General features: G+C 39.7%; 52 protein-coding genes (1 of these 52 running past the window's edge). 10 read left to right on the plus strand and 42 right to left on the minus strand.

Annotated features, from left to right (window positions below; genetic code table 11):
• Nucleotides 1–703: 703 nt before the first annotated feature.
• Both ACPWSO_RS15010 and ACPWSO_RS15015 read right to left on the minus strand, forming a co-directional pair.
• Entirely contained in the window at nucleotides 704–1,588 is an 885-nt protein-coding gene (locus tag ACPWSO_RS15010) for a phosphate ABC transporter substrate-binding protein PstS family protein (protein ID WP_426084395.1), read from the minus strand.
• Between the two features lie 397 nt (nucleotides 1,589–1,985).
• Nucleotides 1,986–3,161 carry a pyridoxal phosphate-dependent aminotransferase gene (locus ACPWSO_RS15015; RefSeq protein ID WP_426084396.1) on the minus strand — a complete coding sequence of 392 codons (1,176 nt, stop codon included), beginning with the start codon at nucleotides 3,159–3,161 and terminating at the stop codon, nucleotides 1,986–1,988.
• 176 nt (nucleotides 3,162–3,337) lie between these two features.
• Between ACPWSO_RS15015 and hisC the strand changes: the two genes are divergently transcribed.
• Nucleotides 3,338–4,387 carry a histidinol-phosphate transaminase gene (gene hisC / locus ACPWSO_RS15020; protein WP_426084397.1) on the plus strand — a complete coding sequence of 350 codons (1,050 nt, stop codon included), beginning with the start codon at nucleotides 3,338–3,340 and terminating at the stop codon, nucleotides 4,385–4,387.
• Nucleotides 4,388–4,659: 272 nt separating this feature from the next.
• On the opposite strand, the gene ACPWSO_RS15025 is transcribed toward hisC, so the two are convergent.
• The 17 genes from ACPWSO_RS15025 to ACPWSO_RS15105 form a co-directional block, all read right to left on the minus strand.
• The gene (locus tag ACPWSO_RS15025; protein WP_426084398.1) at nucleotides 4,660–5,562 is read right to left on the minus strand and encodes a LysR family transcriptional regulator; all 903 of its coding nucleotides are present in this window, start codon (nucleotides 5,560–5,562) and stop codon (nucleotides 4,660–4,662) included.
• 16 nt (nucleotides 5,563–5,578) lie between these two features.
• Nucleotides 5,579–6,286 carry a carbonic anhydrase family protein gene (locus ACPWSO_RS15030; protein ID WP_426084399.1) on the minus strand — a complete coding sequence of 236 codons (708 nt, stop codon included), beginning with the start codon at nucleotides 6,284–6,286 and terminating at the stop codon, nucleotides 5,579–5,581.
• A gap of 435 nt (nucleotides 6,287–6,721) precedes the next feature.
• Complete coding sequence (gene pyrE / locus ACPWSO_RS15035; RefSeq protein ID WP_426084400.1) at nucleotides 6,722–7,357, minus strand: orotate phosphoribosyltransferase; 636 nt, start codon at nucleotides 7,355–7,357, stop codon at nucleotides 6,722–6,724.
• The gene (gene pyrF, locus ACPWSO_RS15040) at nucleotides 7,358–8,068 is read right to left on the minus strand and encodes an orotidine-5'-phosphate decarboxylase (RefSeq protein WP_426084401.1); all 711 of its coding nucleotides are present in this window, start codon (nucleotides 8,066–8,068) and stop codon (nucleotides 7,358–7,360) included.
• A complete protein-coding gene (locus ACPWSO_RS15045; protein ID WP_426084402.1) occupies nucleotides 8,065–8,994 on the minus strand; it encodes a dihydroorotate dehydrogenase in 930 nt (309 codons plus the stop codon). The genes pyrF and ACPWSO_RS15045 overlap by 4 nt, the downstream gene beginning before the upstream one ends.
• Nucleotides 8,991–9,773, minus strand: a complete 783-nt coding sequence (locus ACPWSO_RS15050) for a dihydroorotate dehydrogenase electron transfer subunit (RefSeq protein WP_426084403.1) — start codon at nucleotides 9,771–9,773, stop codon at nucleotides 8,991–8,993. Before ACPWSO_RS15050 ends, ACPWSO_RS15045 begins: the two co-directional genes overlap by 4 nt.
• A gap of 176 nt (nucleotides 9,774–9,949) precedes the next feature.
• Nucleotides 9,950–13,138, minus strand: coding sequence for a carbamoyl-phosphate synthase large subunit (gene carB / locus ACPWSO_RS15055; RefSeq protein WP_426084404.1), 3,189 nt, complete (start codon nucleotides 13,136–13,138; stop codon nucleotides 9,950–9,952).
• Nucleotides 13,131–14,216 (minus strand): carbamoyl phosphate synthase small subunit, encoded by a 1,086-nt coding sequence (locus ACPWSO_RS15060; protein WP_426084405.1) that lies wholly within the window; start codon nucleotides 14,214–14,216, stop codon nucleotides 13,131–13,133. Before ACPWSO_RS15060 ends, carB begins: the two co-directional genes overlap by 8 nt.
• A 4-nt stretch (nucleotides 14,217–14,220) precedes the next feature.
• On the minus strand, nucleotides 14,221–15,504 hold the full coding sequence (locus ACPWSO_RS15065; protein WP_426084406.1) for a dihydroorotase: 1,284 nt from the start codon (nucleotides 15,502–15,504) through the stop codon (nucleotides 14,221–14,223).
• Nucleotides 15,505–15,513: 9 nt separating this feature from the next.
• The gene (locus tag ACPWSO_RS15070; protein WP_426084407.1) at nucleotides 15,514–16,440 is read right to left on the minus strand and encodes an aspartate carbamoyltransferase catalytic subunit; all 927 of its coding nucleotides are present in this window, start codon (nucleotides 16,438–16,440) and stop codon (nucleotides 15,514–15,516) included.
• Between the two features lie 136 nt (nucleotides 16,441–16,576).
• Nucleotides 16,577–17,869 (minus strand): uracil permease, encoded by a 1,293-nt coding sequence (gene uraA, locus ACPWSO_RS15075; protein ID WP_426084408.1) that lies wholly within the window; start codon nucleotides 17,867–17,869, stop codon nucleotides 16,577–16,579.
• Between the two features lie 35 nt (nucleotides 17,870–17,904).
• Nucleotides 17,905–18,447 (minus strand): bifunctional pyr operon transcriptional regulator/uracil phosphoribosyltransferase PyrR, encoded by a 543-nt coding sequence (gene pyrR, locus ACPWSO_RS15080; RefSeq protein ID WP_426084409.1) that lies wholly within the window; start codon nucleotides 18,445–18,447, stop codon nucleotides 17,905–17,907.
• 256 nt (nucleotides 18,448–18,703) lie between these two features.
• The gene (locus ACPWSO_RS15085; protein WP_426084410.1) at nucleotides 18,704–19,606 is read right to left on the minus strand and encodes an RluA family pseudouridine synthase; all 903 of its coding nucleotides are present in this window, start codon (nucleotides 19,604–19,606) and stop codon (nucleotides 18,704–18,706) included.
• Nucleotides 19,607–19,697: 91 nt separating this feature from the next.
• A complete protein-coding gene (gene lspA, locus ACPWSO_RS15090) occupies nucleotides 19,698–20,168 on the minus strand; it encodes a signal peptidase II (protein WP_426084457.1) in 471 nt (156 codons plus the stop codon).
• A 5-nt stretch (nucleotides 20,169–20,173) separates the two neighbouring features.
• Nucleotides 20,174–20,875, minus strand: coding sequence for a CBS domain-containing protein (locus tag ACPWSO_RS15095; RefSeq protein ID WP_426084411.1), 702 nt, complete (start codon nucleotides 20,873–20,875; stop codon nucleotides 20,174–20,176).
• Nucleotides 20,865–21,257 (minus strand): hypothetical protein, encoded by a 393-nt coding sequence (locus tag ACPWSO_RS15100; protein WP_426084412.1) that lies wholly within the window; start codon nucleotides 21,255–21,257, stop codon nucleotides 20,865–20,867. Before ACPWSO_RS15100 ends, ACPWSO_RS15095 begins: the two co-directional genes overlap by 11 nt.
• A gap of 786 nt (nucleotides 21,258–22,043) precedes the next feature.
• Complete coding sequence (locus ACPWSO_RS15105) at nucleotides 22,044–23,714, minus strand: formate--tetrahydrofolate ligase (RefSeq protein ID WP_426084413.1); 1,671 nt, start codon at nucleotides 23,712–23,714, stop codon at nucleotides 22,044–22,046.
• 180 nt (nucleotides 23,715–23,894) lie between these two features.
• Between ACPWSO_RS15105 and ACPWSO_RS15110 the strand changes: the two genes are divergently transcribed.
• A complete protein-coding gene (locus ACPWSO_RS15110; RefSeq protein WP_426084414.1) occupies nucleotides 23,895–24,095 on the plus strand; it encodes a cold-shock protein in 201 nt (66 codons plus the stop codon).
• An 87-nt stretch (nucleotides 24,096–24,182) separates the two neighbouring features.
• Here ACPWSO_RS15110 and ACPWSO_RS15115 read toward each other — a convergent pair whose 3' ends face one another.
• From ACPWSO_RS15115 to ACPWSO_RS15125, 3 genes are all read right to left on the minus strand, one after another.
• Nucleotides 24,183–24,566, minus strand: coding sequence for an Asp23/Gls24 family envelope stress response protein (locus ACPWSO_RS15115; protein ID WP_426084415.1), 384 nt, complete (start codon nucleotides 24,564–24,566; stop codon nucleotides 24,183–24,185).
• Between the two features lie 248 nt (nucleotides 24,567–24,814).
• On the minus strand, nucleotides 24,815–26,002 hold the full coding sequence (locus ACPWSO_RS15120; protein WP_426084416.1) for a M28 family metallopeptidase: 1,188 nt from the start codon (nucleotides 26,000–26,002) through the stop codon (nucleotides 24,815–24,817).
• 62 nt (nucleotides 26,003–26,064) lie between these two features.
• On the minus strand, nucleotides 26,065–26,880 hold the full coding sequence (locus ACPWSO_RS15125; protein ID WP_426084417.1) for a MerR family transcriptional regulator: 816 nt from the start codon (nucleotides 26,878–26,880) through the stop codon (nucleotides 26,065–26,067).
• A gap of 611 nt (nucleotides 26,881–27,491) precedes the next feature.
• Between ACPWSO_RS15125 and ACPWSO_RS15130 the strand changes: the two genes are divergently transcribed.
• Both ACPWSO_RS15130 and ACPWSO_RS15135 read left to right on the plus strand, forming a co-directional pair.
• Nucleotides 27,492–28,481 carry an Abi family protein gene (locus tag ACPWSO_RS15130; RefSeq protein WP_426084418.1) on the plus strand — a complete coding sequence of 330 codons (990 nt, stop codon included), beginning with the start codon at nucleotides 27,492–27,494 and terminating at the stop codon, nucleotides 28,479–28,481.
• A 123-nt stretch (nucleotides 28,482–28,604) separates the two neighbouring features.
• Nucleotides 28,605–29,138, plus strand: a complete 534-nt coding sequence (locus ACPWSO_RS15135) for a hypothetical protein (RefSeq protein WP_426084419.1) — start codon at nucleotides 28,605–28,607, stop codon at nucleotides 29,136–29,138.
• Between the two features lie 78 nt (nucleotides 29,139–29,216).
• Here ACPWSO_RS15135 and ACPWSO_RS15140 read toward each other — a convergent pair whose 3' ends face one another.
• From ACPWSO_RS15140 to gdhA, 3 genes are all read right to left on the minus strand, one after another.
• On the minus strand, nucleotides 29,217–29,423 hold the full coding sequence (locus ACPWSO_RS15140; RefSeq protein WP_426084420.1) for a hypothetical protein: 207 nt from the start codon (nucleotides 29,421–29,423) through the stop codon (nucleotides 29,217–29,219).
• Between the two features lie 295 nt (nucleotides 29,424–29,718).
• The gene (locus ACPWSO_RS15145; RefSeq protein ID WP_426084421.1) at nucleotides 29,719–31,068 is read right to left on the minus strand and encodes a glucose-6-phosphate isomerase; all 1,350 of its coding nucleotides are present in this window, start codon (nucleotides 31,066–31,068) and stop codon (nucleotides 29,719–29,721) included.
• 256 nt (nucleotides 31,069–31,324) lie between these two features.
• Nucleotides 31,325–32,671, minus strand: coding sequence for an NADP-specific glutamate dehydrogenase (gene gdhA / locus ACPWSO_RS15150; RefSeq protein ID WP_426084422.1), 1,347 nt, complete (start codon nucleotides 32,669–32,671; stop codon nucleotides 31,325–31,327).
• A gap of 131 nt (nucleotides 32,672–32,802) precedes the next feature.
• Between gdhA and ACPWSO_RS15155 the strand changes: the two genes are divergently transcribed.
• The 3 genes from ACPWSO_RS15155 to ACPWSO_RS15165 all read left to right on the plus strand — a co-directional run bounded on the left by ACPWSO_RS15155 (nucleotide 32,803) and on the right by ACPWSO_RS15165 (nucleotide 35,789).
• Complete coding sequence (locus ACPWSO_RS15155; RefSeq protein WP_426084423.1) at nucleotides 32,803–34,092, plus strand: NAD(P)/FAD-dependent oxidoreductase; 1,290 nt, start codon at nucleotides 32,803–32,805, stop codon at nucleotides 34,090–34,092.
• Nucleotides 34,093–34,472: 380 nt separating this feature from the next.
• On the plus strand, nucleotides 34,473–34,904 hold the full coding sequence (locus ACPWSO_RS15160) for a hypothetical protein (RefSeq protein WP_426084424.1): 432 nt from the start codon (nucleotides 34,473–34,475) through the stop codon (nucleotides 34,902–34,904).
• 714 nt (nucleotides 34,905–35,618) lie between these two features.
• A complete protein-coding gene (locus ACPWSO_RS15165) occupies nucleotides 35,619–35,789 on the plus strand; it encodes a transposase (protein ID WP_426084425.1) in 171 nt (56 codons plus the stop codon).
• 427 nt (nucleotides 35,790–36,216) lie between these two features.
• On the opposite strand, the gene ACPWSO_RS15170 is transcribed toward ACPWSO_RS15165, so the two are convergent.
• Nucleotides 36,217–37,611, minus strand: coding sequence for a 6-phospho-beta-glucosidase (locus tag ACPWSO_RS15170; protein WP_426084426.1), 1,395 nt, complete (start codon nucleotides 37,609–37,611; stop codon nucleotides 36,217–36,219).
• A gap of 281 nt (nucleotides 37,612–37,892) precedes the next feature.
• Here ACPWSO_RS15170 and ACPWSO_RS15175 point away from each other — a divergent pair, with 281 nt between their 5' ends.
• Entirely contained in the window at nucleotides 37,893–38,876 is a 984-nt protein-coding gene (locus tag ACPWSO_RS15175) for a LacI family DNA-binding transcriptional regulator (RefSeq protein WP_426084427.1), read from the plus strand.
• 197 nt (nucleotides 38,877–39,073) lie between these two features.
• Here ACPWSO_RS15175 and ACPWSO_RS15180 read toward each other — a convergent pair whose 3' ends face one another.
• The 10 genes from ACPWSO_RS15180 to ACPWSO_RS15225 form a co-directional block, all read right to left on the minus strand.
• Nucleotides 39,074–39,526: a GNAT family N-acetyltransferase gene (locus ACPWSO_RS15180; RefSeq protein ID WP_426084428.1), complete on the minus strand. Its 453-nt coding sequence runs from the start codon at nucleotides 39,524–39,526 to the stop codon at nucleotides 39,074–39,076.
• Between the two features lie 186 nt (nucleotides 39,527–39,712).
• Nucleotides 39,713–40,975, minus strand: a complete 1,263-nt coding sequence (locus ACPWSO_RS15185) for an ABC transporter permease (RefSeq protein WP_426084429.1) — start codon at nucleotides 40,973–40,975, stop codon at nucleotides 39,713–39,715.
• Nucleotides 40,968–41,867 carry an ABC transporter ATP-binding protein gene (locus ACPWSO_RS15190; RefSeq protein WP_426084430.1) on the minus strand — a complete coding sequence of 300 codons (900 nt, stop codon included), beginning with the start codon at nucleotides 41,865–41,867 and terminating at the stop codon, nucleotides 40,968–40,970. The genes ACPWSO_RS15185 and ACPWSO_RS15190 overlap by 8 nt, the downstream gene beginning before the upstream one ends.
• A gap of 30 nt (nucleotides 41,868–41,897) precedes the next feature.
• Nucleotides 41,898–42,074: a DUF6440 family protein gene (locus ACPWSO_RS15195; RefSeq protein WP_426084431.1), complete on the minus strand. Its 177-nt coding sequence runs from the start codon at nucleotides 42,072–42,074 to the stop codon at nucleotides 41,898–41,900.
• A 15-nt stretch (nucleotides 42,075–42,089) separates the two neighbouring features.
• On the minus strand, nucleotides 42,090–42,779 hold the full coding sequence (locus ACPWSO_RS15200; RefSeq protein ID WP_426084432.1) for a DUF2812 domain-containing protein: 690 nt from the start codon (nucleotides 42,777–42,779) through the stop codon (nucleotides 42,090–42,092).
• Nucleotides 42,769–43,092: a PadR family transcriptional regulator gene (locus ACPWSO_RS15205; RefSeq protein WP_426084433.1), complete on the minus strand. Its 324-nt coding sequence runs from the start codon at nucleotides 43,090–43,092 to the stop codon at nucleotides 42,769–42,771. Before ACPWSO_RS15205 ends, ACPWSO_RS15200 begins: the two co-directional genes overlap by 11 nt.
• A 96-nt stretch (nucleotides 43,093–43,188) precedes the next feature.
• Nucleotides 43,189–43,647 carry a DUF6442 family protein gene (locus ACPWSO_RS15210; RefSeq protein WP_426084434.1) on the minus strand — a complete coding sequence of 153 codons (459 nt, stop codon included), beginning with the start codon at nucleotides 43,645–43,647 and terminating at the stop codon, nucleotides 43,189–43,191.
• Nucleotides 43,644–43,853, minus strand: coding sequence for a helix-turn-helix transcriptional regulator (locus tag ACPWSO_RS15215; RefSeq protein ID WP_426084435.1), 210 nt, complete (start codon nucleotides 43,851–43,853; stop codon nucleotides 43,644–43,646). The genes ACPWSO_RS15210 and ACPWSO_RS15215 overlap by 4 nt, the downstream gene beginning before the upstream one ends.
• Nucleotides 43,854–44,202: 349 nt before the next feature.
• Nucleotides 44,203–46,017, minus strand: coding sequence for an excinuclease ABC subunit UvrC (gene uvrC, locus ACPWSO_RS15220; RefSeq protein ID WP_426084436.1), 1,815 nt, complete (start codon nucleotides 46,015–46,017; stop codon nucleotides 44,203–44,205).
• A gap of 78 nt (nucleotides 46,018–46,095) precedes the next feature.
• Nucleotides 46,096–47,016, minus strand: a complete 921-nt coding sequence (locus tag ACPWSO_RS15225) for a DMT family transporter (protein WP_426084437.1) — start codon at nucleotides 47,014–47,016, stop codon at nucleotides 46,096–46,098.
• 275 nt (nucleotides 47,017–47,291) lie between these two features.
• Here ACPWSO_RS15225 and ACPWSO_RS15230 point away from each other — a divergent pair, with 275 nt between their 5' ends.
• Entirely contained in the window at nucleotides 47,292–48,695 is a 1,404-nt protein-coding gene (locus ACPWSO_RS15230) for a PLP-dependent aminotransferase family protein (protein WP_426084438.1), read from the plus strand.
• A gap of 70 nt (nucleotides 48,696–48,765) precedes the next feature.
• Here ACPWSO_RS15230 and trxA read toward each other — a convergent pair whose 3' ends face one another.
• The 4 genes from trxA to zapA all read right to left on the minus strand — a co-directional run bounded on the left by trxA (nucleotide 48,766) and on the right by zapA (nucleotide 52,730).
• Entirely contained in the window at nucleotides 48,766–49,077 is a 312-nt protein-coding gene (gene trxA, locus ACPWSO_RS15235) for a thioredoxin (RefSeq protein ID WP_426084439.1), read from the minus strand.
• 153 nt (nucleotides 49,078–49,230) lie between these two features.
• On the minus strand, nucleotides 49,231–51,597 hold the full coding sequence (locus ACPWSO_RS15240; protein ID WP_426084440.1) for an endonuclease MutS2: 2,367 nt from the start codon (nucleotides 51,595–51,597) through the stop codon (nucleotides 49,231–49,233).
• A gap of 113 nt (nucleotides 51,598–51,710) precedes the next feature.
• Nucleotides 51,711–52,259, minus strand: coding sequence for a CvpA family protein (locus tag ACPWSO_RS15245; RefSeq protein ID WP_426084441.1), 549 nt, complete (start codon nucleotides 52,257–52,259; stop codon nucleotides 51,711–51,713).
• An 18-nt stretch (nucleotides 52,260–52,277) separates the two neighbouring features.
• The gene (zapA, locus tag ACPWSO_RS15250; protein WP_426084442.1) at nucleotides 52,278–52,730 is read right to left on the minus strand and encodes a cell division protein ZapA; all 453 of its coding nucleotides are present in this window, start codon (nucleotides 52,728–52,730) and stop codon (nucleotides 52,278–52,280) included.
• A gap of 221 nt (nucleotides 52,731–52,951) precedes the next feature.
• On the opposite strand from zapA, the gene ACPWSO_RS15255 reads away from it, so the two are divergent.
• Entirely contained in the window at nucleotides 52,952–53,950 is a 999-nt protein-coding gene (locus ACPWSO_RS15255; protein WP_426084443.1) for an NAD(P)-dependent oxidoreductase, read from the plus strand.
• A 146-nt stretch (nucleotides 53,951–54,096) separates the two neighbouring features.
• Here the strand turns inward: ACPWSO_RS15255 and ACPWSO_RS15260 are convergent, their stop codons facing one another.
• Both ACPWSO_RS15260 and ACPWSO_RS15265 read right to left on the minus strand, forming a co-directional pair.
• Nucleotides 54,097–54,486 (minus strand): DUF1307 domain-containing protein, encoded by a 390-nt coding sequence (locus ACPWSO_RS15260; protein ID WP_426084444.1) that lies wholly within the window; start codon nucleotides 54,484–54,486, stop codon nucleotides 54,097–54,099.
• Between the two features lie 331 nt (nucleotides 54,487–54,817).
• Nucleotides 54,818–57,671, minus strand: the 3' portion of a protein-coding gene (locus ACPWSO_RS15265; protein ID WP_426084445.1) for a PolC-type DNA polymerase III. The gene runs 1,529 nt beyond the window's last position; 2,854 of the gene's 4,383 nt are visible here — the last part of the coding sequence; its start codon lies beyond the right edge, outside the window; the stop codon is at nucleotides 54,818–54,820.

Raw genomic sequence — 57,671 nt, forward strand, 5'->3', positions numbered from 1 at the left:
TTCACTGAGACGGTCGGCTTCCTTCAGCATAGAAAAGAGATCCATGCTTTCGATAAAGCCCACACCCTCGCTCAACGCCTGCCAATCTGCTGCATTATACTTTATATCCAACCTTTTCCTCCTTTTTTAGCCAAAAGGGCGCAGGATATCATTCTGCTGCTTTTGAATTCCTGCCAAACCTTCCGGTGCTGATTTTTTCTGATTAAAATTCGGATGTAAGCGTTCATTTCTTTCACTTTTAAATTATCGCTTTCTTTTATTAAAACACAGAACAGAATCTCACTATTAGAATAAATAAAAATCATTTAGATATATAATTATAACAAATAAAACATCAAACGATGTATCAATATTTTTAAATAATATAAAAGAAAATGAGATTTTAACTTTTTCTAATTTGTAAAAAAAAAGCGTTTGGAACATAAATAAATGTCCAAACGCTGCCTTATTTAACATTCGAATAAACGGTGAGACAGAAGCAACTTGCTACACTTCGTTCCAATAGCATCAACTGTCTCACATTTGTGTTTCCTGTCATTTTAAGAAAATCCTTCTTATTGCTGTGAAACACAGTGAGGGAGCAGTTGTTGTCGAACAGGACCTACTTGGTTCTCAAAGCTTAGCCCTTCTGTCCCTCCTCTTTTACTCATTTATAGAATTTTCGTTTATCATTTCGATGCCAGAATAAGACTGAATCGTTCAATTAAAGATTTGTTACTTCTCCATCAACACTGCGTTCAATTTTCATATCTGTGATAGGAACGTAACCCAATTCTTTTACAACACTTTTCTGAATACCATCACTAATCATATAATCCAGGAATTTTTTCACTGATTCATCAGGCTGCCCTTTGGTATACATGTGCTCGTAAGACCAGATAGACCAAGTATTATCAGCGACATTTTCTTCTGTCGGCTCCACACCGTCAATTTTCAAAGCTATGGTTGATTCATCCATATAAGAAAATGCTAAATAACTAATTGCCCCTGGAGTTTGAGAAACAATCTGACGGACAGTACCTGAGGAATCTTGTTCCTGTGATTTTACCGATGTCGCTCCGTCAAGTCCCCATTTTTCGAAAGTCGCTCTAGTTCCACTACCTTCCGGTCGGTTGATTACAGCGATTTCCTGATTCTTGCCGCCAACATCCTGCCAGTTTGTGGTTTTCCCTGTAAAAATATCGATTAACTGAGCTTTGGTCAGCTCTTTAACACCAACATCCTTATTCACTACAGGTCCCATCCCTACAACTGCTACTTTATGGTCTACCAGCTTATCCGCTTCAATCCCGGATTTCTCTTCAGCAAAAACATCAGAATTACCAATTGTTACTGCGCCATCAGCAACTTGAGATAACCCTGTCCCGCTGCCGCCCCCTTGAACAGAGATAGAGTAGGCAGTATTTTCTGCGATAAACTGATCTTTGGCAGCATCAACAAGAGGTTGTAGTGCAGTTGAGCCAACTGCTACAATTTTGGTTGGTTCGTTTGTTTTATCAGAAGCTTCGCCTTTCGTATCAGAACTGTTACATCCTGCCAAAAGTACGCCTACTGTAATGACCATTGTTGTTAAAATCTTCTTCTTCATTTCAACACTTCCTTAGTAAGATTAGTTACAAGCTTAGTCTAACAAGTCATTGTTAATGCTTCTCAAATATCCTGTAAATAATCGGTAAAGAAATGTAAAGATTTTGTATACAAAAAAAGGCGGTCTTTTTCAACGGAAAACTCTTGGAAAAGATACCTGTTTATTTCGTTCATTTAGCTGTTATTCACACTATTAATAGTAGTATTTTTACTATTGGCAGCATTCTTGTATGTATCATGGCCTTGCCTTTTTATTATAGAAATAGCAATATGTCAGCCGCAAGGGGATCCCTTTCGCATTTTTATCAATAAAAACATCCTTCTCATCACCGCATTTCTAAGCAATAAGAAAGATGTTTATCAGCACTTGTTTGGGACGCAAGTTGTAATGTATGGTCCTAATCTTTTATCTCTTTAGTCATATAGATAGTCAACCGATTCATCGCTTCAACCAGTCGTTCCATATCGGCAGCATAGCTAATTCGGACATAACCTTCTGCTTCCGGTCCGAATGCAATTCCGGGAATTAGTGCTAGTGCCTGCTTCTCTGCCAAATCAATACAGAACTTCATTGAGTCTTGTTCAACACCCTCAGGTATTTTTGCAAAAATATAAAAGGCACCATTCGGTCGAGCAACTTGAAAACCTAGGGTTGTCATCTGATCATAAACAAAATCACGACGTTTACGGTACTCTTCCTTCATAATTACGCCGTCATTGATTCCCTCAACCAATGCCCGGACTGCTGCCTTTTGAGAAATTGTTGAAGCAGCTGTTACCAGATATTGATGGACCTTAATAATTTCTCCGGTTAACTCTTTTCTGCTAAAAATGAAGCCGATTCTCCAGCCTGTCATTGCGTGAGATTTAGACAACCCATTAATCATAATAGTCTGCTCAGGAATAAATTCAGCAATCGATACATGGGGATCATCATAGGTCAGCTCACTATACACTTCATCACTGATAACAAATACTGGGTATTTTTTCAGAACCTCTGCAATTGCTTGAACCTCTGAACGATTGTAGGTTACCCCAGTCGGATTGCTTGGATAATTCAAAATGACTGCTTTCACCTGTTCACCATGGACTGCCATGGCTTCATCAATCATTTCCGGTGTTAAAACAAAACCATTGCTTGTTGTATCTATATATACAGGCTCTGCACCCGCTAGTGTAATCACTGGTTCATACCCTGGATAGATTGGTGCCGGCAGCAGGACCTTATCTCCTTTTTCCAAAATAGCCAGCAAACTGGCAGATATCGCTTCAGTTGCACCAATAGTGACTAAAACTTCTGTTAAAGGATCATAAGCTAATCCATATTTTCCCTTAATAAAGTATGCAGCTGCTTCGCGGACATCCGTTAACCCTGCCATGCCTGAATAATGAGAGAAATTCTGCTCAATTGCCTGTTGTCCGGCTTCTTTTACATGGTCTGGCGTATTAAAATCAGGTTCACCCAATGTCAGCTTCAATATATCAGGAATTGTAGAAACCTGCTCATCAAAGCGGCGGATTGTAGAAACCGCAATCTTATAAACCTGCTGATTAAATCTGTTTGTTAAGTCCATTAACATCACTCCTTTATACTTGCTCATTATGGTATCATATTCTGCTTAATAATGAAAATATTATTTAAAAACATGATTTTTTTCTCGTCAAAATCTCATTTTACTCTTGCATTTCCTTTTTCGATTCTTTATAGTTAAGAAAATCACGAATACTTAATAGAGAAAGGCGTGAAACGATGAAAGGCATTCGTAAAATCGCACCATACATTCCTGGGAATCAGCCAAATTATCCAAATATGATTAAAATTAACACAAATGAAAATCCCTACCCTCCTTCACCAAAGGTCGAAAAAGCGTTAAAAGAGTTCAAAGTAGAGGACTTAAAACGCTACAGCTCTTTAGACAATCAGCTTTTAAAAAATGCACTGGCTGACAAACACCAGCTGCTCCCGGAACAATTAATTATTGGAAATGGTTCTGATGAAGTATTAGCATTTTGTTTTCTTGCTTTTTTTAATAGCAGCGAATCGATTCTTTTTCCTGATATTACTTATGGTTTTTATAAGGTTTGGGCTGACTTGTTTCATATCCCCTTTAAAGAACTCCCGTTAACGACGGATTTTCATATTGATTTTTCTGATTACAACCAGCCAAATGGCGGTATAGTTATTGCTAATCCTAATGCCCCAACTGGTTTATTTAAATCTTCAGAGGCTGTTCGCACACTCTTAAAAAAACATCCAGATGTGATTGTCATCATTGATGAGGCTTATGCAGAATTTGCAGAAGAAACGATGCTTCCTTTACTTGATGAATTTTCTAATTTGATTATTGTCCGTACCTTATCAAAGTCCCAATCACTGGCTGGTTTGCGTATCGGATATGCCATAGGAGATCCTCGGTATATCGCGGTTATGGAAAGCGTCAAGTCTTCTTTTAATCCTTATTCTGTTGATTTACTAGCTGAGAAACTGGCAGCTGCAGCAGTTGAAGATACTAGCTACTATCAGAAAATAAATGAAGAAATCTGCAAAACAAGAGAGTGGTTCGTCAGCAAACTGGCTACCTTCGGTTTTCAGTCTTTGGATTCTCAGACTAATTTTGTATTAACAACCCATAAAACAATCGATGTACCCGCACTTTATCATTTTTTAGAAGAACAAAATATTTTTGTCCGTTATTTTGCTAAACCAGCACGCTTAAAAAAATATCTGCGAATTTCGATTGGCACTCGTGAAGAGATGGAGAAAACAGCCGCAGCTATTGATTGTTTCCTAAAAGAATAAATTAAAAATTAGCTTTATTATAAAAAAGAACTGTACCGTCGTTAAATAAACAAGGGTATAGTTCCTTTAAAAAAATGATTCAACCTCATCTCAGATTGACAGACAACAAACTGCATACTATCATAGCGCTTGGAGCAAAAAACAGAGATTCACTGGTTTTGTTTCAAGCTTTTTTTGAGAAGTAAAAAAGCACGAATAAGCTATCGGCTGGCTAAAGAGCGTTTAGCAAGAAAGGGTTACTCCCCTCTTTGCTTGTAAAGCTGACTCTTTTGCTAACTGATTGTTCTAGAAACTTCCTTCAACAGCTTAACAAAATGATGCGCAATTTCTGTTCTCTGCTGATTTTTCTGATAGAGGATACAGATTTTATTTTCTTCCGACTGTTCTAGAGGGATTAGTCTAATTTCCTTTTTCGTAAATCCAGTAACGATACCTGAACCGGAAGCATAGGCATTCGTTTCAGCTAGAATGTTCATCAGTGTTCCCCGGTCGTTAACATAAATAACCGTTCCTTGTTCATCTTCTTCAATCAAGTCTTCAGCAAAATAAGAAAATTCACTACCCTCCTGAATAAAACGAACCTGAGGATAGGCCATTAATTCCTTTAAGCCAATTTGTCTTTTATGGGCTAAAGGATGATGGTTGCCCAAGAAAATGTGGGTAGCAAAATTGCCAATCACTTCATAAGTTAGATTCGTCCCTGACAAGTGACGTTCAATACCAGACCGATTCTTACTATTTAAATACAGTATCCCCAGTTCACTGTTATGACTTTTTACATCTTCAATCACTTTAAGAGTGGTCGTTTCGAACAGACGGAATTCTTTGTATTGCTCTTCAAATTTTTTAATCATCTGCGCCATAATTTTTCCCAAAAAATCATAATGCTGTGAAGAGACAGAGAAACGTTCACTTGCCTGCTGCTGGATATAGCGCTGTTCTAATAATGCCAGCGGTGTCAATACTTTTTCAGCATGCTCTAAAAATTGAACTCCTGCTTCTGTTAGAAAAGCCCCTTTGTTTGTTCGCGTAAATAAACGAATACCTAATTCATCTTCCAGCTCTTTTATGCTATTGGATAAGCTAGGCTGGGCGATAAAGAGCTTTTTCGCAGCTTCTCGAAAACTGCCGTTATCAGCAACCGCTACGACATATTTCATTTGTTTTATATTCATCATCATTCTCCATTGTTCATTCGACTAAATAAACCGGACGACCTTTTCTATCCTGCAGCGGACGGCTATTGAGCGCCAGCATACCTTCTTTCAGGGATTCAACCAATTGCCTATCCATCTGCCCCACTTCTTGGAACACAAACCAAGGAATCGGTCCCTTTGTCGGCGGAGTAGTTAAAGAACCTGTATAATGAAAATGGCTTCGTTTTTCCGGTAAAAAAACGGAAGGGTCAAAATAAAACTCATGTGTTCTTATGCTGCCTTCAACCAGCGTTCTTAGCTCTGTAAATTTGTTTACATCTCTCGTCAGATTGAACAAGCAGCCTACTACCAGGTTTTGACCTAAATCATTCATATGAACTAGATGAAACTCGATAGGATACTCCTGTTCTTCAAGCAGATGCTCTGCTGGCGTATGAAAGTGGATATCCGTCAAATGATAGGTCTGATCCGCATACACGATGAAGCTTTCTGTATTTGGCGGTACAAAGTGCATAGTATTTTTAAATTCTTTTTCAGTAAAGACTTCTTTTTTATAATGAAAGGTAATGCTGTCACTGCCTATAAGCTTCTTCTCATTGATAGAATCGACAGAAAGACGAATTGGCGACTGATCTGGAAATGCCGCTCCTTCAGCAAACCAGTCACATAAAGTTCCCCAATGTTCTGGACCTCTTTCTCCTGAATAACTCCATTCTACATCCATATTTCGAATATTTTTCATACGGCCTCCTAAAAGAAAAAAATTATTTTTGATAACTGTATCTTATTTCCCAATTTGGGTCAAACAATGACCTCCCGAAAATCACTGCTCAATAAAATAAAAAAGGACACAAGCGGCAAACATCTAAAAATTGCTGCTTCTGTCCCAACGTTTATTCTAAATTGAAATAGGTATCAAAAATCGGAGATACAATTAGACCTCTAGACCCTCAGCACACTTAAAACCGAATAGACAGTGAGATGGAAGCAGCTTCTGCGGTAATACGTCGACAGCGAATGGCTGACCTTCGTGTTTCCTGTCATTTTCGTACATTCCTTCTTAATGCTTTGAATCACTGTGATTACTTACTACGAAAGTAGAACAAGTGATGAAAAGCTAGCTTGCCCGCTGCTTAAATTCAATCACTTTTATCTAATCTGTTCTCCTGTTTCATTTTTACACTGTTTTCCAAGCAGCTGGGTTTTGCTTCCATTCCTGTAGTAGTTCTAAATCCTGAGCTTCAATATATTTTGCTTCCAGCGCCGCTTCAAGCAGTGTTGAGTAATTTGTTAATGTCGTCAACTCAATACCATGCGCCTCAAAATTTTCTAGTCCCTTTGGCAATTCATAGGTAAAGATTGCAGCTACGCCTAAAACATCGGCTCCTTCACGTTTGGCTGCTTCTGCGGCCTCAAGGACACTCCCGCCAGTTGAAATCAAATCTTCAATGATAACCATTTTCTGACCTTCGCTGATACGTCCTTCAATCTGGTTCCCTTTCCCATGTTCCTTTGCCTTACTGCGAATGTAAACCATCGGCAGGTCAAGAATATCTGCAACCCAGGCAGCATGAGGAATGCCCGCTGTAGCTGTTCCTGCAATTACTTCAACCTCTGGATATTTCTCCTTAATGGCTGCTGCCAGACCTTGAGCGATTTCTTTACGAATCATTGGATAGCTCATAGTAATGCGGTTGTCGCAATAGATTGGACTTTTAATGCCGCTAGCCCATGTGAAGGGATCATTTGGACTTAAAAACACCGCTTCAATTTTTAATAAATCCTTTGCTACATTTTTTGCTAATTCAGTCATTTAATTTCCGCTCCATTCCTTTTTAATTGACAGATATGCTTGATAGGGATTCTCAGCCTGAGTGATTGGACGCCCAACTACTATATAATCTGAACCGATTTCTCTTGCTGCTGCGGGCGTCATTACCCGCTTCTGATCGCCAACGGCACTTCCGGCCGGACGAATACCTGGTGTTAGACAAACGAAGGATTCATTCGTCGATTCCTTAATCAGTTGGACTTCTTGCGCAGAACAAACAACGCCATTTAGCCCAGCCGTTTCAGCACATTTAGCATAGTGCTTAACACTTTCCTTTAATGAAGCATGAATTAGCTGATCGTGCTGCATTTCTTCTTCACTAGTCGATGTCAGCTGAGTAACGGCAATCAGAATGGGTGTTTGGGCTTGCTGAGCTCCAGCTTCAAGCCCTCGCTTAGCAGCCTGCATCATTTGAATCCCGCCGGCCGCATGAACATTTGTCATATCCACGCCAAGCTTCGCCAATCCCTTCATCGCACTTTCTACAGTGTTTGGAATATCATGCAGCTTCAAATCCAGAAAGACAGAATGACCAGCCTGTTTCAAAAAGCGGACAATTTCCGGACCCTCCTGATAAAACAGCTCCATTCCTACTTTCAAATAAAGCTTTTCTTCCACAGGAAACCCTTCAAGAAAATGTTCTACATCTTTTTTTGAAGGGAAATCCAATGCAATAACCGGCCGTTCAATCATGAGCGCCGCTCCTCTCTTACTTCTTTAATTAACTGCTCCAATGATTCAATACCAAGCTCTGCCATGCGAATAGGCAAGCCTTCAATCAATTTAGGACAAATATAAGGATCAGTAAAATTCGCGGTACCTACACCAACTGCGCTTGCACCAGCCATAAACATTTCCAGGACATCATCTACCGTCTGCACGCCGCCCATTCCAATAATCGGAAGTGAAGAGACTTGCGAAACCTGATGAATAAGGCGAATCGCCACCGGCTTAATTGCCGGACCTGATAATCCTCCAGTACTATTTGCCAGAATCGGTCTTCTAGTTTTTAAATCAATCCGCATGCCCAGCAGCGTGTTTATCATTGTAAAGCCGTCTGCACCGCCTGCTTCAATAGCTTGAGCGATTGGCACAATATCAGTAACATTCGGCGAAAGCTTAACATAAACCGGTACTTTTGCTACCTTTTTCACTGCTTCTGTTAATTGAAATGCGACATCGGGATCTGTACCAAACGCGATTCCCCCATGCTTAACATTGGGACAGGAAATATTCAACTCGATAGCGCCGACATTTGAAGCATCCCCAATTTTGGCACAAACTTCAACATAGTCTTCTTCGCAGGCACCCGCAACATTGGCAATAATCGGTAAATCGTATTTTTCCAATGCTGGAAGCTTTTCTTCCATTACTACCTTGAGCCCCGGATTCTGTAAGCCAATGGCATTCAGCATGCCGCTAGGCGTCTCAGCAACCCGCGGTGTTGCATTTCCAAAACGAGCTTCTGCAGTCGTTGCTTTAATCATGATTGAGCCAAGCAAACCGATATCGTAATATTTTGCATATTCTTCGCCAAAGCCAAAACAGCCGCTGGCAGGGATAATAGGGTTTTTTAATGTTAGTCCTGGAAGACTGACTGCTAAAGGATTTTTCATCATAATACAACCTCCCTAGCCCTGAAAATAGGACCCTCATCGCAAACTTTTACACTCTTAGTTCCAGTCTCGTCATCCGGCACATGACAAACGCAGGCATAACAAGCGCCCATTCCACAGGCCATTCGCTGTTCCAAAGAGAGAAACACATTCGGATTATCTGAAAATAGCTGCGCTACGGTTTTCAACATGCCGTTAGCACCACAAGCAAAAACTGCAGCTGGTGCTTCATCCTCCAAAGCTGTCATCAATAAATTACCCACATTCCCTTGAATACCAAAAGAACCATCATCTGTTGCAAAACGAGTATCTCCTAATGCCATAAATTCATCTTGAAAATAAGCTACTTCCTTCGAGGCATATCCAAGAAAATGAATGACTTCAACGCCTTTCGCTTTCAGCTGCTTTGATAGTTCGTACATAGGCGGGATGCCGATTCCGCCGCCGACAACATAAACCCGCTGTCCAGTCTTTAGGTCAGACAAGTCAAAGCCATTACCTAATGGTCCCATTACATCCAGCTGTTCTCCTACTGTCATTGTAGAAAAATACTGGGTACCATCCCCTTCTGTACGATAAATGATTGTACAGCTGCTTTCTTCTTTGTTAATCTGGTTGATACTAATTGGCCGTCTAAGCAAAAGATCCTCGCGCGGTACTTTAATATGTAGAAACTGTCCTGGCTTTCCCATTTCTTTGACTAACTCACCGGTCAATGTCATTTGAAAAATCCTTGGGGCCAGCTGCTTCTGCGCAGTGATTGTCATCATTTCCTGTTTCATCGTCAGACTCCTTTCAGAAATAAACTTATGGCACACCCTTGTGCTTATCTGCTGTTTAATTGAGGAGCTGTAGAGAGCGCTAAGTCCGGTTGCTCTCTACTTTTCCTCTTAACTGTTCTTCTAGCAAAAGGGATATGTTGTGCTATCACTTATTATGATAGCTTACTTCTACTTTTTTAGATAGCTTCTGTAGAAAAAGCTCTTGATTCCAACACTTTTAAGATGGCATTTGCTGTATCCAGCGAAGTAAACAACGGAACACCATGCTCCACAGATTCTCTGCGGATGATAAAGCCGTCCTCATTTGCTGATGAGCGGTTTTTATCCATTGTGTTGATAACTACTTGAGTTTGTCCGCTGCGAATCAAATCAACAACCGTTTCTTTACCTGATTCTTTATCTTCGATTTTTGAAATCGTTTCTACCTGCAGCCCTGCCTTAGCAAAATATTGAGCAGTTCCCGCTGTAGCTGTAAGACTATAGCCAATCTCTGTAAAGCGTTTGGCCAAATCCAGTGCCTCTTCTTTGGTTTCGTCAGCAATAGTGAATAAGACAGCCCCATAGCTTGGCAAATGCAGCCCGCTTGCTTCAAAAGCTTTATACAATGCTTTTTCAAGACTATAATCCGAGCCCATCACTTCCCCTGTTGACTTCATTTCTGGTCCAAGATAAGTATCCACTTTCTGTAGCTTCGTAAATGAGAAGACCGGTGCTTTGATGTGAACCTGTTTGCTTTCTGGATACAGACCATCTGTATAGCCCAAATCAGTTAGCTTTTCACCCAGAATAGCTTTGGTTGCTATCTGCGCCATGGGAATACCTGTGATTTTACTCAGGAAGGGAACCGTCCGGCTCGCCCGTGGATTGACTTCAATAACATAAACAGTCTCTTCATGAATCACAAACTGAATATTCATCATTCCAATGCAGTTCAGTCCCAATGCTAGTTTTTTAGTGTATTCAGTAATTGTTTCTTTGATAGTTTCAGATAGTGTCTGTGGTGGATAAACCGCCATCGAATCGCCTGAGTGAACACCTGCCCGCTCAATATGCTCCATGATTCCCGGAATTAACACTGTTTCACCGTCACAAATGGCATCAACCTCGCATTCCCGTCCCAGTAAATAGCTGTCGACCAGAACTGGATGCTCCGGAGAAGCCTTAACAGCATTTTTCATATAGTCTTCCAGATCTTTCTGATTTTCCACAATCTCCATCGCCCGTCCCCCTAAAACATAGCTTGGGCGAACTAAAACTGGATAGCCGATACGGTTGGCCACTGCCACTGCCTCTGCTTCACTAGTTGCTGTATCACCTGGCGGCTGAGGGATTTCAAGCTCATTCAATGCCTGTTCAAATAAATCACGGTTTTCGGCACGGTCTAAATCTTCGATTGTTGTTCCGAGAATTTTCACTCCGTTTTTCACTAGCGGTTCAGCTAAGTTAATCGCTGTTTGACCGCCAAACTGGACAATCACTCCAATAGGCTGCTCCAAATCAATCACATTCATGACATCTTCCAGTGTTAATGGCTCGAAGTACAGCTTATCAGATATCGAGAAATCCGTAGAAACCGTCTCAGGGTTGCTGTTCATAATGATTGCTTCGTAGCCGGCGGCCTGAATTGCTTTTACTGAATGAACTGTCGCATAGTCAAACTCTACTCCCTGACCAATCCGAATAGGCCCTGAGCCTAAGACTAAAACAGAAGGCTTGTCAGAACGAATACTTTCATTTTCGAACTCATAGCTACTGTAAAAATAAGGGGTTTGAGATTCAAATTCTGCCGCACACGTGTCTACCATCTTATAGACAGGAACGATACCTTGTGTTTTTCGTATTTGAGTGATTGTTTCTGTGGTTGTCTGCCACAGCTCCGCAATTTTTCGATCAGTGAACCCATTTTGCTTCGCTTCTTTCAACACTGCCAGGTCATCAACACTTTCGCTAAGTGATTGCTCTAGTTCAACAATATGAAGCAGCTTATCAAGGAAGAATAAATCAATCTTTGTTAATAATGCCAAGTCTTCAATACTATAGCCTCTTCTTAATGCCTCAGACAGGTAGAATAAACGGTCATCCTGTGCCTTAACAATTTTTTCAGTTAGTACATCGTCGGAAACGTCCTTTAGTTCTTTTAGCTCATTGTGATAGGCACCAATTTCCAAAGAACGGACAGCTTTAAGAAGTGATTCTTCAATGTTTCGACCAATAGCCATCACTTCTCCAGTCGCTTTCATCTGGGTTCCTAATAAACGTTCGCCCTTTTCAAACTTATCAAAAGGCCAGCGTGGAATCTTAGCTACTACATAGTCCAATGCAGGTTCAAATTCAGCATATGTCGTTCCAGTTACCGGATTTTTCATTTCATCCAGCGTTAAGCCCACTGCAATTTTTGCGGCAAGCTTTGCAATCGGGTAGCCGGTTGCTTTACTTGCTAAAGCAGAGGAGCGGGAAACACGAGGGTTTACCTCAATAACATAGTATTCAAAGCTATGGGGATCCAGCGCCAGCTGAACGTTACAACCGCCTTCTATTTTTAATGCCCGGATGATCTTTAACGAAGCATCTCTCAGCATTTGATACTCATAATCAGACATTGTTTGACTTGGCGCAAAAACAATCGAGTCTCCAGTATGAATGCCCACAGGGTCAAAGTTTTCCATATTACAGACAACGATTGCATTGTCCGCCGAATCACGCATTACTTCGTATTCAATTTCCTTATAGCCGGCAATACTTTTTTCAATTAGGCACTGAGTTGCCGGGGAGAGCTTCAAGCCGTTTTCCGCTACAATACGCAGCTCTTCCTCATTGTCGCACATGCCGCCGCCTGTACCGCCCAGTGTAAACGCAGGTCGAACAATGATCGGATAGCCGATTGTTTCTGCAAAAGCCAGTGCTTCTTCTACTGTATGCACAATATCACTTTCTGGAATCGGCTGCCCTAGCTCCTCCATCAGCTGCTTGAACAAATCTCTGTCTTCCGCCTGATCAATCGCACTTAACTTAGTTCCTAGAAGCTCAACGTTCAGCTCATCTAAAATACCAGAAGCTGCCAGCTCCATTGCCATATTCAATCCAGTTTGACCGCCCAATGTAGGCAGCAGTGCATCTGGACGTTCTTTTCTAAGAATCCTTGAAACAAACTCCAGTGTAATCGGTTCGATATAGACTTTATCCGCAATTTCTTTATCAGTCATGATTGTTGCCGGATTGGAATTGACTAGAATAACTTCATAGCCTTCCTCTCTTAGCGCAAGGCAAGCCTGTGTTCCTGCATAGTCAAACTCTGCTGCCTGACCAATAATAATTGGTCCTGAACCAATGACCATGATTTTCTTTATATCTGTACGTTTAGGCATTTCCCTGCTCCTTCCATGCATCCATTAATTCCATAAATTCGTCAAAAAGATGTAACCCATCATGAGGACCTGGTGCAGCATCTGGATGATACTGTACTGTAAAGGCAGGAAATTCTTTATGGCGTACACCTTCAACTGTTCCGTCGTTGATTTCCACGTGGGTTACCATCAGTTTATCTGAATCAATTGTTTTTTCATCCACTGCATAGCCATGATTTTGCGAAGTAAAATCGATTCTGCCTGTCGCAATTTCACGAACTGGATGATTCAACCCGCGATGACCAAATTTCATTTTGTATGTATCTGCCCCATTCGCTAGAGAAAATAGTTGGTGGCCTAAGCAAATACCAAAAATAGGAACCTTCCCTTGAATGCCCTGAATCATTTTAATTGCTTCTGGAACATCCTTGGGATCTCCTGGTCCGTTTGTCAGCATAACGCCATCCGGATGCAAATCTAAAATCGTCTGTGCATCTGTATTATATGGAAGAACGGTTAGATTGCATTGTCTGTTTGAAAGCTCACGCAGGATACTATGCTTCAAACCAAAATCCACAACAACAACATTTCTGCCGCTTCCCGGACTCGGATACGGTTTGGTTGTAGAAACTTGAGCAACCTGATTGTGCGGCAGTACAGTTGCCTTCAGCTGATCAAAAAGATGATTAAAATCGTCGCCTGCATCTGCCAGCATGCCTTTCATCGTTCCGACTGAACGAAGTTTCTTCGTCAATGCACGAGTATCAATCCCTGAAATCCCTGGAATTCCTTTTCTCTTCAGGAATTCATCCAGTGTCATTTGATTACGCCAGTTAGAAGCTAGACGTGCATGCTCTTTAACAATCACCCCTTTACAGGTTGGAGAAATTGATTCATAATCATCACGGTTTACTCCGTAATTCCCTACCATCGGATAGGTAAATGTAATGATTTGACCATTGAAGCTTTGGTCTGTGATTGTTTCCTGGTAGCCAGTCATACTAGTTGTAAAAACAACCTCGCCTACCACATTTGCTTCTGCTCCGAAAGCTTTTCCCTCGAAGACCGTACCATCTTCTAAAATCAGTAATCGTTTCAACGTGCTATGCCTCCTCTTTCTTCCATACCAGCTTTCCATCTACAAAGGTCATTATAGTGTTCCCTTTTACTTTCCAGCCGACAAATGGTGTGTTGACCGCTTTAGATAGAAACTGCTTATCATCTATTGCCTCTTCTAAATCAAGATTAAACACTGCTAAATCTGCCGGTGCACCGATTTGCAGCGTTCCTGCATCTAATCCGAATAATTGAGCCGGCTTCACTGCCATCCAGTCGATAACCTGTTCCAAAGTGAATTTTCCTGTTTCAACAAAATGTGTATAAATTAGCTGAAAAGCAGTTTCACTGCCGACAATTCCAAATGGAGCTTTCAAAAAGCTCTGTTCCTTTTCTTCCAAACCATGAGGAGCATGATCCGTTGCAATACAGTCAATTGTGCCATCCAGCAGCCCATCTATTAACGCCTGCCGGTCCGCTTTTCCTCTTAATGGAGGATTCATTTTCCAAAAACCGTTATCTTCAGGAATATCTTCATCAATCAAAAGCAGGTGGTGAGGTGAAACCTCAGCCGTAACATGAATACCTGCACGTTTTCCATCACGAATCACGCGAACACTTTCTTCTGTAGATACGTGACAAACATGATAATGTGCACCCGTTTCTTTCGCCAAGGTGATGTCTCTGGCAATTTGAGAAGCTTCTGTTGCACTCAAGATTCCCGGAAGTCCCAGTTTCTTCGAGATTTCGCCTTCGTGCATGACACCGCCGAAAAGCAGCGATTCATCCTCTGTATGAGCCACCAACGCCATGTTATTTGCTGCAGCTTCCTTCATCGCCAGATACATCGTTCCTGCAGTCTGTACCCCCACGCCGTCATTTGTAAAAGCAAAAGCTCCGGCTTCCTTAAGGGCTTTCTGATCTGTTAAACGTTCACTCCGCAGCTCTTCAGTGATTGGTGCATATTGCAGCACCTTTACTTGAGCTTCATTTTTTATAATCTCATAGATTTCTTTCAATTTTTCGGCAGTATCAGGTACCGGATTCAGATTAGGCATAGCACAGACTGTGGTAAATCCGCCTCTAGCCGCCGCTTTACTCCCTGTTTCAATCGTCTCTTTGTAAGTAAAGCCGGGTTCTCTTAAGTGAACATGGACATCTACTAGTCCTGGAGTAATCAACTGACCTTGTGCATCATATACTTGATCAAAATCTGCTTCCTCGAACACTTGACCAATCGCTGCAATTTTTCCATCCTCTATCCAAACAGCAGCTGCGGTTACTTGATTATCTTTAACTACGATTTTTCCATTTTTTATTAATGTTTTCATACATTCCACCTACACCTTTCCTGATAGTACTGCTTCTAAAATTGCCATTCTTACATACACGCCATTGCTCATCTGCTGTATAATTCTTGACTGCAGGCTCTCTACCAGAGAATCTGCCAGCTCTACATCCCGATTGATTGGTGCCGGGTGCATGATAATTGCCTGCTTCTGCATACGTTTTGCCCGTTCTACAGTTAACCCGTATTGCTGATGGTAGCCTTCCTTTGAAAAGCTTTCTGTCCCGTCATGACGTTCATGCTGTACCCGCAGCATCATCATCACATCTACTTTTTCCACAATTTCATCCAGCTCCCCGTACTCTCCATATACATCAAACTGCTCATCATACCACTCTCTCGGACCAGAGAAATAAACCTCAGCTCCCAAACGCTTCAGCATCTGCATGTTAGATTTTGCTACTCTGGAATGAGTCAAGTCGCCAATAATCGCAACCTTCAGTCCAGCAAAACGGCCGAATTCTTCATAGATTGTCATCAAATCCAGCAGACATTGACTAGGGTGCTGACCGCTGCCGTCTCCGCCGTTAATGATTGAACACTGAATCGTTTTACTTTGAATCAGCTCATCATAATAATTTTCTTCTCCATGACGAATGACTGCAACGTCAATTCCAAGTGCGGACATTGTTAACACGGTGTCATACAATGTCTCGCCTTTTTGAACGGAGCTTGTGCCAGCTTCAAACTCAATCACTTCCAGACCAAGCTTCTTCTCAGCGACGTCAAAACTCTTGTGGGTCCGCGTGCTGTTTTCAAAGAAAAGGTTCGTTGCAAAATACTGCTTTCCTCCGGATTCCCAGACCGCCCCCTGCTTGAACTCCTGTCCCCGACGGATCAGGCCCATTACTTCCTGATCACTTAATGCTTCTACTGTCAACAAATGCTTTAAACTAACCCGCTCTGATGTATGAATCATTCGTCATTCCTCCTGTTATTTTGATAAAACTAACTGGTTTACTTTTTAAAATCTATCTTGGTTCTTTTAGCGATTTGCTAGTCTTTTCTTCTACACTAGTTACAGCGAAAGAAATGACTTTTTTTCATTTTTGCTTTTATTTTTCACTACGAGCCTTTTCAGGAAGAACCAGATTTAAGATAATTCCTAACACTGTCGCTAATGCCATACTGGTTAACTCAAAGTTGGCAATTTTTAAATAGGCTCCGCCGATTCCAATAACCAGAATTGCTGAAGTGATAACCAAATTACGTTTTTGATCATAATCAACTTTATTATCAATTAAAATTCTCAAGCCGCTGGAAGCAATTACTCCGAAAAGCAAGAAGCTGATGCCGCCAATTACCGGACTTGGAATACTTAGAATCAAAGCACTTACTTTACCGATAAAACCAGCAACGATTGCCAACCCTGCTGCTCCGCCAATAACATAAACGCTGTGTACCTTAGTAATTGCCAGTACACCGATATTCTCTCCGTAGCTAGTTGTCGGTGGTCCGCCGGTAAATCCTCCAATAATGGTAGACAGTCCATCTGCCAGCAATGTCTTATTAAGACCCGGAGACTTGAAGAAATCTCTTTTAGTAATTTTACTTAGAACCATCAGGTGACCCATGTGCTCTGTCATTGTTACAAACGCAATCGGCGCCATACTGGTTAAGGCGGCTAATGAAAACTTGACATCATAGTCAACAAAGGGAATCTGGAAAGCCGGAAGCCCAAACCACGGTGCAGCACTAACTGGCGCAAAATCGACAATCCCCATCAGGACTGCAAAAATATATCCTGTAACAATTCCCAGTAAAATAGGAATCAAGCTCAGAAAGCCTTTAAGGAACATGTTATAAAAGATGGTAATTCCCAGTGTGAACAATGCTACCAAAAAGAATTTACTGTCATAAACTGATTCGCCATTTTCCAATGTTTTAAACATTGCCTGATTCGCCGCAGTGGATGCCAGCCCTAGGCCGATAACCATGATTACAGGTCCAACAACCACTGGGGGTAAAATCTTATTGATCCAATCAGAACCTGTTTTAGCAATAATCAAAGCAACAATCAGATAAACGATTCCTGCATAAATGATTCCCTGAGCCACTGCAGGATATCCTTGTGTTGCCATTAGCGCATTGATAGCAGAGATAAATGCAAAGCTGCTGCCTAGATAAGCAGGAACTGATCCTTTAGTGATTAAGATGTACAACAAGGTCCCAACACCTGAACTAAACAAAGCAATGCTTGGCTCCAGCCCTGTCAGAATAGGTACCAATACATTGGCGCCGAACATTGTAAAAAGATGCTGCAGGCTTAGCCCCATCCATTGTAAAGCCTTTGGTTTATCTTGAATATCCAGTACAACATCTGTATTTCTAAACTTTTTTTCCAACATTTCTTCTTTCCAACTCTCTCATTTATTCATAAACTTTATTCTGCTGTTTTATTAATTAGTATTCGATCTGTTCCGTCGATTTCTTCCATTTCAACGATTATTTCCTCAGTCATTGCCGTTGGAATATTCTTCCCAACATAATCTGCCCGAATCGGTAATTCTCTATGGCCTCTATCCACAAGCACTGCCAGTGATATTTTTTTAGGTCTTCCCAAATCTATCACTGCATCCAGAGCAGCCCGGATCGTGCGTCCGGTGAATAGAACATCATCTACCAAGATAACCTGCTTTCCTTTTACTGAAAATGGAATATCGGAGGAATGCAGCTCGGCTTCCTCAGCCACATCGTTAGCCACATCATCTCTATATAAGGTAATATCAAGCTCGCCTACAGGCACATCAATGTTTTCCAGTTGTTTCAAACGTTCTGCAATTCTGGCGGCAATATAGATTCCTCTCGTCTTGATTCCCACAAGCACAATATCCTGAATCCCTTTGTTTCTTTCAATGATTTCATACGTGATACGAGTTAATGCCCGTTTCATTGTTACTGCATCTACAACTTCTTTGCCCTGCATTTTTGTTGCCTCCTTATATGAATAAAAATCTTTTTAACTTGTTGATTCTGTTGACAGCCGTCAGCTTTTTAGACACAAAAAAACTCCTGCCCAGAAGGCAGGAGGATACTTACATAATTGTATACTGTAATGCACGCAGATACATCCTTTGAGCGCACTCAAGGTTATCTGCATGTCTCCTTCTTAGCCTCACGGGACTACTCTTAAAGGACTGCTTATTCAACTAAAAACAGTTTACCTTGTATCAGATAATAAATCAATGATTATTTCTTAATTGCTCCAAAGTTTTTTCAAAAATCTCAGGAAGAGGGGCTTCAAATTCCATGTACTCGCCAGTTGTTGGATGCGTGAAGCCTAAAAGCTTAGCATGCAGAAACTGACCTTGCCCCGCCAATGTCTTTTTCGGTCCGTATAATGGATCTCCAGCTACGGGGTAGCCAATATATTTCATGTGAACGCGAATTTGATGCGTCCGCCCTGTTTCAAGCTGCAGCTCAATCAACGTAAAATCATTAAACCGTTCCAATACCTGAAAATGAGTAACAGCTGGTTTGCCCCCTTCGATTACAGCCTGCATTTTCCGGTCTGCCTTTGAACGGCCAATTGGGGCATTAATTTCTCCTTTATCATGGGAAATTTCCCCATGAACCAGCGCCAGATATTTTCTGACAGAAGTCTTTTCCTTTAGCTGTTCAGCCAGTGCTTCATGTGCTTTATCATTTTTTGCTACCATCAGTAAGCCTGAGGTATCTTTATCAATCCGATGAACAATTCCCGGACGAATGATGCCATTTATTGAAGACAGGTCCTTAATATGGTACATCAGTGCGTTAACCAATGTGCCTTTGGGATGTCCTGCTGCCGGGTGAACAACCATCCCCTGAGGCTTGTTGATTACAGCGACATCCTGATCCTCATAGACAATTGTTAATGGAATATCTTCCGCTTCAATCTGCAGTTCTTCCGGCTCCGGCACAACAATCGTCACCATGTCTTCTTTTTTCACTTTATAGTTTGAACGAACAACTTCTCCATTCACTTTCACCTGCTGGCCTTTCAGCCACTGCTGAATTTGAGAACGGGTGAAGTCCAGCCTCTCGCTCAAGACTTTATCGATTCTACCAGTTTCATCCTTTATTATTACATCAATTTGTTCCATTTCCGCCATCCTTCTAATCTTCATAATCTAAGTAGGTTTTCGCTCTTTTCAATTATTTATTACCACAGTCTGTTATCCGTGCAACTGCTGCTTATTTCTGATTCGTTTTCTTAGCTGCCCGCTCATCTAAAATCAAGTAGATAAAGATACATGCCACACCGATTACTAATGACATATCTGCTATGTTAAAGATTGGAAAGCTCATAAAATCTGTTTGAATCATGTCGACAACATACCCTAAGCGCAGCCGGTCAATAAAGTTACCCAAAGCTCCCGCCAGGACAAGACTCAGACCAATCGTAAACCAGCGGCTGCTTTTCAAGTTTTTAATCAGCATATACACCAGCACTGCAACAACAATCACGGTAATAATATAGAAAAAAATCATCTTCCCTTCTAAAATACTCCATGCTGCACCTGTATTTCTAACATATGTAAAGGATAAAAAGCCGTTGATAAACTCCTTTGTCTCTCCTAATTGAATGTTGGAAACTGTTAAGTACTTCGTCCATTGATCAATGCCAATAATCAAGGCACTTATAATTAGATAAACTGCTAACAACAAAATCATTCCTTTTCCCTATTATTGTACAAATCTCTTGGCCGGATAATTCCTAATAAATTTCCATTTGGATTTCCATTTTTCGTAATCAGAATTGCCTCCAGCCGAACCTGGCTTTCAAACATTTCCTCCACCTGATAGATATTTGTTTCTTCATCCACAAACTGATAATTTGCTTCTTTATAATTATCAGTTAGCAAATCACCGGCAGTCTTGCCTTCCAGTTCTATAGTCCCACGCCGACTCTCTACAGCCAGCCAAATGCCTAAACCGCGAACAGTAATCAATCCCATAAACACACCCGAATGGTATATTGGGAATTGGGAGTAACGCTTTTCAGCAATAATTTCCAAAATCTCCTTTAGAGGAATCTTCTTCTCAAAACCTGTTACATGTTTGCCAAATTTAGGTAAAACCTTTTCTGGTTTTATCAGCTGTTTTTCAATCTCAGCTATTCGATCTACTGCCCATTGATTTGGTTCCGCAATAACAAAATCCTTGGAAACCCGCTCGTGAACAATAGCATTTCTCAACTGCGCCATCTGCAAAAGATCATTTTCAACGGAAGCAACCTGAGACTGCTTCTTTCTTGCCAAACGCCGAACCATCTCGCTGAAGCCCATTGCAGAAGGATTGTTTAGCTCTTCTTTCAGCCATTTTTCAATTCGGTTAAAGCTGTTTAAAAATTCCTCAGCATTATGTCCCATTCGATTTCTCCTTAATTACATACGCTTTTTTGAGTGAAGTGATTAAAAAAACAAAATAAAGCACTAAAAACAGTAAAATGGCAATCAAAGGCATTCTTGTTGCAGGAATCAGCAGCATCAATACAAAAAAGATTAGATAATTACCTACCAGCATTGGATTCATTGTAATTTTCAGCTCTTTATCCAATCCATCATTTTTTAAATGAAAGGGTTCACTTTTCAAAAGATAAAAAGAAACCTGTAAATCCAACTCATTTTCAAGCACCTCTACGGTTTTTGTTGAGTTATTGCCAATAGCGAACCATTTTTTTCCATTCTTTAAAATAGTGATTGGTGTCGCCATACCGTAAAAGCCGGTTTTACGTGTAATATAAAGCTTCATATTCCCACACCTCCATGCAACTCTTAACAAGTATATACTAAAAAACGTTGCTAGAAAAGGAGAATCCATCTCCTTTTCTGTCTTCACTTTTAAAAAGCTTTCTTCCATGATTTTCTACTTAAAAGTAAAACAAAAAAAGCAAAGTTCTTCTGCTCACTAAAAGCAGCGCCCTTTGCCCGTCTCATATACTCTTTTCCATAAATAAAACAACACACAAAAAAGTAGTCTGACAAGTGTTCCTCTTGTTGTTTTCATACACATCTGAATTGAGGTTCTCATGTCCACTCAATCCTTCTATTTATTGAACACTTGCCAGACCATATTCAGTTAGTAAGGAGTTGTTGCTCAAATTCCCACGTTCCTTTCTCGTGCCATCTCGGCTTCTTACTTTGGATGTTCTCTCAACGTCCATTTTTTCACTATTCCCCTGTACTTCTTCTACAGGATTCTTTAGGGAATTTCTATTACCCCTTACACTTATTTTATACCATAATTAGCGCACTAATGCAAGCGCTAACACTCAAAAATAATTTATTTTTTATCCAAAAAGAAATACCAAAATGTCAAAGCATTACAAAAAACTGAAGCATATAGAGGGAAAACTGTAGACAAGTTTATAGTCTCAAAAATAAACTGATGATACTAAAAAAGAATAGTGTGCACCTCCTAAGTAAGATGTTCACTCTAACTTAGGAGGTGCACTTCAAAAATCATTTCTGCCTACTTCGCCTTCTTTCCAGAATCAGAACACTTCTGGCACAAGCTCGCTGGTTTACAGCTTATTTTTTAAAACAAACCAATTGCATTACCTTCTTCATCAATGTCCATGTTCAATGCTGCTGGTTTTTTAGGCAGCCCCGGCATAGTCATAACATCTCCAGTAAGTGCTACGATGAAGCCGGCGCCAATTTTAGGAACCAGTTCGCGAATAGTTATCTTGAAGTGCTCCGGTCTTCCCAATTGGGTTGGATCATCTGAAAGAGAATATTGTGTTTTAGCCATACATACTGGTAAACGGTCCCAGCCGTATTTTGTGAAGGTTTCCAGCTGCTTTTGAGCCTTCGGTGATAGCTGAACTCCTTCGCCGCCGTAAATCTTTTGTACGATGGTTTCAATTTTTTCTTCTAGACCAATCCCTGTAGAGTAGATAGTTCTGAAATCAGCCGTTTCTTTTTCAATCGTCCCAATCACTGTCTCAGCAAGAGCTGTGCCGCCGTCAGCCCCCAGCTCCCAAACCTTTGTTAGTTCAACAGGAACCTTCAATTCTTCACACATTTCCAATAATATCTCAATTTCCTTTTTAGTGTCGCTGACAAATTCATTTATTGCAACAACCACAGGTAAACCATAACTCTCCATATTTTCAATATGCTTTTTCAGGTTAGCGAACCCCTTTTTCAAAGCAAAAACATTTTCTGTTGCCAGCTCTCCCTTAGACAGCCCGCCGTGCATTTTCAATGCTCGAATGGTCGCAACAATGACAACTGCATCTGGTGCTTTCTTTAGATTTGGTACTTTGATATCGAGGAATTTTTCCCCGCCTAAATCTGCACCAAATCCGGCCTCAGTTACCACATAATCCCCCAGCTTTAAGGCTGTTTTTGTCGCTAAAACGCTATTGCATCCATGAGCGATATTGGCAAACGGTCCGCCGTGAACAAGAGCTGCTGTACCGTATATTGTCTGTACCAGATTTGGCTTAATCGCATCTTTCAGCAACAAAGCCAGTGCCCCTTGAATCTGTAAGTCACTTACAGTCACGGGTTCTCTATCAAAGGTATAGGCAACCACGATATTCCCCAACCGTACCTTAAGATCCTCTAAGTCGGCTGCTAAACAAAGAATAGCCATGATTTCGCTGGCCACCGTAATATCAAAGCCATCTTCTCTAGGAACACCTTGGATAGGACCGCCTAATCCAACGACTACATGTCTCAGCTCACGGTCATTTAAGTCCACTACACGTTTCCAGATAATTCGTCTTGCATCAATATTTAATTCGTTTCCCTGTTGTATGTGATTATCAAGAAGAGCAGACAATGCATTATTGGCGGTCGTAATCGCATGCATATCCCCAGTGAAGTGTAGATTAATATCTTCCATGGGCAAAACTTGCGCATAACCGCCGCCGGTGGCCCCGCCTTTAATCCCCATCACTGGACCTAATGAAGGCTCACGTAATGCAATAACGGTCTTCTTACCGATTTTATTCAGAGCATCTCCTAAGCCAATCGTAACTGTGGACTTGCCTTCACCCGCTGGCGTAGGATTAATGGATGTTACTAAAATTAGTTTGCCGTCTTCTTCCTGATCCAACCTTCGAATAGCAGAAAAATCTAGCTTTGCCTTGTAGTTCCCATAAAGTTCTAAATCTGCTTCGTTTAAATTAATTCTTTCTGCTACCTTTTTGATAGGCAGGAGTTCTACTTCCTGAGCAATCTCAATATCTGTTTTCATTTTTACCTCTTTTCCCGAACTTTTTTATTGATATTTTCATTTTCGTTAAGTTATTTTCTATTATAACCATTATTTTTTAACTTTTCCATGATTATATGCAGTCTATTCCAAAATATTGACGTTTTCTTTTTTTGTCATTATAATGAGACTAGTTTCAAATCTAAAAGGAGCGTGAATCGAATGGAAAAAGGCGTCGTTAAATGGTTTGATAACAGAAAAGGATATGGTTTTCTTACGTATAATGAAGAGGAAGAAATTTTCGTTCATTTCACTGCAATTGAAGAAGAAGGATTTAAACATTTAGATGAGAATCAAGAAGTAACATTTGAGGTCGTTGAAGGTTCCCGGGGACTTCAAGCTGCCCATGTTAAAAAAGTTTAATATAGAGAAAAGAATCTGGAAAGAAGCGGCTGCTTCTTCCCAGATTCTTTTTTAGACGGCTGTTTAATCAGGAAACAGTTTATGCAGTTACTGTTTTTCTGCTGCCTGATACTCTTCTTTGGTAACAATATCTTTTATCTGAACGTTTACTTCAGTAACTTTCAGATTTGTCAGACGCTCAAATTCTTCTGAAATCAGCTGTTTAATTTCCCAAAAGATTTTTGATAAATCCTTTTCAAATTCGACGACTATCTTCAAGTCAATCGTCACTTCGTTTTCATCAATTTCAGTTTTAATTCCTTCGGCGGCCGTTTCACCCTCTGTTATCGTATTTTCCTTATCTAAAAGGAAAACCTGGCCATGTATATTCAGCACACCGTCAATTCGATCCAATGCTGCTCCTATAATCGTTTGAATAATCGTTTCATCAAACGCTGAAGTTGATGTTTGATGCCTTGTTTCTGCTTCCATCCGATTCCCTCCAATTTACTGCTACTTTCAACTATCAAAAACAGCTCACACCTAAATAGTAAGAAAGTTTATTAATTTTTACAAAAATTACGCTCAAATAAAATTAGGAGTAGAAACTGATTATTGTTCCACGCTCTCATCAGCTATTTACATACTTTATATAAACAGCTTTTACTGCCGAAGATTACCAAGCATTCAAACGTCCAGAGGATTACAGAAAATCGGCTACAACTGGGGCGGTTGAAGTCCTACAATGATTGTTCCATCTCGCTGATTTTTAAAATATAGTCAGATACAAAATTTGCTGTCGGCAGAATCAATGAGCTATCCACTGTATCCATCGTGTCATTTGGTGTATGTGTATACTGCAAAGCTCCTTCAAAAAAATCAGAGGAAGTTACTGCCATGCACGGAACACCTTTAAACAGAAACGGTGCATGGTCGCCGGCATACCATTCTTTTCCTTTTACAATCATTGAATGAACAGGCAACACTTCATTAAGCTGCTGGTTGTACGCCTCATTAAAATTATAAAGAGAAACAGCTGTCTGTGAGCCTAGATGACAAGGTGAGTCAATATTAATCATGAGAGAAATTGGTTCGCTGTCTATCATGTTTAAGTAGGCAAGCTCTCCCGATGCTTCATAGTACTCTTCACTTGTAAAAGGAACAATATCCACTGTAAGGTCTGAAATTGCTAATAGTTCTGCTGTTTTAAGCAGGACAGCTGCTCCCATTCCATTATCAAGAGCTCCTGGAGTTCCATACTGTGTATCAATATGAGCCCCTACAATAATTCGTTTAGCTGAAGCACTGGATTTTTTTGAACCAATCAGCTGTCTGCCGGCGGCTGGCTGTTTTGCTGATTCAATAAGAAGCTCGGCAGCCGTTGCCTTCTCAGTAAGCAAAGAACGAATCTGATGAAACGTCTGCTGGTCAATCACAGCGGAGGGGATTAAAAAATTGCCATCCTCAAACAGCGGATGGGGTGTTTTCCCATTCAGCTCAGAAGGATTTGTTGCTGCCACAATAGCTGCCGGTTTTTTCCGTTCAATCAGATTAATCAGCTGTCTATGTTCATCAGGATAATAAAATGGATAATCTTTTGGTGATAACGGTGTCTCGGTTAAAACACCTGATAAGAGTAGAATCTTCCCTTCACATACCCCATGCTCCAGCTGTTCAAGTGTTTCAGCGGTACAAACCTTTTCAGTTCCTTTAAATGGCTCAGAGAATGGACTTGGTTCCACTGTAAATCGTTGTCCTCCAATGCAGATTGCAGAAGGGCCATACTCCCAAGTGCAGCAATCAAAAGGCAAAGAGGATACTGAATACCCCATCCTTTTTAGTCTTTTTTCAATTTGGTCAGTTAGTTCCTGATTTTTCCTTGTGCCAACTGGTCTTTCTTGTGATAAAGCATGTAACAGCTCCTGCATTATTGATTCCTCCCTTTTGAAATAAAAATCACTAACTTGTCAATCCAACAAGTCGAGCTCTTTCATTCAAAGTGTATCATGGGAATTAAGGGGTGGTGTGCATATGGAGGGTTAACATTTTGATCCGTTGTCAGTCTCTTCATTTCTTCAAATGCCGGAATAATAAATTGTGCTGCCTCTCCTAGGCGTGTCAGTTCATACAGCCAGCGGTCTCCTGCTGATACAAGTTCATCATATTCAGGATTGTTTAAAGCTGTACTAACTGACAGCACCTCTCCCTGATCATTCATGCTCAGACTCCTGTGTATGGCAGCAATACTATAGCCTACCCGAATCAGCATGTTAATAATTTTAATCCGATCTAGATCATTTTCAGCATACAGTGTCTCTTTTTTTCTCCCGATACCTGCTGAAAAAATCAGTCTGTTTCTTTCCCAGTTTCTGATTGTTTCCACTGTAACTCCCAAGTAGTTAGCTAATTTTTTTCTGGATAAACTCGGCTCTGCCGCAGTTAGCGATTGATCCTTGCTGGCAACTGCCCAATCCTGCAGCGCTTTTGCAGTACTTTGCGCAAGAACTATTTCCTGATTAATTAAGCAGAGATATCTTGCCGCAGCTTTAATACCTGCATTCCAATTTTTTTCTGCTGAAAGGGTCATCACTGCAATGCCTGCTTTTCTGAGTGAGCGGTTTGTGTAAGGATAACCAAAAATACATCGGCATATTTTTAACTGCTGGACATGGATATCCGTAAACATCCGATAGTTATTGCCTTTTCTGTCCGCTGTACTAATATACCCGGAGTGTTCATAAAGTCTGATTGTATTAGGATGGATGTTATAAAGCTTTGCCAGCTGAGCAGTTGTGTAGCTATTCATCCTGTTCCCTCCCTTTAAACTTCTATAGCTCAAATTATACACGAATGGAAGCTGCAACACTTTTGTTAGTTGAGGTTATCCTCTAAGTAAAATTCTTGATTTAAGATTCATCACAGTTAATTCGATGTAATATAGAGTTTATGGACCAAAGATATTTTCCTTCAAGCTTTTTTGTTCTAATTTTGACATCAGAAATTAACATTGCCCTTGCAAAATAAAAAAGCTACCTCACGGGTATGAGGTAGCAAAAAGGAGTTTTACTCTTTTCAGAGTAAAGTTAAAAAATAAAAGGTTGTTAGGAGTTCATTCTATTACAATACAATCTTTTTGTCAACTTATTTTTCTATTTAATTTATTTTTTCTTTTATATTAACTTCATTAAATAAAGTTTTCGTTATTTTAAAAGAAAAATCTTCTTACCTTTCACAGGCAAATAATCTAAAATACATTCACTCTTTATCAATCTAAGTTTAAAGCCTTAAGTACATTTACAATGTTGACATAATGTCATATTTTAGTTATCATGATAATGTTATTATAATAACTAAAAAACGGGTGCCTTGCACCTCTATCTCACTCTACAGTGAGATTTTTTCGTTGAAGGAGCAAAAATGGAAGACAAAACATTTAAAACTTTAGATGATCAAATAAACATCCTTAAATCTAGAAATATGCGGTTTAGAGATGAAGAACAGGCAAAATTCGTCCTAATTAACAATTCATATTACGGTATTATAAATAGCTATAAGGAGCTGTTCAGTAAGGATATGGCAAATGATTACCACAATCAGCTGTTTGAAGATATCTTAGAAGATACACTACTCCTGTGTGATTTTGACAAAAATTTAGCAGCGATTCTTTACAAATATATGATGATGATTGAAACCACGTTTAAATCTTCTTTAAGCTACTATATCGCACTTGAATTAGGAGCTGAGCAAGATGCCTATCTAAGCAAGCATAATTATTCCAATGGCTATCGTGTACAGATTGGGCGTTATAAAGGTGTTTTTTCTATTGAAAAAACGTTTGATAAAATTACAAAAAAAATAAATGATAACAGAATTTCATCCATCCAGCATTTTCAAGAACAGCACGGAAATGTTCCTCCTTGGATTGTAGCCCCTACCCTAAGTCTAGGTGTTGTTTATGAATGGTATCGACTTTGTAAGCCACCTATAAAAACAAATACAGTAAATGTATTTTTATATCCGGATAGACCAGATGAACTAAAGAAAGAACTTTTTTTACAAGCAATGAAGGTGGTTCATCTTTATCGAAATATTGCAGCTCATGGTTCACGGCTGCTGATTCATGAAATTCCTCAAAGTGCTCGTTTAAAAGAACGGCTCGTAGGAAAATATACAACCAGCTGCTTATTTTCTCAAAGCTATATCTATGATCGAACTTTTCGGATTTTTGCTTTATTTACTTCAATTTGTTTGCTGCTATCTAATCGTTCCAACACAAAAACTAATTTTATCAGTGAAATTGGCTATCTGTTTCATCAGCTGGAAATGGAGAATAAAGAAATCTATCAGAGGCTTCTTTATCGGACTTTTTTACCTAAAAATTTTATTGAGTTATTAAGAGAAATCTAATTCCACTACCAAAGAATGATTGAAAATTCACAAAATATATTTTTTACTAAAAGTTTGATTTTATCATTTTTATCCTTTATACTTAAATGTGAATAAAATCTAACATTAGAAAGGAAGGAATATATGAAAAAAATAGTTTGGATTTTCTCATTGGTAATTTTTAGTCTTTTTACTTGGGGTTCGGAAGCTTCTGCTGAAACTGCAGATTCTATTGCAAAAGAAGATAATATTGAAGCGATTGCTCGTTTGAAGGAATTAGATGGACTCGAAAGCTGTCCTATTCCATTGGAAAATTTGACCACTCGTCAGCCAGCCGATTTAAGCAGCCAGACTCTCTCGCCACTACTGAGAAACCCATCAAATCGTAAAATATTTCGCTACGATGCTTACAGCTATGTTTATAATATTTGGCAGTTTTACAGTCCAGAGCTGGCGCCTGTTGGTTTTAACTGGTTTGATAATGGTATTCCCTATACAGCAGTTTCAACCGACTATATAAAAAATGGTTTTCGTTTTACCAATAATGTTTGGGACTCAGGTGTAGGCGGCTGGGATTTAGGCCGCTACTGGCGTAATTTTTCTACACGTTATCATGATGGACAAATTTTGACTTTTTGGGCCAGAGTAGATAATTTGTATCAGCTGCTTTATTATTAATGTTGTAGAAAAAGTAGATTTCGTTTAATAACGCCCTGCCTATGAGGTACATAAGCAGGGCGTTATCATTCTCTCATCTTACACAATCTGAAGATTTCTATAATTAACAACTGTTCTAAGTTTCCTTTGATTGTCTAAAACAACAACTGCGGCATTTCCCAGCATTTTTTCAATGTATCCAATCTGTGTTTCTTTTCCCTGGATGAAAGCAACCTGCTGATTCACATAAAAGCCTATTGATAATGAAGATAGCTCAATAGCTTTAGGACCATATTGTCTTCCCATAGTAGACCTCTTTTCTTAACTTTTGCCAGCGTTTCGTTTACTTATGCAAAATGACGATTGACTATCGATCGGTCAAAGTTCAGTATTTACACTTCTTTGAAGATCCGCCTCGCTATTTTATGAAATGAAAGCAAGGCTTTCCTTAAAATCAGGGAATAGACCTATCTTTATAGTAACACAGAATGAGGTATGCCCCTAATCTCCTCAAATATTTCTTTAACCATAAAACAAAAAACTGCTAAAAAGATGTTTAAATCTTTTTAGCAGTTTTAATCTTAATACCTAGGTTAAAGACTTATAAACGTTCGTTTAATTCTTTAGCTAACTCTTCAAAGCCAGGTTTGCCAAGTAACGCAAACATGTTCGCTTTATAAGCTTCCACTCCTGGCTGGTCAAATGGGTTTACACCATTTAAGTAGCCAGAAATTCCTACAGCAATTTCAAAGAAGTACATAACATATCCTAATGAATATTCATCCATTTTTGGAACATTCACAATCATATTTGGTACGTTGCCGTCTGTATGAGCCAATAAAGTCCCTTCAAAGGCTTTAGTATTCACATAGTCAATTTCTTTACCCTGCAAATATCCTAGACCGTCCAAATCTTCATCCTGTACTGGAATTTTTAGTGAATGACGAGGCGTTTCAATTTTCACCACTGTTTCAAATAAATTGCGCATGCCATCTTGAACATATTGCCCCATAGAATGCAAATCAGTAGAAAAATCTGCTGCTGCCGGGAAAATACCTTTTTGGTCTTTTCCTTCTGATTCACCATAAAGCTGTTTCCACCATTCAGAGAAGTAGTGCATGCCCGGCTCGTAGTTGATCAGCATTTCAGTGGTTTTCCCTTTACGGTATAAGATATTACGAAGTGCTGCATATTGATACGCTTCGTTTTCTTTCAAGTCAGTTGTTGCTGCATACTCTTTACGAGCATCATTTGCACCAGACATCAATGCATCTATATCTGCTCCGCTTACAGCAATCGGCAATAGCCCTACAGGTGTCAGAACAGTGAAACGTCCGCCGACATCATCAGGAATAACAAATGTTTCCCAGTTTTCAGCATCTGCCTCAACTTTAACCGCACCTTTTGCTCGGTCAGTTGTTGCATAAATACGTTTATTCGCTTCTTCTTTACCATATTTTTTGATTAGCAATTCCTTGAAGACACGGAAAGCAATCGCTGGTTCTGTTGTTGTTCCTGATTTAGAAATAACATTTACAGAAAAATCGCGGTCGCCGATTAGATGAATCAAGTCCGCTAAATACGTGGAGCTGATGCTGTTTCCTGCAAAGAATACTTGCGGCGCCTTACGTTCTTCTTTTGTTAATACATTGCTGAAAGAATGTTGTAAAAACTCAATAGCAGCACGGGCACCTAAGTAAGAGCCCCCGATACCAATAACAACAAGTACTTCAGAATCAGACTGAATTTTTTCCGCTGCTTTCTTAATGCGGGCAAATTCCTCTTTATCATAGTTTTCAGGCAAATCAATCCACCCAGTATAGTCGTTTCCGGCACCTGTACCTTCTCGCAATGCTTTATCTACTGCATCGACTTGAGTTTGCATATATTCCAATTCATGATCAGCAACAAATGGTGCTAATTTGGAATAGTCAAATCTAATGTGTGACATTCCTTCTCCTCCTTGAAAGTAAACTTATTACACTATTACTTTACGTTCTTTTATCATATTTTTCAAGTAAATTATAACTGTATAGACCAATATCAAAAACTGAATGACTCCCTTTACTCATAAGAGAGTTTAAAAATCACCATAGCAATACTCTATTTCTCTATCAACAGTTTTCTTTCACTAATAAATCCGGCTCATAAAGCGAACGAACTATTTTACTAATCCAGCTGGGAAAAAGCGATGATTACACTGTCTGCTAGACCAGTCCCTGACTCAGCATCGCCTTAGCTACTTTTTCAAAACCAGCTATATTGGCCCCAAGAACATAATTATCTTTTGCTCCATATTCAGCAGCTGTATCACGACATTTTTCATAAATATTTTTCATAATATCATCAAGCATACTGTCTACCTTTTCAAAAGACCATGACAAACGCTCGGAGTTCTGGCTCATTTCCAAAGCAGAAACTGCTACACCGCCAGCATTGGCAGCTTTCCCAGGACAGTAAAGAACTCCATGCTGTTCAAATACATGGACAGCATCTAAGGTACAAGGCATGTTTGCCCCCTCAGCTACAATTTTCCCGCCGTTTTCAACTAGAACTGCGGCCTGTTCAGCGTTAATTTCATTTTGCGTAGCACACGGCAATGCAATATCATAGGCAGTCTTAAAATCCCAAACAGACTGACCGTCGTAATATTGAGCTTCTTTATGTGTAGCAACATATTTTGAAATGCGTTCTCTGTTTTTCTCTTTCAGCTCTTTAACCAGTTCAACATCAATTCCATTCGGATCATAGACAAAACCATTGGAATCAGAACAAGTCAACACGGTAGCACCTAGCTCTTTGGCCTTTTCCATTGCATAAATCGCTACATTTCCGCTGCCTGACACGACGACTTTCTTTCCTTCAAAAGAATCCTTGCGATCAGCAAGCAGGTGACGAACGAAATAGACTGCACCGTAGCCTGTCGCCTCTGTTCTTGTTTGGCTGCCCCAGTATGTTAATGGCTTACCCGTTAGAACGCCCGCATCATAATTTCTCAAACGTTTGTAGGTCCCGTATAAATACCCAATTTCACGGGCCCCCACACCAATATCCCCAGCCGGAACATCCGTATTAGGTCCAATGTGCTTGTGCAGCTCAGTCATGAAGCTTTGACAAAAGCGCATAACTTCACTGTCAGATTTTCCTTTTGGATCAAAATCACTGCCGCCTTTTCCGCCGCCAATCGGCAGTCCTGTTAAGCTGTTTTTGAAGATTTGTTCAAACGCCAAAAATTTCAAAACACTAACATTTACGCTTGGATGGAAGCGCAGGCCGCCTTTATAAGGACCAATTGCTGAGTTGTATTGAACCCGATAGCCTCGGTTCACCCGCCATTTTCCTTCATCATCCTGCCAAGGAACTCTAAATTGAATAACCCTTTCCGGTTCAATTAGCAGCTCTAAGATATTCGCTTCTGCAAATTCCGGATTTTCTTTCAGAAATGCTTCCATACTTGGCAAAAATTCATCAATTGCTTGCAGGTATTCTGTTTGCCCCTCTTCCTTCACTTCAAGTTTTTCCCGAATTTCTTTAACATAGTTTGTTATATTCATACATTCACCTTACCCTTCAGCTTTCTTTTCATTTTACAGGAAACAGCAGATTTTTCCAGCTAAAACATGAAAAAAACCAAAAAACTTTTTCATGTTTTGTGATACACTGTTTATTGAATTGGAGGTCAATCATGAATAATAAATTTGATGTCATCGTTATCGGTGCCGGGACTAGCGGATTAATGGCGGCAATTGCTGCTGCAGAAGCAGGCAGCCGCGTCCTGCTTCTGGAAAAGAATAAACGGATTGGAAAAAAACTTTTATTGACGGGCGGCGGCAGGTGCAATGTAACCAATAAACGAACACCTGAAGAGATTATCGAACATATTCCTGGAAACGGAAAATTTCTTTATAGTGCCTTTTCCCAATATACGAATCAAGACATCATCCATTTTTTTGAATCAAATGGAGTGTCGCTAAAAGAAGAAGATCACGGCCGGATGTTTCCTGTTACTGACCGCTCCCAAACAATTGTCGAAGCACTTTATGCTAAGCTGATGGAATTAGGCGGCACACTCTATACAGAAGCTCCTGTTAAGCGGCTTCTCCGAAAAGAGCAGCAAATCATTGGTGTTGAGCTAAAAAACAAAAAAATATATGCACCCTGTGTCATTGTTTCAACTGGAGGAAAAACCTACCCTTCCACTGGTTCAACAGGTGACGGGTATATCTTTGCTAAAGCACTGGGGCACCATATTGAGCCCTTATATCCAACGGAGTCACCTATACGTTCTGAGGAAGCTTTTATTAAGAACAAAACCCTTCAGGGGATTTCTTTAAGAGACGTTCAGCTCGCTGTTTTGGGAGAAAACGGAAAACCTGTTACCTCCCATCAGATGGATCTTTTGTTTACACACTTTGGACTGTCTGGTCCAGCAGCATTACGGTGTTCCAGCTTTGTCAATCAACTACTCAAAAAAAATCCGGAGCAGCCAGTCAAACTCACACTTGACATTTTTCCAGATAAATCTTTGCAGGAGCTTTTGTCTGAGATTAAGAAGAAAATAGCAAAAACATCAGAAAAACAGCTCAAAAATTCTCTGAAGCAGCTGCTGCCGGAACGCTTACTTGAATTTTTCCTTGACCGCCATACTTTACTATCACTGACTGGTCGTCAAGTAACTGAACAGCAGCTTGAGGATTTAGCAGTTGAAATGAAGAATTTTATCATCTTAGCGACAGGCACCTTCCCCTTAGAAAAATCATTTGTAACCGGAGGTGGTGTTTCACTAAAAGAAATTCAGCCAAAAACACTGGAAAGTAAACTTGTTCAGGGATTGTTTTTCTGCGGTGAGGTCTTAGACATCAACGGCTATACCGGCGGTTATAATATTACTGCTGCTTTAGTTACAGGTCATACAGCTGGGGTGCATGCTGCTGAAATTGCAGAATATAGTGCTTACCTGCTTGATGATTATTAGAAACTAAGCTGGAGGCATAACTAAAATTCTACTCTATGTATTTGCACCCTCCGAATAAACAGCAAAACAGATGCAGCTTCTTTTTTTGAAAAAACTGTTTCATCACACTAGTGTTGAAGCTGGAATCACGATCACTCATCCGGCGTAAACAACTATTGACGGAGAAACTGTACTTGCTATGGTTCGCTTGATTAGTTGTTTTTCACTCTACGAATACGCTGCTTATTTTCATTTAGCTAATGATGGTTCGTACTGTTTTACAGAAATTTTCAATCAGCTACAACCAGAGTAGCAGAAAACTTTCATAAGAAATCGGTCAAAAGGCTGATTTCTTTTTTTTAGTTCCATGGGAAAATAGATTCATACAGGAGGTGAACACAATGAAAATTAAAATCAAAAAAGAAACCCACTGGGGTTGCTTAAAACCATTAAATGTTTATGTAAATGATGAAAAAAGAGGGAAACTATTCAACTGTATCTCATTGAATCTGGATGTTCAACCAGGAGATGAAATCAGCTTTAAAGAGGGACCGTTTCCGGCCTTTAAAAAAATTGAAGTAGCTCCTCATACAAAAGAAATCGTAATTAAAAATTCTAATAACTTACAGCCATTATTCGTTAAATTTCTGCTATTGTTCTTTGTATTCGTAATTTCTTGTCTGGTCATCCAGTCTATGCTGTTCTTTGCAGCATTCGTTATCGCTTTGTTCCTAGGCTTCGTCTCTATTTTCAGACTTCAATCCTATCAGTTTGAGATTGACGGTCATCCCGAATGGCAGTCGTTGGAACGCTCAATCAAACTGTTCAAATAGAATAATAAAAACGTTAAGAGAGTGGGATTTTTTAAATCCTACTCTCTTTTTTGGTTCTATAATATTTTGTGTTGGTGGAAAATCTGCCAACACTTTTTTAAGTGTTCAAACACAAAAAAGGAACAATAAACTGATAAAATGAAATCGTCTAAAACCACAAATCATCAGAAAGCTTGTTCCCTATGGATAAGAATACCAGAAAATTGCTTGGACTAACAGATAAACACCTCTCCTTTGGAGAGGATTGGCTTGAATATAGATTAATGAAAAGTGTTCAGGCTCAGGTAATCAAAGCAACCCTTACCTATCGACCAACACATTGTGAGAAATGTGGGGTAAAAAAATCAAGGGCAAATAATTAAGAATGGTCATCACCTAACCAACGCTCAACTTCCTGTGTTTAATGAGCGCTTGACCTTCTTAGAACTAAAGCGCTCCCGATTTCTTTGTCGTGAGCGTGGAAAAACCTTTCATGCTCATACAGAGCTGATTGAAGAACATCATCATCTGTCTAAGCAGCTCTGTCTACAAATTATGCTTGATTTAAAGAAGAATGTCTTTAGAAAACAGATTGCTCAAAAACATTTTGTTTCAGATGTGACCATTCTTCGCTTAATGGAAGAACTCTCTGCTTCCTATCGCTCTAATTGACAGTTTCTTCCGAAAATTCTATGTATCGATGAATTCAAGGCAACAAAATGCTGTCAAGGAGCGATGAGTTTCATTTGTGTCAGTGGAGAAACCAACAAGATTAAAGTCAGCAAGCGCGTTGCCTATGGTTATCGTAATTTTTATCGTTTCCGTTCACGCATTTATATTATTCAAGGTCTTATTTTTTCACCACATGAAAAAGAGAAACAAGCGAATATCTCCGCAGCTTTATAGGCAAATCGAGAATTACCAGTTCCACTTGTGTAGGAACATTTAGTGGGATGGTATGCGTACGATGATAGATGAATGTGTAACATTCATACCTTATATTAGAGCTAGCTGTCCAGCTACGAATATACCTTGTGGAGCCTGCCTCTGCGATTACTCGAGGCAAAGCATAATAAATTTATAGGCTTAGCTGCCCAAATCATTCGCTTTATTCTCCCTTTTTCAAAAAAGAACTTGGAACAAAATCAGAGAATCTCTGTTTTTTTCGTTCCAAGTCCTTCAATTTTTTTCAGTTTTTGTCCTACCAACACAATTTGACGTAGAACCTCTTTTTTCAAATTTTTTTTACAAAAAAAGTCTGGAATAAAAGTACATTCCAGACTTTTAGTATGTCGAAATTCGAATAAACAGTGGTACGAAAGTTGTTAACTTTCTAGTTACTCTTCATTAATTCAGTCACATAAGCAACTGTTTCAGGCTGTTCTTTTTCGATTTTTGCTATAGAGTCAGCAAAATTCGGCAGGTGATCCTTGTGAGCAATCAGAAGCTCATCAAGTAATGTTTTCGCCATTGTTCCGCCTGGTACTAATGGATTTACAGTGAACGCATGTAGTGCTGCACCGTAGTCGCCATCAATTGCCGCACGTATTACTGTTTCTTCCATGCCTTTCATGTTTTGAATAATGCCGCGGGCTGCCGGCGGGAATGCTCCCCAGTTATAAGGTTCATGTCCATGAGAGGTTACCGGACCAGAAACTTCAACAACACAATCATATGGTAAATCAGTAATTGTTCCGTTATTTTCAGTAGAAACAACCATGTCCGTGCGTTTATCATTGTAGATAGATGCAATCATTTCACAGGCTGCATCACTGTAGTGCGTACCGCCGCGTTGTTCTAATTCTTTTGGTTTGTAGTCTAGCTTAGGATCTTTATAAAGCTCAAACAAACGAGTTTCTGTTTCTTTAACGACCTGAGCTCTGGTTTCTCCCTTTTCAAACTCTTCAACAGAATGCTTCAGCATTTCGTCTTCAATATAGTAATAGCGATGATAGCCGCAAGGCAGCATCCCTAAATCTTTTAGCTGCTCGTAATGGAACGGCGCATCCCAGATGTTTTTCAAATGACTTTCCTGTTCATTTTTTGGTCCGTAAATTAAGTCAATTAATTCCTGAGTCCGCTCGTTGCCTTCTTTATCCCAAACCCGGTGCCAATGGAAATGGTTAATCCCTGCAAATTTAAAGAATAAATCTTCTTCTGGCACACCCAGTTTTTCAGCTGCTTGTTTTCTATGTCCAATTGGTACATTACACAAACCGACGGTCTTTTTCCAGCCGCCATGTTTAATTGCGGCTTCAGTTACCATTCCTGCCGGATTAGTAAAGTTCACTAGCCATGCTTCTGGACAAAGCTCTTTCATGTCATTAATAATGCCTAAAATCACAGGAATTGTCCGGAAAGCCTTAAACATTCCACCAGCGCCGTTTGTTTCTTGTCCCAGTACACCATGAGACAACGGAATACGTTCATCCTTAATACGTGCTTCTAATAAACCTACCCGAAACTGTGTTGAAACGAAATCAGCATCCTTTAATGCTTCACGGCGATCCAAAGTCAAATGAACTTCCCAGTCCAATCCGGCTGCCTTCACCATCCGTTTTGCCATTTCTCCCACAATTTCCAGTTTTTCTTTTCCTGCTTCAATATCTACTAACCAGATTTCTTTGATCGGTAGTTCATCTTTCCGTTTGATATACCCTTCGATCAATTCAGGTGTATAACTTGAACCTCCACCAATTGTTGCGATTTTCAGTGCTCCTCTTGACATATAGTTCCCTCCTGGTATTTTTTCAGATAGTTATCTGATATCGTTTACATTTACATTCTAATTTGTGGGAACATTCCCATGTCAAGCGTTTTCCTAAATTTTTTTAGCAGCTGATTTTCTAATTAAGACCTCTTCAAGATTTTGGACTGCTTATGCTTTGAGATCTGCTTAACTAAACTTCCTTAATACTGCTTTTCTCATTTCTTTTTCCTGTAGAATTGAAGTCAAAAAAATTATCCAGTATACTGAGAGAAGCATGAAAATCTGGAGGCGATCTGCCTATGACAACTATCATCGATGTAGCCAAACAGGCAAATGTATCAAAATCAACTGTATCAAGAGTTATCTCAGGAAACGGCTATGTTAGTAAGGACAGCCGTGAAAAGGTGCTGAAAGCGATGGAACAGCTGGCTTACTCCCCTAACCTGATTGCAAGGAATCTTCAAAGCGGAGAAACGAAAACAATTGGTTTCCTAGCTCACGGCTATTTTGATTTACTAGGATTATTTTTAAGTAACTTTATCTCAATTGCCAAAACGCATAATTATTATGTCACTCTCTACTTTACTGATGGAGACAAAAAAAAGGAAATTGATGCCTTAAATCAAATGAAGTACAAACAGCTGGACGGCGTTTTTATTTTGACCAGAGCAAACGACTGGGATGTCATCGAACCGTATACGATGTATGGGCCAATAGCTACTTGGCACCGTATTGATTCTGAACGTATCTATTCAGCCTATGTAGATCACTATTCCGGCTATTTCGATTCATTGGACTATCTTTATCGGCAAGGCTACCGAAAAATCGGACATGTGATGGGGAATCCCAAGAATTTGAATACTAAAGCCCGGATCAAAGCGATTGACAGCTTCTATCAGGAAAAAGAATTGGTTTTGAATAAAGACTGGGTTTTCTATGATATGATGCGGGAAACCAGCGGAATCAAGCTGGCTTACCAATGGCATCATATGAAAGAACGGCCGGATGCGATGGCTTTTTATACCGATTCCGTTGCAGCTGAATTTATATCTGAATTACAAAACTTAGAATATGAGGTTCCCGCAGACGTTGCAGTCATTGGTTTTGATAATAGTGACCTCAGCAAACTGATGCACATGACAACTGTTGACTACTCAATCAATCATCAAGCTGAAAATTCTTTTATCCATATTTATAACCAGCTGAATAAAGACACTCTGCATAAACGGCCTCTAGATGTTCAACTGATCGAGCGGAAGACTACGCCAAGAATCATCAGCTAACTATACTTATACTCTGAAAAAGAGAACCAGCTCATGCCACACTGGCATTTAAATACGAAGGCACTCTCATTTTGATAAAAAATACTGTAGTTCTCTTAAGGAATTATTGCTTTTACTTGAGAGAATATACCAATCAATAGCCAAAAGCCGTGACCCTTTCAATCACGGCTTCTGGCTATTATTTAGTTGAAGAATGCTTACAGTGCACTTAGCTCCATTTTAAGATATACCTTATCCTTTAATTGGATGCCGTCTTCAAACATAGGCTCCTTATAGTGCTCTATGAAGTAATTTTCAAGACGAGAAAAAATTTTAAAGCCACAGCTTTCATAAAACGAAAGAATCCAAGGTACATCGCCAGTGCCAGCAAGCATAGCTGTACCCTGACCTTGGTAATAATTGGCGATATAGCTAATCAAATGCTTGCCATACCCTCTCCCCTGAAATTGTTCATAGGTAGCTAAATTTTGCAGCTCATAGATTCCTTCTCCCTCATCTGTTACCACACAAATACTTTTTAACCCATTATCATATAATGCGAAAAGCTGCCCTCTTTCCAAATACTTATCAATCCTATGCTCTTCTTCATCCGCTAAAAGCAATAAATCTAAAAAATCCTTTTTATGTTCATTGATAAGTTGTATCTCCATATAACCCTTCCTCTCAGATAGTTAGCTCTTTTTGCCCTCTTCGAGACACAATCTAACAGTATTCCAGCAGTTAATCACCACTGCTTAATACCTTCTTTGCTTCTTTCCCATCGTTCATTTGCACATCAGCAAAAATAGAGAGTGGGCTATAAATGACCCGACTCTCCTTCATATACTTAAAAAATACTATGCTTTTTTACGTTCATTTTTCAGAATAGAAAGTGATTGCTTCAATGATTTTAGAACGCCGCCTTCACTGTAAACCAGTACATTTGATTTATACAGCTTCGCTGAGAAGAGCGTCAGTAGAATGCCGAAGGCTAACAAAATAGCGATTGAAATCATTACACCTGATGTCGAAACTGTTTCACTTGCCAGTCTGATTGGCATAATGAATGATGAAATCAATGGGACATAGGATGTAATCCGAATAATAATATTTTGCGGATCTGTTGTACCTAAGGTCAAACCGATAAAATAGCCAATCATCGCAAGATAGATAATAGGTTGTACCGCTTTCGGCGTATCCTCTGGCTTAGAGACTAGGGAGCCACACAAAGCAGCTAGTACAGAATAGACAAACACGCCTAACAGGAAGAACACAGTAGTAAAACCAATAAAGTTTCCTAAAATATTTTCCATTGAGATGCCTGACAAGAAGCTCTTCACAATATCTAGATCTTTGAATTGATTATAGCCAATCCCAACTGCTGCTGCATAAATTGCAATTTGAGTTAAAGCTACTAGAATAACACCAGTCAGTTTCCCATAGAAATGTGTCTGAGCCTTGGTGCTGGAAAGAATAACTTCCATGATTCTTGTTCCTTTTTCAGAAGCAATTTCCTGTGCAATAATTGAAGCATAGGTGATAATAATCATCCAGAGAATAATAGTTACTACAAATGAAATCGCTGTTTGGAAGGCTGTATTGTCTTCTCCCTCGTTCATTTTGCCATTCTCATCGAAACTAACCTTTGTTTTTGCAAAGCTCGCCGGCTGCTGTAAACTAGCAACCTGTTCCGGTGTCAAATTCAATTTACCCGCATTTACTGAGCCTTGAATGTTATTCAAAATCTGTTGAAGCATTAAATCTGTAGTTGAACCCATGGAAGACTCAGAATATAATCTCCCTTTGATTGTTTCACCAGATGTATCAATGGTCATAAATGCTTCAATTTTTTCATTTTTTAACTGTTTCTCTGCTTCTTTTTGTGAAGCAACTGTTTTAAATTTAAAGTCCTCGATTTCAGCACTTGTTAATTGCTCCGCCAATACGGCATCATCGGAAACAATCCCAATCGTTTCAGCTTCGGAAAATCCTCCCGAAAGAGAAACAGCAGCATACATAATTCCCATCAAAAGGAAGGGCGCTAAAATCATAATAACAAATGACGCTGATTTTACATTCTTTTTATAGACATCTGATGCAATTATCCAAAACTTACTCATTTGGTTCACCTGCTTTCATCTTGAATATTTCTTCTAAGGTTGGCGGTTGTTGATTGAACATTGGAATATAGCCGAATTGTGTTGCTCTGGTGAATATTTCTTCTCCGGCCTTTGGATCGTTTAATGTTGCTTCAACAACACCATCTCCTCGTTTCACTGCTGAGGCAACTCCATTTATAGAGGAAACGTCTTCTGCTGTCAGCGCAGATTCTAAAAAGACTTTTGTACGTCCAAAGCTTTCACGAATCTCATGAACTTTCCCGTTCAACACCATCTTTCCGCTCCTCAACATCAACAGGTGATCACAAATTTTCTCAACGTTATCCATGTTGTGGCTTGAAAAAATGACACATGACCCTTTTTTCTTTAATTCAATGATGCCGTCTTTTAGCAACTCTGCATTTACTGGGTCAAGACCACTGAAGGGCTCATCCAAAATGACTAGCTTTGGTTCATGAATTAGAGTGGCAATCAGCTGAACCTTTTGCTGATTCCCTTTGGAAAGTGATTTCACTTTATCGGTTTTCTTACCTTTAACTTTAAATTTTTCCATCCATTCGTCAATTTTCGGCTTGATTTCTTTTTTATTTTTCCCTCTTAATTCAGCAAAATAAATCAGCTGCTCTTCAATTGACACTTTTGGATACAATCCGCGTTCTTCCGGCAAGTAGCCAATATCATTATAATCCTTACCGCTTAGTTCATGACCATTCCATAGAACCGTTCCACTATCTTGTGTAAGGAAGTCCAAAATCAATCGGAAGGTTGTTGTTTTACCTGCCCCGTTCTGTCCAATTAGCCCTAAAATTTTACCATCTGGTATTTCAAAAGAAATATTATCGACCGCAGTATAGTCGCCAAATGTTTTAACCAAATTTTTCACTTCTAACATTTCATACCCTCCAATTTTTTCTGTAGTCAGTTATTTTGTAATCACCGGTTTTCCGTCCTGGTCCAGCAGCACTGTTAATCCTCCTGCGTAGCCAGATCCAACAAACAGGTAGTTGACTCCTGTTTCCTTATCCACAATAATGCATGTTTGTTCCTTCAACATACCAAGACTTTCTCTTTGTAAAAGTTCAAATCTTTTATCAGCCATTAAAATCACTCCTTTCTAAATAATTCCTTGAAGTAAAATACTTAAAAAAATTCCTATTATTCCACCGATAATGGTTAGAATAATAATGTCTCTGAACACCTTTTGCCTTTTGGCGAACTGTTCTGGCCGAGAGAAGAACTTCCGCCGATCTCTGTAAAACACAAGAGAATATACTACGTTAATTGCAATTGAAAGCGGCATGACCGTAAAAACAGTTCCTAATAAAAACAAGATAAAGCGTGATATAAGGTAGAGAGCTGTTACTGATGTGTGGGGTTCTCTTGTAAGAAAGGCCAGCCAATAGAGCAGCAATCCAAACGGAACAAACAACAGATTACGCCAAAACATCCAAAGCCATTCTTTACGCATCCGCAGCCAATAGCTTTCTTCGTCAGAATAAATCGAGGAAACACAAGGATCTGCTTTAAAATAAAAATATTTTTTCTTATGATTGGAAATACATTCCCAGCCAGCTTCCTGATAAATCGTTAGATAGTCGTCCAGCTCATCTCGTTCTCCTGAAAAAAAATCTACAGAAAATTTTTTAATCTCAGGTGCATTTTTTTGAAATTCCAGAAAACCAAAGTTATTTAGCTTTATGAACTGCCAGCCTAGCTGTGCTTGTTCCCTCAGCACCTCCATCTCCTTTTCCGGATAAAGAGCAACACCTTTTGAAAGCACATATTTTTTTCCCTTAATGATCATCGTACTTTCTCCTTCTTTCAGCAACTAAAAATTCTCCGGCCTGATAAAGAAGTTTTCTGCGGCTGATGTCTTTTTCCAAAACATCAAGTCCCTCCTCAGTAATTAAATAAATCTTCTTACGTTCCGAATTTTCTTCCAGAGTAATATAACCGCTCTTTTGCAGCTTCTTCAAAATGGTATACATACTTGCCGGACCGATGGAAACCTTACCGTCGGTCAACTCGCTAATCTGTTTCATAATGGCATATCCATGCTGAGGCTGCAGCAAAGTAAGCAAAATCAGATAACTAGAGTCTGTCAGTGTCTCGTCCATTAAGATTCCCTCACTATATCATCTTTAGATATATCATCGAGCGATATATCGCTTAACGATATATTAGCTGAATGATTTTCATTTGTCAATTACTATTTACATTTTTTTCTGGTAATAATAAGAGGCAATTACATAGAGAACTAAAAATAGACAGATCAGGACAGAAAGAGCAACGCTATAACCCGGGTTGATAAATCCGCAGATTATTGCCGTTACTGCTAAAATGAAAATAAAAATTCTAGCTGTCAGAACCATTGCTCTTGTATTAATCTCAACATTTCGCTCATCAAATTCTTCCCGCCGGTTTTTCTCCATCTTCTTTTCATTTTTCAGCATTCGATTATTTTGAATGAACATCAAAATCCCAACAGCTCCTAATCCCACGCTCATTCCGTTAAGGTAGCTCGAAGTATGCTCATCATTAAATAATAAAAAGGATAAGCTGCCTATTAGTAAACTCGCAGCAATCATTCCAATAAACAACAGTCTCCGCCGTTGAAGAATTGCTCGATAATCTTTCGAATTATGCGCTTGAGCTTTCGGCCAAAATTTCATATATTCTCCTCCTCTAAATCAAATATAAAAATATCTTCGATTGGCTGATTAAAAAACTGTGCAATTTTGTGTGCTAAGACTAACGATGCGTTGTACTTGCCATTTTCCAAGGAAATAATAGTTTGCCTAGTAACACTTACAGCGTCGGCAAGTTCACTTTGAGTAATTTTCTGCTTTTTTCGAAGCTGTTGTATTTTATTCTGCACATGACTTCTCCTCTCTAGAAAGTATAGTCAGCTTTACAAAAAAAGTATAGCTCACTATACAAAAAAAGTAAAGCCCCCTTTACAGATTTTTTGATATTTTTATTGCATAGCCTTATCTTAAGCTTAAAAATCAACTTTCAAGGAGAAAAAAGAATGAAGGGGCTGTGACATTAGTATGCCTCAGTCCCTTAAACCTGGATAAACGGTGTTTCAGAAGTAACTTCTTCGACAATAAGGCGGAAATTCGCAAAAATTTGTAAAACAATTTTCGGAATTTCCGCCTTATTGCTTGAAGCTGAACACTTCTGTCACAACCTCTTCATTCAGCTGATTTATTAAAAATTCTCTTTTATTCGGGCATCTCTGTCTCTTGCTGTTCATTTTCTTCAAGAGATTCGTGCAAATGATTATACACGTTCTGCGCCACATTCTTAGGTAGCCCTGACTCCCTAAGCTCCTCTACTGAAGCCGCAGTAATATTTTTCAATGATTTAAATTGCCGCAGCAGTTCTTTCTTCCGCTTAGGTCCTAATCCTTCAATATCATCCAGCTTGGAAGCAAAACTGTTTTTGCTGCGCAGCTGTCTATGGAAGGTAATCGCAAAACGATGGACCTCATCCTGAATTCTTTGAAGCAGAAAAAATTCCTGAGAATTACGTTCCAGAGGTATCACTGATAAATCAGCACCAAATAGCAGTTCACTGGTTTTATGCTTATCATTTTTGGCTAGCCCTGCAATAGGGATATCCAGCCCCAACTGGTTTGCCAATACGTCCTTTGCAACATCTACTTGACCTTTCCCGCCATCGATCACAATTAAATCAGGAAACGGCAAGCCATCCTTTAAAACCCGTGAATAACGTCGGTAAATGACCTCTCGCATAGATGCATAATCATCCGGTCCCTTAACCGTTTTTATTTTATATTTTCGATATTCTTTTTTAGCTGGTTTCCCATCTATAAAGACCACCATTGCCGATACAGGATCGGTTCCCATAATATTGGAATTATCAAAAGCTTCAATTCTAATAGGAGTGGGAATATTCATTGCGTTTCCTAAACGTTCCACAGCACCAATCGTCCGTTCCTGCTTGCGGACAATCAAATCGAATTTTTCTTGTAAGGCGACTGTTGCATTTTTCCCTGCCAGTTTGACCAGCTTTTTCTTTTCACCTCGCTGAGGCTGCATAACTCTGGTGGATAGCAAAGCTTCCACACTTTCTTTATCGATATCATCGGGGATTAGCACTTCTTTAGGAATGAAATGTTCATTTTCTTGATAAAACTGCCCGATAAATGTTAAAAAATCCTCTGTTGGTTCATCATAAAACGGAAAAATACTTACGTCACGTTCGATTAATTTCCCTTGACGAACAAAGAAGACCTGTACACACATCCAGCCTTTATCTACTGCATAGCCGAAGACATCTCTATCAACTAAATCAGCATTCGTCATTTTTTGTCTGGTCATGACTGTTTCAATTGATTTAATTTGATCCCGATATTCCGCTGCTTTTTCAAACTCCATCTCGCCAGCTGCAAGTACCATTTTCTCTTCCAACTGTTTCTGTATTTCCGGATAGCCGCCATTTAAAAAACGACGAATTTCACTAACCATTTCGCTATACTTCTTTTTAGGAACATCGAAGACACATGGGGCTAAACATTGCCCCATATGATAATAGAGACAAACTTCTTTGGGCAAGACCTTGCATTTTCTTAGCGGAAACAAACGGTCCAACAGACGCTTGGTATCATTTGCGGCCCGAACATCCGGATAAGGTCCAAAATAAAGAGCTTTATCTTTCAATACCTTTCTGGTAATCAACAATCTTGGATACGGCTCACTAGTAATCTTTATAAAAGGATAGCTCTTGTCATCCTTCAACATGATATTATATTTGGGATCATTTTTGTGAATAAGATTAATTTCCAGCAGCAATGCTTCAATATTTGATTCTGTTACAATATATTCAAAGTCTTCAATTTCACTCACAAGACGTTCTGTTTTCGTATCATGGCTCCCTGTAAAGTAGGAACGAACCCGATTTTTGAGAATTTTTGCTTTCCCTACATAAATAATTGTCCCGTTTTTATCCTTCATCAGATAACAGCCGGGCTGATCAGGAAGTAATGCTAGCTTATTTTTTATCCGTTCATTCATTGCTTTCTCCCTCTCTTTATTTCCTGTAACATTATAACATGAAGAGCAGGAATGTGCGATAAAACAGGAACTGGCGTTCTAATCATTTTTCAGAAGCTGCTGCTCCTTATTATTTACTATCTCTTTCTTTGCTGTATATTGTGCTTTAACTAAATAGACTCCGATAATGATAATAACAATCCCTACTAGCTCACTAAAGGACAATTTTTCAGAAAAGATAAAAAGCGAATAGATTGAAGCAATTGCAGGCTGAGCCAGGCATATAATCGAAGACAGATTAACATTAACCTTCCCCTGACAATAGGCCAGCAAATTATGGCCAAAGACTTGTAAAAGGACAGCTAAGCCAATAAGCGGCCAAAAATCAGCCCATATTTCCGGATGCTGAATCCCTTCTGTAGCTCCCCCTATAAAAAACAAACTTGCCACAGAACCAAAGCCGCTGATAAACATAATAACACTGCTGGAGAAACGGTCTCTAAGATGATAGCAAATCAATAGAAATCCCGCATAGAAAAAAGACGCAGCCAAGGCCAACCCATCACCAAAATAATTCTCAAAGGACGGATTTATTTTTCCACCTAATAAAGCAACAACCCCCACTATAGTAATAATAGCTCCAACAATGAAAAAACGAGGCATCCGTTCTTTGAAAAAAAGATAAGACAACGGAATAACTGTAAAGGGCGTTAAGTTGGTTAATAAATTAGCATTTGCAACAGTTGTATAGGAAAAAGAGACATTCCATAAAGCGATATCGCCAGCTAAAAACACACCTGCTGCCAAAAGCAGGCCACTATCCTTTAGTGTCAGTTTTTTGAGCTGCGGATAAGCCAACGGAAAAAGCAGCGGTAATGAAAAGAGCACGCGATAAGCACCTGTATTAATCGGTCCGAGCTGGCTAAATTTAACAAAAATTCCTCCAGTCGCTAATAGACTAACAGCTAAAAGCTCCAATAAAATGTCCTTTGTTTGATTTTCTCTGATTTTTTCTTTCATCATTATCCCCCGTTTGCTCGACTATAATCTATATTTTTACTGACAGCCAAGTTTATTAAATTTTCTCTATGGTATACTATTGATGGCCCTATAAAAAGTGCCACTGGTATACATTTTTACCAGTCCACCTAGAAACAGCCCTTATTAATCAACACAATTTTCAGTAAGATTATTAATTTCATATGAAAATTCTATAAAAAATACTGTTCTTAATGTTTCTCTTGAAACAAGATTGACTGGTTAGGAATGGTTTAGTTTTAAGAAAAGGAGGATTTATGTTAGTAATAGATCGAACAAAAAAAGCGCCCTTATATCAGCAGCTTCATGAACAATTGAGGGATGAAATTTTAAGTGGTATCCGAAAAGAAGGAGAGTTATTAAGCGGCAGCCGTATTTTAGCACAGACACTAACTATCAGCCGGCATACTGTAGATACAGCCTATAGTCAATTAGCTGCTGAAGGATATATCTATTCAAAACGAGGCATTGGCTTTATTGTTGCACCAGTCCCTAGGCTGACTAACGTTGCAGGACTCGTTCAACCGGCATTTGAAAAACAGTCCCTTGAGAAAAATGAAAATATTCTCTACGACTTAACCAATAGCAGCCATACCAGTAATCTCTTTCCGAAAAAGCTTTGGCAGAAATATACAGAGAGCTCTTTGGAGCTATTGTATAAAGAGGAAAAAATATCTTCATTACTTGATAAACAAGGAGAATTGTTTCTTCGTGAAACTCTTCTTCATTATCTTGAAAGAATGAGAGGGGTTCGCTGTTCTGCCGATCAGATTATTCTAACAAGCGGTACACAACAATCCTTGGACTATCTATGTAAGCTGCTGCCAAATCAAACACAGATTCTGATGGAAGAACCATGTTATAATAAAGCTGTATCTGTATTTAAAAATAATAGCCGCACTGTTCAGACTGTTCCAGTCGATGATCATGGCATTTGTGTAGATCGACTCCCCACAGTTCCAACTGGCAGTCTCTTATATACAACACCTTCTCATCAGTTTCCAACTGGCGTGACCTTACCGGTTGGCCGACGCTATGAGCTGCTGAATTGGGCATCTCATAACCACAGCTATATTATTGAAGATGATTATGACAGTGAATTACGTTATTATGCCAAACCAATTCCTGCACTCCAGTCAATTGCTAGAAATGACCAAGTCATCTATTTGGGAACATTCTCGAAAGTCCTCTCTCCTTCTCTAAGAATGAGTTATGTGATTTTGCCCTTATCCTTAATGAACAGTTATCAAAACAAATTCTCAGACTACAATTGTTCTGTCCCCCTGCTGAATCAATACATTGTTGCTCAATTAATCAAAGACGGAAAGTATGATCAGCATGTGCGTAGATTGAATCAGATTTTCAAAAAGAGACTAGAGCTTTTTACCCATGCCTTTCAGGACGTTGCTCATAAAATAAAGATTTCGAAAAACGGCAGCGGCCAATATTTTCTAATTACTTTTTCTGCAGCAGTTTCTCAAGAAGAACTGATAAAAGCTGCTGCAGAGCAACAGGTAAAAGTCTACTCTACGATGAATTTCTGGCAGGAAAAAACCGATTGCCCTCCAAACACTTTATTTTTAGGCTTTAGTAAAATAGAATTAACAGATATCCCGGATTGCGCAAAGCGTCTTAAAGCAGCTTGGAGGCAATGGCTCTGATTGCGTTATTATTGCTGAAGAAAAAAACATGGAAGCTATCCGCAGCGGATAGCTTCCATGTTTGCGTTGCTTATATATGTTTGCTGACAATATCATTCAATTGCTCTTTAGAATGAACGCCAACCAGACGTTCCACTACTTCGCCGTCTTTTTTCAGAAGTAATGTCGGAATACTCATAATTCCGAATGAACCTGGAGTTGCGGGATTTTCATCCACATCCATTTTTACAATTTTTAGTTCATCCTCTTCATATTCGCCTGATAACTGATCTAGAATAGGTGCCTGCATGCGACAAGGACCGCACCATGCTGCCCAAAAGTCAATCAGCACTAAGCCTTCGTCTGTTTCTGCTGCAAATGTTTTATCAGTAACTGCTTCCATCTTTCATTCCTCCTATATTCAAGTACAAGGTTATTATAGCACTTCAGGTATAGATACTCTATTTTTTTGCTTACCAATAGTAAGAGAGTAATTGACACCTGTAAAATAATGCCTATTTATTCTTCAATTAACTATCACTAACGCATAACTGGCTTATTTAAATTTAACCACTGTTGCGCCGTTCCCACCTTGATTACCTGGTGCAAATTCATAGCTGCTCACGCTGCGGTGATTTTTTAGATACTCAGTAATCCCCGTTCTTAGAGCACCCGTTCCTTTTCCATGGACAATGGTCACTTGGGGATAGCCTGCTAGAATTGCAGCGTCCAAATACTGGTCTACTTCAGCCAGTGCCTCCTCGTACCGTTTTCCTCGAAGGTCAAGCTGATTTGAGACATGGCTGGATTCAGCTGAACGAATAGCTGTAATACGCTGTGTTGGTTCTTTTTCTTTGCCGGCCAAAGTCATATCATCCTCGTCAACCGTCATTTTCAAAATCCCCAGCTGAACCTGCCAGCTATTCTCACCGGCTTTTTTCAGTAGTGTTCCCCGTTGTCCGTAGGTAGTAACCATTACTTCGTCACCGGCTTTCAGCTTTTTGCTCTCTTTCGCTTTTTTCAGAACCTTATTTTTTTGCAAATGAGTTTCATCCTGATGAAGGTTAGATAGCTGTGTTTTCGCATCAATCAACTGATGCTCCTTCACACCGCCTTGTTTCCCGCTGCTCAGCTGCATTTTACGAATATCCGAGATAATGCCTTCTGCACTTTCCTGTGCTTCTGTGACAAGCTCATTCGCTTTTTTGCGGGCCTTTTCCATTTCTTTGTCACGCTCATCAAGAAAATAGTTATAAGCATCCTTCAGCTCTTTGTGCAGAACCTGTGCTTCGTCTACATAATGGCGAACTTCAAGATATTCTGTTTCTGCCATCTTTCTACGGTTTTCAAGATCAGCAATCATTTCATTCAAATCCTGACTTTCTCCATCCATAATTTGCTTCGCTTCATTAATAATCCCTTCCTCAAGACCTAGACGACGGGAAATTTCAAACGCGTTGCTTCGCCCAGGAACACCAATCAGCAGACGATATGTTGGGCTAAGAGTATCTACATCAAACTCCATACTGGCGTTAATTGTTTTCGCCCGGTTATATCCATACACCTTCAGTTCCGGGTAATGAGTCGTTGCTACGACATAAGCACTTTTGCTGCCTAGCGCATCCAAAATTGAAATAGCCAGCGCCGCTCCTTCCTGAGGATCAGTACCAGCGCCTAGCTCATCAAACAGAACCAGACTATGCTCGTTCACCTTGCCCAAGACATCGACAATATTTGTCATATGTGAAGAAAAGGTACTTAAGCTTTGTTCAATCGATTGTTCATCGCCAATATCTGCAAATACTTCATGGAAAATGCCGATAACGCTTTCCTCTCCTGCTGGGATTGGCAGCCCTGATTGTCCCATCAGCTGAAGCAGTCCTAACGTTTTTAAGGTGATTGTTTTACCACCAGTATTTGGACCAGTGATAACAATCGCCTGATAGTCATCTCCTAAAATAATATCATTGGCTACAGCAGTCTCCTGATCCAATAGAGGATGCCGTGCTTGTTTTAGGTATACGTGTTTCTCCAGACTAACGGTTGGAACTACCGCCTTCAGCTCTTTGCCAAGCCGTGCTTTGCTGTTGATAAAATCAAACTTACCAATGACATACGCATTGTGAATGATTTCCTGTTGATAAGGAACCAGCTCCGCTGAGAGTTCTGAAAGAATCCGTTCTATTTCGTTCCGTTCGGCAATTTGATGCTGACGAAGGCGATTGTTCAACTCAACAATTTGTTTTGGTTCAATAAACAGTGTCTGTCCAGAGGAGCTTTGATCATGAACTACTCCGCCAAATACGCCCCGATATTCATGCTTAACAGGAATTACATAGCGTTCATTTCTCATAGTAACAATTGCATCACTTAAATATTTGGCATTTTTTCCTCGAACAATTCCGTCTAGCTGCTCTCGAATTGTCTGTTCACTTCTTCTGATATTATTTCGAATCGTTTTTAACTCAGCAGATGCTTCATCATTAACATGACCATCTTCTGCTATGGCTGTTTTTAGTCTTCTGCTTAGCTCTGGAATCGTTACTAGCTGGTCTAACCAGTCATACAACCGCAGCAGATCAATTTCGCTATCTTTTAAATCATCAAAAAAGCGGATAACTTCTCCTGTAGTGGAAAGAACCCTGCTAATCTGAGCCAGCTCCAGTCCGTTTAAATTTGCCCCGATTTGGATACGTTTCATATGTGGACGGATATTTTCCAGCTTCGGCACAGGAATACCGCCGCGCAGACGCTGCAGCTTAAAACCGTCTTCTGTTTCCGCCAGCCAGGACTGAATAATATCGCTGTCAACACTAGGCAAAAGACTGCTGACTTCCTCACTCCCCTGTGCCGTTACAGTATATTCCATCAGTAACTGCTTTACTTTATCAAAATTTAGCGTCGCTAAAATCTTCTCATTCATTTTTTCACCTTCTATTTTCTAGTCTTAACCATAAAAAAGATACAAAAAAAGCTGAAACAAAAAGCCTGCATCGGACATTGTCTCAACTTCTCTTACAAACCTCTAACCTAACATTAGTTAATCATTTGTTCTACCCAAAGATTATAAACCTGTTTAGAAAAAATTGGCGTGTCTTTCAGCATAAATCGAACAAGTCCGCTGCTTTCAAACTGATTTTGAATAAAATCAACAGGAATCATTGACAGCGTGCTCAAAATCAAAAATAGACCTATATATAACACTACCATACTTAAAATCCCGCCTGCAACCCAGTCAGCCTGCTTCAAAACCGGTAAAAAAGTTAAGCCATGCGCAAAAATTGCGATAAATCGAACAATCAGCCAGCCAATAAATAAAATCATCAGAAAGGCTGTTGCGGCATAAAATGCCTGATCCAAATCAAGAACGATTTCCTGCTTAAAGAATACCAGTTTTGTTTCTTCTGTCGCTGAAGGATAAGGGATATATAGTTCAAGGTGTGAAGCCAATGATTTATAATTGCTCTTTGCTACAAGATAAGCAATAAAATAGCCCACACTATATAAAATCTGTAAAACAAATCCTCTTTTAGCACCGGTATAAAAACCGATTGCTAAAATAAAAAGTATCAGTAATGTTAACATCCTGTCACCCTCTCAAGCTTAGTTTTCCTGGGTATCCTGAGTACCTTTGTTTTGAATCTGCTGCTTCCGGTTTTCGTTCAAAATCTGCTGTGCCTCCATATGGTTATGGATTTCAACATCTTCTTTACCGTTCTTCTTCAGCACACCCTTCGCTTCCGCTTCAATGGCTTCGATTCGCTTAATCCTATTTTCAAGCTCTGCTACCCGAATTGTTCTGCGTTTCAGCTCTTCTACTTCCTGCTTCAGCTTCAGTACTTCTTCCTGTTTCTTCAGCTGATCGGAAACCGCATTAACAGCCAACAAAACAGAAGCTTGCTCATTATTGGTCTGAGGAGATATATGTTTAATTTCAGCCAATTGCTCATTAACGATTCTCGTTACTAAATCCATATGCTTTTTCGTTTCCTGTCCAATAATTGTATACGTATGATTTGCTATCACGGCTTTATATCGTGTCTTGTCATGTGCCATGCTTTTCCCTCCTGTAAATAACCCGTAAGCCCCATTATATCACGAAAAATATCTTTTATGGTATTTTTTGTGTGAGCAATCCTTTATTATTATATGCTACTTATTGAAAAAATTAAAGGTTTTAAAAGATTATTCTCATCTGTTTTAGAGATAACTTAAAACAATATACTGGGAATTAACTTAAAAATTCCGTAAAATGAAAATTAGAAAGGAAGATTATCATGAAAATTTTCATCTTCGGTATTGGTGCCAAAGAAAAACCAGTTGCTGAAAAATGGGCGGCTGAGCATAAGATTTCCATCGAAACAAGCAGTAGTGAGCTCAATTCTGAAACGGTCGAATTAGCTAACGGAGCAGACGCTATTTCATTCCAGCAAATGAGTGCTGTGCATGAAGAAGCGATGTATCAAAAAATGGCGGAATACGGCATCCAGCTGCTCTCCACACGTTCCGCCGGTATTGATGGACTTTCCAAGAAATATCTAGAAAAATATAACATTAAAGCAGTAAATGTTCCAGTATATAGCCCTCGTGCGATTGCCGAACACGCATTGACATTGTCGATGATGCTGCTTCGCCGCATTCCTCGTCTGCTGCAGCGGGAACAAAACCAAAACTTTGTGTTAGATGGCTTAATCGGTCGGGAAATTCATGATTTAACAGTGGGAATCATCGGCACTGGTCATATTGGCTTAACCACTGCTCAGCTATTCAAAGCGCTAGGTGCTAATGTTGTGGCTTTTGATAAGTATCCCAAAAATGGTTTAGAGGATTTACTTACTTATGAGGATTCATTGGAAGCAGTTGCTAGCCAGGCAGATATTCTTAGCCTTCACGCCCCATATGTAGCTGAAAACCATCATTTGATTAATAAAGACATTCTTTCGCTGATGAAACCGACTGCTCTCTTAATCAATACAGCTAGAGGTCCGTTAGTCGACACCCATGCACTTCTGACTGCGCTAACAGAAAAAGAAATTGCCGGCGCCGGGCTGGACACTCTGGAAAATGAGCAGTTGTATATTAATAAAACAAAGGAAGAACAAATCGAAAGACATCCTTATATTGAACAGCTGTTAACATTGGATAATGTGCTTGTCACGCCCCATATTGCTTTCTACACTCTGGAAGCTTCGCAAATCCTTATGGAAAGCTCATTAGGTAGTCTTTACGATATGCACCAGACGGGTACCAGTGAAAATCTGGTTCAACTTAATTAGAAATGCATCATCTAATTAGACCCACGCTGATTGTTGAAGACAACAGTTTACATCCGTAAAAAGCTTATAGCTCTTTTACTAGTAAAAAAGTAACAGGCAAGATATTCTTTCGAATACCTCGCCTGTTACTTTTAATGTATCTGTAATTATTCTTTTTCGAATCCTATTTCAGTCAACGCTTCTTCGCCTTCTTTGAAGCTGGCTCCTACGCCAACACTCTCATCAGGGGCATCAAAAGTGATGATTGTTTCTTTTTCAGTGTATTTCATTTCAGCATCGCCTAAACCGCTAGATTCTTCAAAAGATTTAGCTACTTCTTTTGCCATATCTTCATCAGTAATTTGCAGTACTTCATTGTCCATAACGGCTTTTCCAGATACTTTCGTAACTTTATCGCCCTCATGTTCAACGATGATTGATACTTTTGTACCGGTCATTGGCGACTGACTGAACGTATCCGTTTCAGTTTTAGCACCACAACCAACTAAAACAACTAATAAAAACACCCCAAATAGAACTCTTAACGTCTTTTTCATTTCTTTCCTCCTAAAATTTAATACTCCTCTATTGTACTTGTCTTTAAATGAAAAGAAAAGAAGAATTTTAGCTAATAAGCATTTTAATTAGTCGCCTACCTTGTAGTTTAACATTTAGAGTTTGATGAAATCGAAGCTATCCAAAGCTTTGCTTCACTTCAAGCCACCAAGCATAGAGCCTTTGAAACGGCTTTAGGGAGCTGGAAGCATCCACTAATGTTCCAACCCCCTAAATCTTCTAGCTTCTTCAATCACTTATTCAATCAATGTTTGCCTTTGCCTGGCACTCAGCCTACGTCATTTTCAACACTGTTTTTCAAGCTCATCAATTCTACAGCATATCAAACAATGACAGCTGATTTTCGTCCGGCAGGTCTTTTAAAACGCCGTTTTCAGTCATATATTCTATCAGCGTTTTGGATACCTTGCCTCGGTTGGCCAAATCTTCTTTTGACAGGAACTCCTGATCCTTCCTTGCCTCAACAATTGCCCGGGCCACGTTTAGTCCCAAACTCGGCACTGCACGGAAAGGCGCAATCAATGTATCGCCGTCAATCACAAAATTTTCCGCATCAGATTTATACAAATCAATCATGCTAAACTTGTAGCCTCGTTCAATCATCTCATTCGCAAGCTCGAGAACAGTCAGCAGGTTTTTTTCCTTGGTAGATGCTTCCAAGCCCTTATCCTGAATCTCTTTCATACGAGCTTTCACCCCTTCTTTTCCTTGAGACATTGCCACAAGATCAAAGTCATCTGCCCGAACTGAAAAGTATGCACAATAGTACAGTATTGGGAAATACACTTTAAAGTAAGCAACCCTCAGTGCCATAAGTACATAAGCGGCCGCATGGGCCTTAGGAAACATGTACTTGATTTTCGAACAGGAATCAATATACCACTCTGGTACTTTATTTTCTTTCATTGCCTTTAAATATGTGTCTCGAAGATCATCCGGAATCTTGTTCCACAATCCTTTACGCACCGTTTCCATAATCTTGAAGGCCATACCATCATCAAGTCCGGCATGGATTAGATAAACCATGATATCATCCCGACAGCCAATCACTTCTGCCAGATTTGCTTCTCCTCTTCGAATCAGCTCCTCAGCATTTCCCAGCCATACATCTGTTCCATGAGAAAGGCCGGAAATCTGCAGCAGCTCTGCAAATGTTGAAGGATGGGTTTCTTCCAACATACCACGTACAAAACGAGTACCAAATTCTGGGATGCCCAATGTTCCCGTTTTAGAAAAAATCTGTTCCGGTGTCACGCCTAATACTTCTGTTCCTTCAAAAATCCGCATAACCTCCGGATCATCTGTAGGAATTGTTTTAGGATCAATACCAGATAAATCCTGAAGCATTCTAATAACAGTAGGATCATCGTGCCCCAGTATATCCAGCTTCAATACGTTATCGTGAATGGAGTGGAAATCAAAGTGCGTTGTTTTCCATTCAGCATCCTGATCATCTGCCGGATATTGAATAGGCGTAAAATCATACACATCCATATAGTCGGGGATAACAATAATCCCCCCTGGATGCTGACCAGTTGTCCGCTTCACACCTGTCGAACCTTTCGCCAGACGATCAATCTCCGCACTGCGAAAATGGAGATTATGGTCCCGTTCATATCCTTTTACATAACCATACGCGGTTTTATCGGCAACCGTACCAATCGTTCCTGCACGATACACATATTCTTCACCGAAGAGAACCTTAGTATAGCCATGGGCTTCCGCCTGATAATCACCAGAAAAGTTCAAATCGATATCGGGAACTTTATCTCCGTGGAAACCTAAAAAGGTTTCAAATGGAATATCATGACCATCTTTAAATAAACGAGCGCCGCACTCAGGACACTTTTTCTCAGGCATATCAAATCCTGAACCGTAAGAACCGTCTTCAAAGAACTCAGAATATTGGCAGTTTGGACAGTGATAGTGAGGCGCCAACGGATTTACCTCGGTAATTCCAGTCATCGTTGCTACAAAGCTAGAGCCAACGGATCCCCGTGAACCAACCAGATAACCATCTTCCATACTCTTATGCACCAGCTTTTGAGAAATCAGATAGATAACGGAGAAGCCGTTACCAATGATACTATCCAGTTCCTTCTTCAAGCGTTTCTCAACAATATCCGGCAATGGGTCACCGTAAAGCTCTTTGGCACGATTATAGCTGAGATTTCGGATTTCATCCTCAGATCCCGGAATTTTCGGCGTGTATAAATCGTCCTTAACCGGTGTGATTTCTTCACACATATCAGCGATTGCATTGGTATTTTCTACTACAATCTTCTGAGCAACATCTGCACCTAAAAACTGGAAGGCTGTCAGCATTTCATCGGTAGTTCTGAAGTGAACAGCCGGTAAGCTATGACGATTGAGCGGATTCGCTCCTCCCATTGATCCAATAAGGATTTTCCGATAAACGCTGTCTTCTTCATTTAGATAGTGAACATTGCCCGTTGCGACTACCGGCTTATCAAGCTCATTACCGATTTTAACCAGATTGCCGATGATTTCCTCCAAATCTTTTTCATTTTTTACCAGCTCCTGCTCTAGTAGCGGCGCATAAACTGCTTTGGGCATGACCTCAATATAATCATAAAATTTTGCTTTGTTTTTTGCCTCTTCTACCCCTTTTTGCATCATCGCTTCAAAAATTTCACCATTTGAACAGGCCGAACCGATAATCAGACCTTCCCGCAGCTTATTCAACTGAGAACGGGGAATTCTAGGTATCCGGAAAAAATAGTTGACATTAGACATTGAAATTAGCTTGAATAGATTCTTTAGTCCAGCTTGAGTCGTTGCCAGAATCGTTGCATGGAACGGCCGGGCACGCTTATATGAATCCCCTTCGCCAATATGTCTATTTAAATCATCGTGATAAAACATATCATGATTTTCTTTAGCGTCCTTTAAGAAAATCCAACATAGGTGACCTGTCGACTCAGAGTCATAAATCGCCCGGTGATGCTGTTCAAGATTGACGCCGAATTTTTTAGACAAGGTGTTCAACCGGTGACTTTTAAATGTCGGATGCAAAAATCTGGATAGTTCCAGCGTATCAATCACTGGATTTTCAGCTTCCGGTATGTCGTATTTTCCATAACTGGTATTCAAGAATCCCATATCGAATGATGCATTATGGGCAACCAGAATCGTTCCCTCTGAA

Origin of the sequence: Enterococcus sp. LJL51 (genome assembly GCF_049894025.1) — a bacterium.
GTDB lineage: Bacteria > Bacillota > Bacilli > Lactobacillales > Enterococcaceae > Enterococcus_L.

Bases quoted from the DNA above. Each gene is read 5' to 3' on its own strand.
- ACPWSO_RS15095 (WP_426084411.1), bottom strand. From the start codon at position 20,875: ATGGGACATAATGCTGAGGAATTTTTAAACAGCTTTAACCGAATTGAA.
- ACPWSO_RS15130 (WP_426084418.1), top strand. From the start codon at position 27,492: ATGGAAGACAAAACATTTAAAACTTTAGATGATCAAATAAACATCCTT.
- carB (WP_426084404.1), bottom strand. From the start codon at position 13,138: ATGCCTAAACGTACAGATATAAAGAAAATCATGGTCATTGGTTCAGGA.
- ACPWSO_RS15070 (WP_426084407.1), bottom strand. From the start codon at position 16,440: ATGATTCATACATCAGAGCGGGTTAGTTTAAAGCATTTGTTGACAGTA.
- zapA (WP_426084442.1), bottom strand. From the start codon at position 52,730: ATGGCACATGACAAGACACGATATAAAGCCGTGATAGCAAATCATACG.
- ACPWSO_RS15030 (WP_426084399.1), bottom strand. From the start codon at position 6,286: ATGAAAAATATTCGAAATATGGATGTAGAATGGAGTTATTCAGGAGAA.
- ACPWSO_RS15010 (WP_426084395.1), bottom strand. From the start codon at position 1,588: ATGAAGAAGAAGATTTTAACAACAATGGTCATTACAGTAGGCGTACTT.
- ACPWSO_RS15200 (WP_426084432.1), bottom strand. From the start codon at position 42,779: ATGATCATTAAGGGAAAAAAATATGTGCTTTCAAAAGGTGTTGCTCTT.
- ACPWSO_RS15135 (WP_426084419.1), top strand. From the start codon at position 28,605: ATGAAAAAAATAGTTTGGATTTTCTCATTGGTAATTTTTAGTCTTTTT.
- uvrC (WP_426084436.1), bottom strand. From the start codon at position 46,017: ATGAATGAACGGATAAAAAATAAGCTAGCATTACTTCCTGATCAGCCC.
- pyrE (WP_426084400.1), bottom strand. From the start codon at position 7,357: ATGACTGAATTAGCAAAAAATGTAGCAAAGGATTTATTAAAAATTGAA.
- ACPWSO_RS15255 (WP_426084443.1), top strand. From the start codon at position 52,952: ATGAAAATTTTCATCTTCGGTATTGGTGCCAAAGAAAAACCAGTTGCT.
- pyrF (WP_426084401.1), bottom strand. From the start codon at position 8,068: ATGATTGAACGGCCGGTTATTGCATTGGATTTCCCTTCAAAAAAAGAT.
- ACPWSO_RS15245 (WP_426084441.1), bottom strand. From the start codon at position 52,259: ATGTTAACATTACTGATACTTTTTATTTTAGCAATCGGTTTTTATACC.
- ACPWSO_RS15190 (WP_426084430.1), bottom strand. From the start codon at position 41,867: ATGTTAGAAGTGAAAAATTTGGTTAAAACATTTGGCGACTATACTGCG.
- ACPWSO_RS15145 (WP_426084421.1), bottom strand. From the start codon at position 31,068: ATGTCACACATTAGATTTGACTATTCCAAATTAGCACCATTTGTTGCT.
- ACPWSO_RS15180 (WP_426084428.1), bottom strand. From the start codon at position 39,526: ATGGAGATACAACTTATCAATGAACATAAAAAGGATTTTTTAGATTTA.
- trxA (WP_426084439.1), bottom strand. From the start codon at position 49,077: ATGGAAGCAGTTACTGATAAAACATTTGCAGCAGAAACAGACGAAGGC.
- ACPWSO_RS15015 (WP_426084396.1), bottom strand. From the start codon at position 3,161: ATGGACTTAACAAACAGATTTAATCAGCAGGTTTATAAGATTGCGGTT.
- ACPWSO_RS15240 (WP_426084440.1), bottom strand. From the start codon at position 51,597: ATGAATGAGAAGATTTTAGCGACGCTAAATTTTGATAAAGTAAAGCAG.
- ACPWSO_RS15205 (WP_426084433.1), bottom strand. From the start codon at position 43,092: ATGGACGAGACACTGACAGACTCTAGTTATCTGATTTTGCTTACTTTG.
- ACPWSO_RS15165 (WP_426084425.1), top strand. From the start codon at position 35,619: ATGAGTTTCATTTGTGTCAGTGGAGAAACCAACAAGATTAAAGTCAGC.
- ACPWSO_RS15260 (WP_426084444.1), bottom strand. From the start codon at position 54,486: ATGAAAAAGACGTTAAGAGTTCTATTTGGGGTGTTTTTATTAGTTGTT.
- ACPWSO_RS15185 (WP_426084429.1), bottom strand. From the start codon at position 40,975: ATGAGTAAGTTTTGGATAATTGCATCAGATGTCTATAAAAAGAATGTA.
- ACPWSO_RS15065 (WP_426084406.1), bottom strand. From the start codon at position 15,504: ATGAAAACATTAATAAAAAATGGAAAAATCGTAGTTAAAGATAATCAA.
- ACPWSO_RS15115 (WP_426084415.1), bottom strand. From the start codon at position 24,566: ATGGAAGCAGAAACAAGGCATCAAACATCAACTTCAGCGTTTGATGAA.
- ACPWSO_RS15160 (WP_426084424.1), top strand. From the start codon at position 34,473: ATGAAAATTAAAATCAAAAAAGAAACCCACTGGGGTTGCTTAAAACCA.
- ACPWSO_RS15225 (WP_426084437.1), bottom strand. From the start codon at position 47,016: ATGAAAGAAAAAATCAGAGAAAATCAAACAAAGGACATTTTATTGGAG.
- ACPWSO_RS15050 (WP_426084403.1), bottom strand. From the start codon at position 9,773: ATGAAACAGGAAATGATGACAATCACTGCGCAGAAGCAGCTGGCCCCA.
- ACPWSO_RS15025 (WP_426084398.1), bottom strand. From the start codon at position 5,562: ATGAATATAAAACAAATGAAATATGTCGTAGCGGTTGCTGATAACGGC.
- pyrR (WP_426084409.1), bottom strand. From the start codon at position 18,447: ATGCAGGGCAAAGAAGTTGTAGATGCAGTAACAATGAAACGGGCATTA.
- ACPWSO_RS15170 (WP_426084426.1), bottom strand. From the start codon at position 37,611: ATGTCAAGAGGAGCACTGAAAATCGCAACAATTGGTGGAGGTTCAAGT.
- ACPWSO_RS15140 (WP_426084420.1), bottom strand. From the start codon at position 29,423: ATGGGAAGACAATATGGTCCTAAAGCTATTGAGCTATCTTCATTATCA.
- gdhA (WP_426084422.1), bottom strand. From the start codon at position 32,671: ATGAATATAACAAACTATGTTAAAGAAATTCGGGAAAAACTTGAAGTG.
- ACPWSO_RS15125 (WP_426084417.1), bottom strand. From the start codon at position 26,880: ATGAATAGCTACACAACTGCTCAGCTGGCAAAGCTTTATAACATCCAT.
- ACPWSO_RS15120 (WP_426084416.1), bottom strand. From the start codon at position 26,002: ATGCAGGAGCTGTTACATGCTTTATCACAAGAAAGACCAGTTGGCACA.
- ACPWSO_RS15175 (WP_426084427.1), top strand. From the start codon at position 37,893: ATGACAACTATCATCGATGTAGCCAAACAGGCAAATGTATCAAAATCA.
- ACPWSO_RS15155 (WP_426084423.1), top strand. From the start codon at position 32,803: ATGAATAATAAATTTGATGTCATCGTTATCGGTGCCGGGACTAGCGGA.
- ACPWSO_RS15100 (WP_426084412.1), bottom strand. From the start codon at position 21,257: ATGAAGCTTTATATTACACGTAAAACCGGCTTTTACGGTATGGCGACA.
- ACPWSO_RS15210 (WP_426084434.1), bottom strand. From the start codon at position 43,647: ATGAAATTTTGGCCGAAAGCTCAAGCGCATAATTCGAAAGATTATCGA.
- ACPWSO_RS15085 (WP_426084410.1), bottom strand. From the start codon at position 19,606: ATGGAACAAATTGATGTAATAATAAAGGATGAAACTGGTAGAATCGAT.
- uraA (WP_426084408.1), bottom strand. From the start codon at position 17,869: ATGTTGGAAAAAAAGTTTAGAAATACAGATGTTGTACTGGATATTCAA.
- ACPWSO_RS15230 (WP_426084438.1), top strand. From the start codon at position 47,292: ATGTTAGTAATAGATCGAACAAAAAAAGCGCCCTTATATCAGCAGCTT.
- hisC (WP_426084397.1), top strand. From the start codon at position 3,338: ATGAAAGGCATTCGTAAAATCGCACCATACATTCCTGGGAATCAGCCA.
- ACPWSO_RS15045 (WP_426084402.1), bottom strand. From the start codon at position 8,994: ATGATGAAAAATCCTTTAGCAGTCAGTCTTCCAGGACTAACATTAAAA.
- ACPWSO_RS15110 (WP_426084414.1), top strand. From the start codon at position 23,895: ATGGAAAAAGGCGTCGTTAAATGGTTTGATAACAGAAAAGGATATGGT.
- ACPWSO_RS15105 (WP_426084413.1), bottom strand. From the start codon at position 23,714: ATGAAAACAGATATTGAGATTGCTCAGGAAGTAGAACTCCTGCCTATC.
- ACPWSO_RS15195 (WP_426084431.1), bottom strand. From the start codon at position 42,074: ATGGCTGATAAAAGATTTGAACTTTTACAAAGAGAAAGTCTTGGTATG.